Source organism: Brevibacterium sp. HMSC063G07, assembly GCF_001810665.1.
Classification (GTDB): Bacteria; Actinomycetota; Actinomycetes; order Actinomycetales; family Brevibacteriaceae; genus Brevibacterium.
This window is the reverse complement of record NZ_KV802321.1, coordinates 1-56,456: the sequence shown is the minus strand read 5'-3', so window position 1 is coordinate 56,456 and position 56,456 is coordinate 1. Positions and strand designations below refer to the sequence as shown.

Genomic DNA, 56,456 nt, shown 5'->3' with positions numbered 1-56,456 from the left:
CGACGACCGTGCCCCATTCGGCTTTGTGATCTTTCACTGCAGCAGCGATTGAACGCTGCGCAAACAGCTGTATCTGGGGGTCGATGGTCAGTTCGAGGCCGGTGCCGTTTACCGGCGGCTTGGTGTCGTTTTCGCCCAGCGGGATGATGTCGCCGCGCAGCCCCTTTTCGAACTGTCTGCTGCCGTCTTTGCCCTGAAGCTGTTTTTGGTGCTGCAGTTCAAGGCCCGCCAGCGGCACGCCGTCAGAGCCGACCCACCCGATGAGGTTGCCGGCGACCGCACCGGAGGGATAGGAGCGGACGGTGTATTTCTCGGCTGTGATGCCGGGAATTTCGAGTTCTTGTATCTCCCGCCAGACTTCGCTGGTGATGCCGGTGGCTACGGGATTCCACCTTTTGTCTCCGCTGAGCTTCGGGAAGATCAGGCCGGCTTCGGTGTCGAGGACAGGGGCCATTGCCTTCGCCGCACCCCAAGCGCCGAGTGGTTTGTCGTCATCGTCTTTGTAGGCTGCGACGTTCACCTGATCGACGACTATCTGGTAGCGGTCGGCGTTGTCTGCAAGCACTGTCCCGTCTGCACCGATGATGACGCCGCGGTCTGCTGGAAGCGGCTGGGTAACAAGACGCCCGGCGAGAGCGCGCGAAGCGATCTGTGAAGCGTCCAGCCCTTGAATCCACACGAGTCGGCCGAGAACGCCGATCAGCACGAGCACTGAGAAGAAGGCGACCAGCCGCGTGCGGATCATGAATCCGCGCTGCCGCTTGGTCTTGGCGGACCGACCAGAACGCGGATTCATAGTTTCCCTTACTTGTCGGCCTGTTCGTTTGGCTCTTGGAGCTTCGGCGGGTTGAGCGCTCCGCTGCTGCCGCCGACTACCGGCAGCCGCTCGTCGGATTTCAGGTTCGGTTTGATGTCGTCGCGGGCGTCTTTGCGAGGCCCCGGGACATTGCCGTCGGGCGCTTTGTCCTCGCCCTGTGGGGCATCGACTATTGTGCCATCTTCGCGGATGAACTTAATGGATGCTGCGGGCTTCAGACCCTGAGCTTTCGCTGAGTCTTCGATGTTCTGCGGGCTCATCCGGTACGAGAGGTCTTCAGCGAGGCGGTCGCGGTCATCCGTCAGCTTGTCGCGTTCGGTGCTGAGCTCCTGCACGCGGTAGGTGCTGTGGTTGATGAAGATGTTCGTCACCAGAATGAGTGCCAGCCCCACCACGATGGTGGCTACGCACAGCAGAGAAAAAGAGGACCGAGCTTCAGCAATTTCCGGTACGACGAGGCGCAGCTTCGGTTTGCTCTGCTCTGTTTGCTTCTGCGGGCGACTTCGGGGAGCGGCCGTTTTGACTGCGTGGCTCATTGCGGCTTCTCCTTTGTCTTCTGCACTGCCCTCAGGCGCACACTCGCTGCGCGCGGGTTGGTCTCGATTTCTTCTGCGTCGGCTTTGTCTGCTCCCCTGGTCAGGTCTTTCAGCCAGGGCTGCAGGTGTTCGGGCACGACGGGCAATTCCGGAGGTGCCGCACTGACGGTGCCGGCCCGGAAGAGCTTCTTGACGATGGTGTCTTCGAGGGACTGGTAGGACTCGACGACCGCGGTTCCGCCCACGTGCAGGCCTTCGAGGGCCTGCGGGAGGGCGGAGCGAAGAATGTCCAGCTCCGCATTGACTTCAATGCGCAGTGCTTGGAACGTCCGTTTGGCTGGGTGCGAGCGTCTGCGCTGCCCTTTGGGTTCGGGAATGACCCGCTGCAGCATTTCTGCCAGCTGGTCGGTGGTTTCCCACGGCCGTTTCTGGCGGTCTTCGACGATGACAGAGGCGATCTTGTCAGCCCAGCGCTCCTCGCCGTACTCGGAGATGATGCGAGCCAGTTCCGCCTGGGGGTAGGTATTGAGGATGTCTGCCGCTGTCAGGGCGTCTTCTGCGTTCATCCGCATATCGAGTGCGGTTGCGCGCGAATAGCTGAAGCCGCGGTCGTCGTCATCGAGCTGCAGTGAGCTCACACCGAGATCGAAGAGGACCCCAGCTAAGCGCACGCCGCGCTGCGCAAGGATCGCACCGAGTTCGTCGTCACGCGCGTGCACCGGCGTAAAGCGCTTGCCGAAGCGCTGAAGCCTGCTGCTTGCAATGGCGATAGCTTCGGGATCTCTGTCGATGCCGATGACATGCACGTCGTCGCTGGATTCGAGCACACCTTCTGAATGACCGCCCATGCCGAGCGTCATGTCCGCAACAACGGGGGTGTCCCCGGCTTCGATGACGGCTTCGATGCCCACGGTCAGCAGCTGAACGCACCTGTCCAGGAGGACGGGTACGTGCGGGTAGACGCTCATTGTCATCCTCCTTCTTCTCATTCTTCGCGGCTGTTGAACCTAAGACCCCGTCCGGCCGTGCCCTGGCACCGGGGAAGTGTGTCAGGACTTCCTGGCTTTGGAATCGGGGAAGTATTCCAAAACCCTGTGTTCGGTCGGACGGAGTCTTCGGACCAACAATCAGAAAACTCCGGGAATCACCTCGTCGGTTCGGTCGGCGAATCCCTGCTCGGTCTGTGCGAGGTACTCCTCCCACAGAGCTGAATCCCAGATCTCAGCACGGTTTCCCATGCCGATCACTGCGACATCGCGGTCAAGTGATGCGTACCGGCGCAGGATCTGCGGAATGGTGAACCGCCCCTGCTTGTCCGGCTGCTCAGCCGAAGCCCCGGAAAGAAACACGCGGAGGTAGTCCCTGGCGTCCTTGCTCGTCATGGGAGCGGCGCGAAGCTGCTCGTGGACGGTTTCGAACTCCCGGGTCGAGAACAGGGTGAGACAGCGCTCTTGACCACGGGTGATGACCAGACCTCCGGCCAGTTCCTCACGGAACTTTGCGGGCAGGAGAAGACGACCTTTGTCATCGAGCCGCTGATTATGCGTGCCGAGGAACATGTCGTCTCACCCCTTTCGAAGCCACATGACTCCGATGCGCCCCACTATACTCCACTTTCCCCCACCATGTCCTCCCCAGGGCCCAAAATTGGACCTAGGCCCAGTATTTTGCCTGGTCACAGCGGTGGTAGAAAGTGGGGCGAGTCGGCCGCCAGGGCCCGAAAACGCTTCCAACCTGGGCCCAACGGCGGTCAGCCCCACCGAAATGCCCACCAGAACAGCCCCGCTTAGGCCTCTGAGGAGGAAAGTGGGGGCGCGTGGGGAGGAAAGTGGAGTGACCAGTGGGAGAAAGTGGGGAGCAAAGTGGAGTGGGCCCAGGGTGTGGGGCAGAATGGTGCCTATGACGACACCTTCGCCCGAAGCAATTCAGCACTACGGAGAAGTCGCCTCGCGACTGACTCACGCGGTGAGTTCGGTACTCGACGGCAAAGCCGATACCGTCCGCCTGGCAATCACATCGCTTTTTGCGGGCGGTCATCTTCTGCTGGAAGACGTTCCCGGCGTAGGCAAAACCCTGCTGGCCAAAGCGCTCAGCCGCTCTGTGGGCGGCACCGTTCGACGCATCCAGTTCACCCCGGACCTGCTGCCCTCGGACGTTCTGGGCGTCAATCTGTTCAACCAGGAGACTCGCCACTTCGAGTTTCGAGCCGGGCCGATCTTCTCCAACATCGTCATCGCCGACGAAATCAACCGCGCCTCCCCCAAAACGCAGTCAGCCCTTCTGGAAGCCATGGCCGAATCTCAGGCGACAATCGACGGGACCACGTACCTCATGCCTGATCCGTTTATGGTTGTCGCAACCCAGAACCCCATTGAAATGGAGGGCACCTACGCACTTCCGGAAGCCCAGCGCGACCGCTTCCTCATGCGCACCTCCGTGGGCTATCCCTCGTTGGCCGACGAAGTTTCGATGCTCGGCTCCCACGTGGGCCCGGATCCGCTCGACCGGCTTTCGCCAGTAACCACCACAGAAGAGCTCACGGCCCTTCGCACGGCGGTGGCGGCCCTCCCGGCGACCGACGAACTTCGCACTTACATAGTGAGCCTGGTTGTTGAGACCCGCAGCGACGCCTCTATCCGCATGGGCGTTTCACCGCGAGGATCGGTGGCTCTGCTGCGTGCCGCGCAGGCCAATGCCGTTCTCGAGGGCCGTGGCTATGTCACACCGCACGACGTGCAGGTTATGGCTGTCCCAGTCCTTTCCCACCGCGTTATTCCCCAGGACTCCGACTCCCCCGATGTCGCCGAGCAGCTTGTGGCCGACGTCGTCAGGAGGGTGCCGGTTTCGGCATGAGGATCAACACCTCCGGCTGGGTCTTCATCATCCTCGGCTCAGCGCTCATCATCGCGGCCTACCGGTTCGGCTTCCCGGGCCTTCTTCCCGTGGGCATTGTGTTCATAGGCCTCGTCGCCTTCAGCCTGCTGGCGGCTCTGATCACCAGTTCTCAGCTGAGTGCACAGCTGGTGGCTGACGCGCCGACCCTGGACGGCACCGCAATCACCAGGGTCGGCGACGAGCTCGTCGTCACGGTGCGTGCGGCGAATCGCCTGCCCGCTCCCCTGCTGCCCTTTGATCTGACCTTGCACTCAAAACCCGGATTCGGCACCGATCAGAACGCACACATCGGCGCCCTGCCGCCGCGGGGATATGCAGATGTACAGGCGGTTTTCGTTCCCACTCACCGTGGAATGACCGGGGTCGAGAAGCTCTCGGCAGCTGTCAGCGGACCCTTTGGTCTGACTGCGGCACTGCGCGCGGTTCCCGGCTCACTCGATGTTGCCGCAGCACCGGCTGAAGCGCCGGTCGGGATTCCGCAGTCCCTCTCAGCCCACCTATCGCGCGTATCGAGCGACCGGGTCTCACGCGGGAGGGGAACCCGCGACTACTTCACTCGCGAATACGCACCCGGGGACGATCTGCGATACATCCACTGGAAGACCACCGCCCGCCTGGGTGAGCTTGCGGTCCGCCAAGAAGCAGAAGAGGAACACGCCACCGCGATCGTCGTCCTCGACGGAGGCGTTCAGCCGTCGTCCGCCCAGACCGAGGCCGGCACACAGTTCGAAACGCTCGCAGCCGCCGCTGCCGCGGCAGTGCGCGCATACTTCGCCGCCGGCTATGACGTTCGCCTGCTGTGCGGAGATGAGGACATTCAGATTGAAGCCCGCTCGCTGGACCTGCCGCACGCCGAGCTGGCGATCGCCCAGGCGGATGGTCGCAGTGTGCCCGGGAGCGTGCGCCTTCCGCAGAACGTCGAGACCGTCGTCGTGTGTGCCAGCCGCGGCAGCGTCAACGTGAACATTCCCGCGCGCGCCCACGTGTGGGCTGCCGATTCGGCTGCCGTCTACAGCGGTGCAGACGAACCGGTTCTGCCTGCTCAGTGGTCGCTGACGGCAAGGAGGGGACGCTGATGCAGATGGTCCGCTCCCTTCTTCTGTTTGCCGCGCTGTCGCTGGCAGCCTACGCCACGACCGCCATGTTCTCCGGGCTTGAGCTTCTTGTGCCGGTCATCTCGGTCATCGGCATCACCCTGTTCGTCGGCTGGCTGGCCCGCATGGTCCGGAAGGTCTCCGAGTCCGGGCTGGCGGTCCTCGTTCAGTTCCTCGCGGCAAGCTTCGCCGTGCTCCTCATCTGCGTACCCGAGTCGCTCACGCTCGGCTTCATTCCGGGCCCGTCGTCGATTTCGGCGCTCGTGTCGTCGGTCAGCGCAGGCTTCGAGGACGTGGCCACCAAGCAGATTCCGCTGGCCATCACCGGCGGGCTCATCACAATCTTCACTCTGGGCTTCGGCTTCCTGGCCCTAATAGTCGACGGCCTGGTGTCCGACCTTCGCGTATCGAAGGCGCCGGCACTTCTGCTGCTGACGGTGTGGGCTTTTCCCGTGTACTTCGCTTCGGTGCACACCAAGCCGGTCCACATGGCAGCGATCAGCGCCGCGTTCATCACGGTTCTTCTGACGGAGTATGCGAGTTCGGTGTTCAGAGCGCCCGGCAGCGAAGAGTCGGCTGTCGGCAATGAAAAGCACACGGCCGCCACTAGGCCTGGAGCCGGGGCCCTTCGCCAGCGCGGCACAGTTGTCACCTGGGCCAGAAACGGCCTGCGCCGGTTTCCCGGGACTGCTCTGCTGGCCGGTGCTCTGGCTCTCGTGTTGGGCATCGGTCTGCCCACCGTGCTGCCGGCGATCACCGCAACTCCCCACTACTCCAGTGAGCGCACTGAAGATCTCACGATCATCAATCCGTTCCTCACCCTCCGCAAGGATCTGCAGAACCCGTCAGATGACCCGGTGTTCACCTACACGACCACTGACCCCGGCGGTGTCGAACCCATCCGCCTGACTTCGGTCAGTGAGTTCGACGGCGAAGTGTGGAAGCCAGCTGAGTTCCCGCTGAGCAGGTCGCGCACTGCCGACGGCGGCTTGGCCAATGCACGGAAGCACGCCCCAGCAGGCGCTCAGCAGAGCGCCGAGTTCTCGATCGGCAATCTCGACCAGGCCTATCTGCCGGCTCCCTTCGCTCCCACACAAACCCACAGCGCCGGCCCACAGTGGCTGTACGACCCGAAGACGCTCACGATCGTAGGCAGCGGCGTGACATCGCGGGGACTGAGCTATTCGGTTGACTACCTTTCCGTGCAGCCGACTGCGAAGGAACTCGATGACGCCGGCGCCGATGCGGGGCGTTCGGCTGATCAGAAATACACTCAGCTGCCGAACGACGTTCCTGCGGACATCACCGACAAGGCGCGAGAGCTCACGAAGGACGCAGAATCGCAGTGGGCTAAGGCTGCCGCCATTCAGGCGTATTTCCACAGCGGCGATTTCACCTACTCCCTCGAAGCTCCGACGAAGGCCTCCAGTTCAGCACTGGCGGATTTCATGCGCCAGAAGAAGGGCTACTGTGTCCAGTTCTCAGCTGCCATGGCCTCTATGACCCGCTCGCTGGGCATCCCCACGCGGATTGGTGTGGGCTTCACCGCCGGCACAGAAACAGGTGACGGCCAGTACCAGGTGACTTTTGCCCAGGCCCACGCTTGGCCGGAGCTGTTCTTCGACGACATCGGCTGGGTTCGCTTCGAACCGACCCCCGGCGGTCCCGTTGGTGAGATCCCCGCCTGGACGACCGCCAGTGGGCAGTCCGAGGATGCCGAGCCGACGGAAGAGCCCACATCCGAAAGTCCGGAACCGACTCCGGAAGAAACTGACGACGCCGGTGGTGCAGAGGATGAGGAATCCGATTCTTCAGACCCCGGAGCCGCTGACGCCGCCGCTGACGTTCCGCCGTGGGTGTGGCTGACGCTTGCCGCTGCGGTGGTCCTTGCGTTCCTGCTTCTGCCCGTGATCGTCCGCTCTGCCCAGCGACGTCGCCGGCTCAGGGCTGGGGCTGTCGGACTGTGGGACGAGATCACCGCGACCGCCGCCGATGCCGGGCTTCCCATCCGCTCGTCGATGACGGCACCGGCTGCCGCCTCCGCTCTGGCTGAGCACGCTCCCGAAAGTGCGGCGGAACTCGAAAGCGCCGCGCAGGCATCGGACGCTCAGCGCTACGGCAACGCCGACATCAGCCTCAGGGCAGATGACAGCCGCGGTCTGGCTCTCGATGTTCGCAGCGAGCTCTTCGGCCGTCTGCCCCGGCTGCAGCGTGCAGTGAAGACCGTTCTGCCTGCGAGCGTGTTCCACAGACGAAAATAGGACAGCGTCCGCTATGACTGCGGGCAGGCAGTTTCAGCCGGGTCGGCTGCCCAGCACGGGAACTGCCGAAAGCGCCGGCGGCGGTGGAATTCTCCACCGCCGCCGGCGCTTTTGTTTCCGATAGCGCTCTTGCGCGCGATTCAGCCTTCCCGGCGTTTGTCCCAGCGGTCTTCCATGCGCTCCATAAAGGACGAGCGGCGCTTGGGAGCGGCAGAGCCCCGAGGGGCTGATGCCCTGTTGGGGGAAGACGCCGCGGCGTTTTCGTCCGGGGTCACTGCGTAGTAGCCGCCGAAGACCATGGCGGCGAAGCCGACAACACCGCCTACAGCGGCCATCGGCATAGTGAAGAAGAACAGCGAGGCGATTGCCGCCGCCAGACCGGAAACGAGTATGACGATTCCCAGAACGAGTCGACGCGGTGAGATTCGCAGCCCAGGCGCGTCTTCAGCAGGGCGTGAAATGTTCTGGGCGAAGCCGGGATCTTCGCTTCGCAGCTGCTGTTCAAGCTGGTCGAGAAGCTGCTGTTCGTGATCTGAAAGAGCCATAGTGTGAACTTCCTGCCCAAAACTTCCTGAAGTCGATATGACCAATGATAGTGCCACATGAGTCTTTGAGTTCCATGGGCGGAGAAAAAGTTCCTATTCCGGTGGCAGAAGCGATGCTGCGGAGATGGCGTTCGCGCCGAACTTCTTGCGGATTTCGTCGACGGCAATATCGGATTCCCGCGTTGACCGCCCCTCGCCTTCTAAGGTCTCCTGCCTGCCGACAACATCGACCGACTGAAGATTCGATGCCGCCACACCCAGCAGTCTGGCTCCCGTCCGCTTAGCCGCGGCCGCCTCGAGAGCCCCGAGGAGCGCCTCGTACACCTCACCGGTGACATCGGTCGGCGCCGGCAGGGTGACTGCCCGGGTGGTGGTGGTGAAATCCGGTGAGCGAAACTTCAGCGTGACCGTGCCTGCGGCGAGCCCCTCCGCGCGGACTCGGGCAGTCACCCTGTCGGTCAGACGAAGAAGTTCGGTTCGCAGGCGCTCCAGCTGGTAGATGTCTTCGTCGAACGTGCTCTCAGCGCTGATCGAATGATCCTTGGCCTTTTCGTGAACTGTCCGACTGTCGCGCCCCTGCGCGTATCCGATAAGCGCTGGGCCGGCTGACCCAAGAGTCTTCGCCGCCCATACCGGCGACTGGCGGGCCAAGTCGCCGATCGTGCGAATACCGTAGCGAGACAGGGTTTCGTGCGTGGCCCGCCCGACTCCGGGCAGCGCCGTGACGGGCATCGACTCCATGAACTGCGCCTCTTTGCCCACCGGGACCACCAGCTGTCCGTTGGGCTTGGCTCGTGCCGAGGCGATCTTCGACACGACCATCGCCCTCGACAGGCCGATGGAGGACGGCAGGCCGGTCTTCTCGGCAATGGTCTGCCGCAGCTGCAGGGCGATTTTCGCGGGGCTGCCCAGCCTGCGCACCGCACCGGAAACATCGATGTATCCCTCGTCGACGCTGACACGGCTGAAATCCGGGGTGATGTCGCCGACCACATCAAAAACACGGCGTGAGTACTCGGAGTAGACGCCCTTTGTGGGCGGTACGACCACGGCACCTGGGCACAGCGCCAGGGCCCGGCCGATCGGCATAGCCGAATGTACGCCGTAGGCGCGCGCCTCATAGCTTGCCGAGGAGACCACTCCCCTCCCGCTGCGTCCGCCGACGATAACGGGACGGCCGTTGAGCGAAGGATCGATCAGCCGTTCGACGGACACGAAGAACGCGTCCATGTCCAAATGGAGGATCGTGCAGCCTGCGTCGTCGTCGCCCAGGCCGGTCAGGTCACCGCCGGTGCGGTCCAGCTGCTTTCTGCTCATACGTCCTCCCCCACTCATCGTACGCGGGCTGACGCCCCACGGCCCGCAACGCGCAGTCAGCCGCGGCTGCGGTTTCGGGCCGGGCCCACCGCAGACTGCGGCCCGTTTAGGCTTAGGGCATGAGCCTTACAGATCCGTCTGACGTCCGTCGCCTGGTCGATGCTGCTCTGCGCGAGGGCCTCGATCGCACCGCCAGTCGCTTCACCGCGCTGTCGCCGACAGCTGAACACCTCATGCGGCCGATTCTGGACTTCACGGCATCCGGCAAGCGCATCCGCGCTCTCGCCGCCTGGTGGGGCTTCGAAATCGCTGGCGGCAGCGCCGACACCCACCCCGGCATCGCGAACGCTGCGGCCGCCGTCGAACTTCTGCACGCCGCAGCGCTGATCCACGACGACGTGATTGACGCCTCCGACACCCGGCGGGGTGCACCGTCTGTGCATCGGCAGTTTGAAGCGCTGCACAGAAGAGACGGCTTTGCCGGCGACAGCGAACACTTTGGAATCGCCACGGCAATAGTCGCCGGCGATCTGTGCCTGGCACTGTCCGAAGAGTTTTGGTCCCTGACGGGTCTGCCCGACGCAGCATCTCCCGCGGCACTGGCAGCGCGCAACGACCTGCGCCGCGATGTCATGTTCGGCCAGTTCCTCGACATCTACGTCCAGGACGCACCCGTGAGTGCTTCCGAGGTCACTGATCGCGCATGGGAAGTTCTCACCTACAAAACAGCGAAGTACTCCGTGGAGCAGCCGTTCGCCGTCGGCGCGTCGATTGCCGGTGCCGATGACGAGGTCGTAGATGCGCTGCGCGCTTTCGCCCTGCCCCTGGGGCGGGCCTTCCAACTGCGCGACGACGAACTGGGCGTATTCGGCGACCCGGCGATCACCGGCAAGCCCGCAGGGGATGACCTGCGCCAAGGAAAGAAGACAGTGTTGGTCGGCTACACCCTCGAAGCGCTGTCAGAAGAAGAACGCGACTGGTTTGTCCGCACCCTGGCAACTGAGCGCAAAACCGCTGACGACATCGCGCAGATGACGGACCTCATCCGTTCTTCTGGAGCGCTCGAGCGCATGGAGCAGCTCATAGCACGAGAAGTCGCTGATTCCGAGGCAGCGCTGGATGCACTCGGGAAACTGGGCCTGGACCCGGATGGACACAAAGTCCTGCGCAGCTACGCGCAGTCCCTGACCGTCCGCTCCAGCTGAGCTGTCTTAGAACGCAAGCGCCTGGGCGCGCCGGCGGATCTCGGATTTCTCACCGCGACGGAGGAAGTCAATGGCCCGCCCGGGCAGAGTGTCATCGTTCTCGTACAGCCAGGCAATAGCCTCGTCGTCAGAGAACCCGGCATCCGCAAGCAGCACGAGAGTTCCCCTCAGAGCAGGCACGGGCTGACCGTCTTTGATGAACAGCGCAGGAATTCGCATGGTCGGCGGAGTCCCTGACTTCAGTCCCAGGAGGGCGCGGTCCTCGATCTTTCGGTGCACCTTCGTCACCGGAACATCGAGAAGCTCAGCCGCCTGCGCCGCTGTTACCCATTCGTCAACGATCTCTTCAGCTCTTTTCACACTTCAAGCCTACGGCACTTCGATCTGCCGACATATGGCCGCCGACGACTCCGATGATCCGACACGCCGCTGGGCCTGGCCGTGCCCGTCGACTGGTGGACCTAGTCTTGGGACAGACACACTTCCCCGTAGAAAGCGTCCTATGCAGCGAGACACCAGGCGCGACCCGAATGGCGCGCCCGCGCCGGGTTTCACCTCGGGAACCATCACCGAGGCCGTCCCGGTGACCCACGGCGGCCGCACCTACCGTGTGCGCACCGGCGACACCGTCATCAGCGTTGCCAAAAAACACGGCGTTTCAGCGCCGGCACTGATCGAGCTGAACGAACTGCGCGGACGCACCACGCTCATGCCCGGACAGATTCTGTCCCTGCCGGAGAAGAACGTACCGCCGCCGCCTGCCGGCCACACCGTCAAGACCGGCGACACTCTCGCTTCCATTGCCCGCCAGCACGGCACCTCGACTGCTGCGCTGCAGCGCGCAAACGCCATGGGCAGCTCTGTCCTCATCACCGTCGGAGAAGTGCTGGCGCTGTCCGGCTCCGGTGCTACCAGCGCCCGCGTCAAACCTGCGATGCCGGAGAAGCTGCCGAACATTCCGCACACCGTCGACGGTCGTGAATACCCGGAAGACGTGCTCTTGGCAGCACGGCTCAACAAAGCCCAGCTCATGCGCCGACCCGCCCCAACCCGCTCCTGGGTGCGCAAGACCGTTCTTCGTCTGGCCGGCGAAATCGGCGTCGACGGCCCGCTTGCACTGGCCGTGGCCACACAAGAATCCGGCCTGAACCACCGTTTGGTCTCGCCGGTCAACGGAATCGGCATCATGCAGCTGACACCGAGGGCCGGACAGTGGGCGTCTTCGCTTATCGGCCGTCGCCTGGACATCCTCGACCCGGAGAACAACATCGTCGCCGGACTGGCCATCCTGCGCCGGCTGCTGGCCACCACTGACAACCGCTCGGCAGCTGTTGCCGCCTACTACCAGGGTGCTGCCAGCATCGAACGGACGGGAATGGCCCCTGACACCCGCTCGTTCGTGCGGACCGTCGACATCCTCACCGAACGCTACAGCCACAGTCCGGAGGTGCCGCATGGCACAGATCCGTGATCAGCTGATCGGCGTTGTCCTCGACGGCCGGTACCGCATCGAATCCGTGGTCGCCCGCGGCGGAATGGCGATGGTGTACCGGGGCACCGACCTGCGACTCAAACGCGAGATCGCAGTCAAAGTCATGCACGGGCACCTGGCCAGCGACCCCTCGTTTGTCGAGCGCTTCGAACGCGAGGCGATGAATGCCGCCCAGCTGTCCCACCCCAACCTCATCGCGGTCAACGACCAGTCCCGCGACGGCGACGTCGTCTACCTCGCCATGGAATACCTCGAGTCGGTCACCCTGCGCAAGGAGCTGAAGTTCCGCGGTCGATTCACACCCCGGCAGGCGATCAGCGTTGTCGACGCCATCCTCGCGGCGCTCGAAGCTGTTCACGAAGCCGGAATGATCCACCGAGACCTCAAACCCGACAATGTGCTGCTGGGCACCGACGGGCAGATCAAACTCGCCGACTTCGGGCTGGCCCGCGCGGTGACGAACGCAACAACCACGAAAACACTCATCGGAACGGTCGGCTATGTAGCGCCGGAGCTTGTCACCCGCAGCGGCGCTGATGAGCGCACTGACCTCTACACGCTGGGCATCATGTTCTACGAGATGCTCACGGGGTCTCAGCCCTACACGGACGATGTTCCGATTCAGGTGGCCTACCGTCATGTTCACGACCGCGTAAAAGCACCGTCCGAAGCTGTTCCCGGTCTGAGCCCCCAGCTTGACGCTCTTGTCCTGTGGGCCACGAGCCCCAATCCGGACGACCGCCCCGAAAGCGCGTCCTCTATGCGCCAGGCTCTTGGCGAAGCGCGATTGGCAATGACCGATGAGGAACTCGACTTCGGCGGCACATCGGATGCGGCTGATCCCACCGAACCGGTTCTGACCGCAACTGCTGACATCGACGCGCAGATCGGAATCGAAGCTCCCGAATCAGCTCCCGGCACTGGTGAGATTCCCAAGCTCACGGCAGACGAAACACCCGCCGAGATCGATTCCACGGCGGACCTTGCAGGCACCCTGACAGCCGCCGCGGTTTCTGCCGACGGCACTCCCCCGGTCGATCTGCCGCCGGTGGCAGGCGAGCCGACGGCAGCAGAAGAACTCGAAGCCGACGATGAGCCGCGCAGGTCGCGCCGTCGCCGCCCCCTGCTCATGGGGTTGATCGCCGCTGTCGCGGCGCTTGGGCTGGCGAGCTCGTTCGGCATAGCCAAGGCAGCCGGCCTCATAGGAGGGCAGGCCGAGCAGGAAGCCGTCATGGTCGCCGTTCCCAAGATTGAGGCCGGCACTGCCGAGGATGATGCTCGGCAGACTCTGGAGAAGGCCGGTTTTGCCGTCAGCGCTGAGAGCAGCCACCACGGTGAGGTTGCCAAGGGGACGGTTATTGAGACTCGACCCGCGGCTGGGAAGGAACTCCAGAAAGGCGAAGCAGTCACCCTCGTCACCTCTGATGGCCCCGAAACGGTCGCTGTTCCCACAGTCGTCGGCAAGACCGAGGACGAAGCCGCAAAGGCGCTTACTGACGCCGGGCTGAAGAAGGGCGAGGTTTCGACCGTGGAGGATCAGGGGCCGAAAGGCCGCGTTGTAGCCCAAAGTGCCAAGGCGGACAGCCAGGCCGAGAAGGGAAGCGCGGTCGACATCACGGTCTCCAGCGGGCCGAAGACGACTGCCCTTCCCGATCTGCGGGGCCAGGAATACGAAGCCTCCTATAAGCGGCTGCTGGGCCTGGGCTTCCGTGTGGCCCGCGACGATGTCTACAGCGAACACACGCCCAAGGGCAAGATCGTGGCGATGTACCCCGGTCCCGGCGAGAAGCGCATCGCCGACACTCTGGTGATCCTCAAGGTCTCCAAGGGCAAGGAGCCTCCAAAGGACGACAAGAAGAAGGACGAAGACAAGAAAGACGACAAGCCGAAGGACTGAAGCTGAGTCTGCGGCCGTCGGACATAGAAAACCGCCGGGTTGAAGTTGCGCGCTTCAACCCGGCGGTCTGTTTTCGGTCAGATTGTTCAGTCGGCACCCTCCGTGAGGTACTCGGCGACCTGGAACGCCATTTCCAGCGACTGGTCGTGGTTAAGGCGGGGGTCGACGAGGGTTTCGTAGCGACGCTGCAGGCCCTCTTCGTCGATGTTCGCTCCGCCGCCCATGATTTCGGTGACGTCATCACCGGTGAGCTCCACGTGAATGCCGCCGGGTACCGTGCCGATTTCCTGGTGGGCGCGGAAGAATCCGGTCACCTCGCCCATGACGTCCTCAAAGCGGCGGGTCTTGTATCCATTGGACGCGGTGATGGTGTTGCCGTGCATCGGGTCGCACATCCAGGTGACCTGTGGAAGGTCGTCTTTGACGGCTGAGAGCAGTTTGGGAAGCTGCTCGCCTACTGTATTCGCGCCCATGCGGGTGATGAAGGTCAGGCGACCGGGCTCGCCCTCCGGGTCGAGCTTTTCTGCCAGGCGCAGAGCGTCATCTGCCGTTGCGTTGGGGCCGAGCTTCACTCCGATCGGGTTCTTCACGCGCGAAAGGAAGTCGACGTGGGCTCCGTCAAGATCACGTGTGCGCTCACCGATCCACAGGAAGTGGCCGGAAACGTCGTAGGGGTCACCTGTGCGCGAATCAATGCGGGTCAGCGCCTGTTCGTACTCCAGCAGCAGAGCTTCGTGAGCCGAGTAGAACTCGACAGTTCGCATGGCGTCGAAGTCGACACCGCATGCGTCCATGAAACGCAGCGCGCGATCGATGTCTCCGGCCATCTTTTCGTAGCGAACGTAGTTCTCATTCGCCCCGAGGAAGCCTCGGTTCCACTGGTGCACCTGCCGAAGATCCGCGAAACCGCCCTTTGTGAAGGCGCGCATGAGGTTCAGAGTCGATGCGGATGCGTGATAGGCCTTGAGCAGACGGGCCGGGTCGGGGCGGCGAGCGTCTTCGGTGAACTCGTGGGAGTTGACGATGTCACCGCGGTAGCTTGGCAGGGTCACGCCGTCGCGGGTTTCAACATCGGAGGACCGGGGTTTGGCGTACTGACCGGCCATGCGACCCATTTTGACGACTGGAACAGCAGCACCGTAGGTAAGAACTGCGGCCATCTGGAGGATCGTCTGTACGCGGCGGCGAATGCTTTCGGCCGTGGAGTCTTGGAACGACTCAGCGCAGTCGCCACCGGCCAGCAGGAACGCTTCGCCGCGCGACGCGGCCGCAATCTGAGCCTTCAGCTGGTCGGCTTCGCCGGCGAAGATGAGCGGCGGAACTCGGCGCAGCTGTTCCAGCGATGCTTCGAGCTCTTCGGGATCGGTGTACTGCGGCTGCTGTTTGGGACTGAGATCGCGCCAGGCGTCAAGACCTTTGAGGGTTTCTTCGGAGGCGCGGGCATCGCCGGCCAGCTCAAACATAGGGTTAACGCTTTTCACAATCATCCACTCTCTGCTGTCAGCACGGGCGATCAGCGCCCCGGTCCGCCGTGGACCGGGGCATTCGGAATTCTGTCAGTATAGGCGGGTCAGGATTCGCCTTCGAAGTCTTCTGGCGACACGTGGTCAAGGAACTCTCGGAACTGGGCGACTTCGTCTTCGTCAGGTTCCGGACCTTCGATTCCGGCCTGCCCCATCAGCTCCGCTGTGGTGTAGACGGGGCATTCGGCGACAAGCGCCATGGCAACCGCATCCGATGGGCGCGCAGACACCGTGTGTCCACCGCCGGTGCGCAGCTCCGCGTAGTAGGTGTGCGAATCGATGGCCGTGATGTGCACCGACTCCAGTGTGTCGCCGTACTCTTCGATCAGGTTGACCATGAGGTTGTGCGACAGCGGCCGAGGAGGAGCCATCCCCCTGAGTGCGATGCCGATTGCATTGGCTTCGGATGAGCCGATCCAGATCGGCAGGAATCGTGGCTGAGCTGCTTCTTTGAGAAGCAGGATCGGCTGGTTTGCCGGCAGTTCAATGCGAACCCCGACCACTTCGAGCTGAACTTCGGTCACGCAGTCCTCGGACGCTGCTGGAAGATCATGCGGAACTTGCCGATCTGCACATCGGCACCGTTCTGCAGTTCGACTTCGTCAATGAGCTGACGGCCGACGTAGGTGCCGTTGAGAGAACCTGTGTCCCGCAGGGCGAAGCCCGAGGGAGTGCGGATGAACTCGGCGTGCCTGCGTGAGACCGTCACATCGTCCAGGAAGATGTCGGCGTTGGGGTTGCGTCCGACTGTCACAACGTCGGTGTCGAGAAGGATCTGCGCCCCGGCATCAGGCCCGGAGACGACCACGAGAAGCGCGTCGGTTTCCTGCAGGTGGCCGATATCGGGAACGGAGCGGATTTCCCCAGTGCGCGGGTCAAGGATGCCGCTGATCGGCGCCGGCTGAGCCGCCTGCGTCTGGTGCAGTGAGGTTTCCGGCTGGTACTCGAAGTTTCTTCCCTGGTTGCCGGGATAGGGCTGCTGAGTCATCAAGCACCTTCACTTTCAACATGTGCGCGGTAGGCTTCGGCGTCGAGGAGCGCTTCGATCTCCGAAGGGTCAGAAAGCGCGATTTCCAGCATCCAGCCTTCACCATAGGGGTCGCTGTTGATGATTTCGGGTTCATCTTCCAGCGCTTCGTTGACGCGCAGGACTTCTCCGGAAACAGGGGCTTTGAGGTCTGAAACGCTCTTGGTTGATTCGACCTCGCCGAAATCTTCCCCGGCTTCGATACTGTCGCCGACTTCGGGCAGGTCCACGAAGACGACGTCGCCGAGCTGATCCTGAGCGAAATCGGTGATTCCGATGCGCACGGCAGCGGCATCGGCAGTCGCGTCGACCCATTCGTGGTCTCGCGAATACTTGAGGTTCTGCGGTGCTGCAGCGTCAGACATGTCTTCTCCTTGCTCAGGCCTGCTCAAACCTGCCCTTTCAGCTTCCGAAGATAGCATCTGCCGCCGGCTGATACCGCATACACCGAAGCTGAAGTTATGGCGCGCACTCATCGTATCAACTTTAAGTCGCACACCTCACCTGCTGTTTCAAACACGACATCGGCCATTCTCGTTTTGCCTTCGCGTGGACAAGGCGCTAGCATGTACGAGGCTCAACGCCACGGGCTATGGCGCAGCTTGGTAGCGCGCTTGACTGGGGGTCAAGAGGTCGTGGGTTCAAATCCCGCTAGCCCGACGGAAATGCCCAGGTCAGGCACTGTTTCTGACCTGGGCTTCGTCATGTCCGGAGTCGTTCGCGACTACCCCCGGCGCCTCCCGCTCCTCCGGCCGGAATGGCCTCCGGCCAGAGCCGGGCTCCCAGCCAGCAAGAACCCTGCCAGGCACTTTCTTTTGCGAAGCATTAGTGCTCCTTCTGAAGTGTGTTTCGCACCGGAATGTCCGGTGATAGGAGCATAGGTGCCTCGCAAGACCGCTCTCACCCCTCATTCGAGGTATATGGAGCCTGGCCGGCTTCACCTATGCCGAGATATCGATTGCCCTCAGATGTCACAGGACACGGATACCGGGGTGGGCCTGCGAACATGACGGACACTTCTCGCGATTACCCTATGCCCTTGGTTGAGACCGCCCCTGAGGTGCTTCCATGCCTCTTAGGCCGAGTAGAAGCGGTGCTGAAGGGCGCGGACGATGAGTTGAGCCAGATTCTCCGCCTGAAGTTTTTCTCGCAGATGCTTCGCCTGTGTCTTCGCCGTCCAAACGGAGATGCCCTGGGTCTCGGCTATCTCCTCGTATCCGCGCCCCTCGCAGATCAGAGTGAGCACTTCATGCTCGCGTTCGGTAATTTGAGGGCTCACTGCAGGGGCGTCAGGTAGGGCGTCGCCGGCGATGACAATGTCTCGCGCGAGGAACTTCAACATGCTGGGGTCGTCTCCACGTGCAGCAGCGCGGACCGTTTCGCGCAGAGTTGATTCGGAGCAAGTCTTATTCACCGCAGCGGCCGCACCCGCTTCGAGAGCACGTGCGAGCCCTGGCCCCGGGGAGACGGTGCTGAGGATGATCACAGTCGCGTCTGGGTCGAGCTTACGAATGCGAAGGGTCGCATCCACGCCGCTGATCCCGTCGGGCATATTGACGTCCATGAGGACCACGTCTGGACGGTGCTGCCGGTAGCTTTCAACGGCTTCTTCACCGCTATGAACTGGCGGGAGCACACTCATGTCGGGCTCAGTGACAAGCGCGTAGGAGAGCGCTCGTGTGGTCCATTGGTCGTCGTCCACGATGAGCACCGAAAGGCGTCCGTGAGCGCTCGGCGCTTGCACCGGGATGTGGCGGCCTGAAAGGTTCATTTGCAGTACTTCTGAAACTTCTTCTTGTCGATGACGCGCCAGATAACGCACTTGTAGGGATTTCGCGTGGTGCTGACGTCGATTTCATCAGTTGCCGATGCCGAGTGGATGGACACGGTGGCGGGGGCGCGTTCGACTGGGGCGGTCAGGGGGGAGAGTTGAAGCGCAGCAGCGGTCGAGAGGGCGACGATGAGTTTCATGCTCTAAGAGAACGCCAATTCCACCTCCTCGGACATCCCTCATACGAGGTATCTACATTGCGACCTCGTTCCCTACGGGAATCGCGACCTTAATCGCGAACATCCCCTCGTCATGAGACGTGCTCAAACGCCCTCCTGCACGTTCCACCCGCGCGCTGAGACTTCGGGGCGTACGCGTAGGTGCTTGCAGAGCTGGATTGGACGCTTCGAACTCGATCCATATCTCCATCTGCCTCTCAACCTGCTCGACAGATATCGCGCATGAGGACGTTGCTGAGGAGTGTTTGACCATGTTCGTAGCGAGCTCCTTGAGAATGAACTGAGCCGTCTCAAGCGTCTCTGCAGGCACGTCACTCGGCAGAGCTTCGACGCGGATCCCAATATCGAACCCGCCTGCCTCTGTAGCTGAACCGATCATCTCCGCAGCCTTGAGCATCTCAACGTCGAATGCCCTCATGGTCCGTCGTCCATCAGGATCGCCGGTGAGTCGGGTCAGCAGCACACGAAGCTGCTGCTGCGTGTGTACATTGACCAGCGCCAACTCCGTGACTCTCGAATCGGAGCGATCCTCCATACGGGCCTCAACACCGAGCATCCGAATGATCGCTGCCTCCGCGGCCAGACCGTGAGAGACAGTGTCGTGCGTATCGAGCGCGAATTCCAACCGCATCCTCTCTACGTTTCTCTCGTGTGAGCGTGCCTGTGCTGTTCTCATCAAGATCTCAGACTGGATACGCCGCTCGAATGCTGCTGCTGCAAGTCCGAGGATCACGGCAAGTAGCCACCCGAAAGCCATCGTAAAGGGCGACTCACCATCCCCCTCCCAGATTCCCACTGCCGTATGGGCAACCACGATCCCGAATAGCAGCAGCGTCAGTAAGGAAAACGAACGGATCCGCAGCTGACTCAGGACAAGCGCAATCGCGGCTTCAGCAACGGTCGGAAATGGATTGACGAACTCGGGGAAGGTGATCCCAAAGACAACGAATAGCACTAACCCCATCAAGCCAGCGGTGAGCGGGACGAAACAGACGCTGACAATCAGGATCGCCCCGAGTACCTGGAACGCAACATACTGAGGATTCGACGATTCCATTGCCGCCGGCATGAGTCCTGCAACGCTGATAAGGAGCAATAGCACTCGGAAGGGCAGGTCCACGAACCTCGGACCTCTCATGAAACTGATCCATTTCGGCGTCGCCGCGCGTGAGGGTCTCACGACGAATTGTCTCGTCACCACCGAATATTGTCCTTCTTTCGCCTCCGGGAGAATCATCGGTGTCTTTACGGTAGCGGTGAACGAGGCTCGGACCAGCGTCATGGAGGTCACGGTTCGATACACCTGCGACTCAACCCACGACGCTGTTCCCGACGACGGATGCAACGGCTATTGGGCTCATCGCGTTCGAGGCTGCAGTAGGTGTGTACTGCCCGGTCTCTACCAGGGGCCGGAGGGGAGGACGTTGTGCGTGAGGTTGCGTAATTCGAGCACGGTGCCGCGGGGGTGCTCGATACGACCAATGATCGCCGCCGTGAGCCTGCTTCCGGTGCCGGGACCAGCCGGTTCCCTACACTGCCTATCCTGACGGAAAGCAGTGGCACCTAAAAGGTAACGGGGGCAACGGTGGGCCCTGACCTGCAGCATGTGGGGTCCGAAGGAGACGTGGATCAACGGTGTGCAAGGGCCGGACGGTAAACGTGACGTCTATCGTCCGGCCCTTGCACGCCGACTCAAGGAGCGGAGCTGCCTGAAAACCGCTAGTTCTGACTGGCTGTTTCGTCTCGTGGCTCTGATTCACACACCGATGTGTGTTCCTTACGTCGAGATCGCCTAACCATCCAAATTACGGTTCCGGTGATGACCAAGATGATAGCTATCACCAGGACAACCCCGAGTATGTCCCATCCGTCTGGTACTAGAGGATTCATCTAGATCACGATTCCTTTCAGGTCCACCCATTGAAGGTTACTTTGCCGCCGGCGTTGGCCTTAAGAGTGTGATAGCCCTCGCGGGTCGACCAATTCATCCCCTTGATGGCCCCACGCTCAATGCGGACCTTGCATTTGAAGGTTGCCGTCGAGGACGTGAAGACCTTGCTCTGCTTGCTTACGGTCACGTTCTTGCCAGGCACGATGTTCTTGACGACCTGGCACCCATAATCGGTGATCTTGGTGATTTTACCCTTGTTGGACGAGTATTTCCCCCAGACCTTCGTTTCAGTCAACTTGATGCCAGCGAACTTGAACCATTGCGTGCCCCAAACTGACCGGCCGACTGCAGCAGCAGTGTAGATCTGGGGTTCGTTCAGAGAGACAAAGGCCGCATTGACTACAGTTGCTGCCTCCTCCACTGCCTCGTCTTCCGCTTCGTAGCCTTGACCGTATTCGTCCGTCTCGTGGTACTCGAATCCCCATTGTGCGTCCCCGTCGGTCAACACCGTGGCATCTTCAGTGGATTCTTCGACGGATTCTTCACTTGGGTCAAAAGGAGATACCTCGCTCTCACCAGTGAGGACCTCGCCCAGCTCAACACGCAGACTCGGATCCAGATCCTCGAGAAGCTCCAGGTTCAGTTTGGCCTCTTCGTCGCCTTCGTTGGCCTTTACGCCCAACTCCTGCTCGAACTCGACAAGCGCCTCCGCGGAAGTCATCGCAGCTTCTTCAGCGAGAGCAGGAGTCGCGATCCCACCCAGGCACAAGAAACCTACAGCGGTCATGCCGACGAGCGGGCGTGTCAATGAAGCGGGTCTAGTTTTCATATTCTTTTCTCCAGTGTGCAAGTAGACGCCAATAGAGCGCCGGATGTGTCGACATCAAACTGTCCTTCACCCTGTCTGCACTTTAGATTGCGACTTTGGTCTGTTGCATACCTCAAACGAGGTAAAACCGCTTCGGAAGGTTGCGCTGGCAGGTGAGGCGTGTCACACGTTTGGCTGTGACAGGGCGTCTATCTCGCCGCCGAACGCCTGTGGCGTACCGACGCGCGCATCACGCAGATGCACTACACCCCCACGACGGGGTCGTCGACCTCGCCACCGATGGTCATCACGAGGGGGCCTTCGTCACCGACGGCTAGGCGGCCGAGGTGGCTTGGTCCCATCGAGCCACCTCGGGTCAGAAGGTAGGAGTCACCTGCCGACCCACGCGCACTTCGCCTACGCAGCAGCGTCAGTTCCGGCTTTGTTCGCCGCCTGCCACACCGCATTCACATAGGCCTCATCGGGGTTGTAGGAGAAAACCGCCTTCGTCCACTCTTCAGGTGTCGTGATGCTGCGTTCGGCACATAGGTAGGCCGCGGCTGTCACGGCTGCATCGTCATAGCTGTGCGGGTCTTTCTTGCCGTCGCCGTTGGCGTCAACTGCCATCTTGTCCCAGACGCTGGGCAGGAACTGCATGGGTCCGACCGCCCGATCGTGCTCATTGTCCCCGTCGAGCCGTCCCCCGTCGGTGTCGGTGATGACAGCCGTGCCGCGCACAGAGCCGTCGAGCTTCGGCCCGAAGATCTCCGGCTTGACCACCCCGGTGTCATCGACGGCGGACCCGCCGATGGTGCCGTGGGCTGTTTCGACGAACCCGATGCCCGCCAGCGTGGTCCATCCCAAACCGCATTCGGGATGTTCCCTGCCCGCCCACGCTTCGGCGGTGACATAAGACTGCAGAGCACGCGCCGGTATCCCGGTCTTTTCGGCTGTTGCTGTCAGCCATGGCGATTCGAGCTGTGGCGGCTGAGGGCTCTGCTTTTCATCAGCGGGGAGGTCAGGTGATTCGGGGCGCTCCGGCACTGGTGGTGGAGTCGGGTGGGTCGCGGAGTCATCGTTCTGCAGCTGAACCACCAGAAGGCCGCCGAGCACAAGGCTTGCGATTCCCAGCAGAGCGCACACAACCGCTGTCGCGTGCTTCATCGGCGCCTCCGCGTCAGGATGCCGATGGGCACGGCAAGCAGAACCCCTCCGATGCCGAAGGCACCGCCTGCCACCAGCCACAGCAGCGGCGAGCGCTGCGCCGGTCGCTGCTGTGGCTGGACTGCCTGCGGAGCAGCGGCGGCTGACACCAGGCTGTAGGCGCCTTCGCAGCGTTCGAGCGCCGTGTCGACCGCACTGCCTTTGTCGGAGCGCAGTTCGCCCACGCTCACGTTGAGCTTCGTGTCTTTTCCGTCAATCCGCAGGCCGAGCGTGTATTGGCCCGGCTGCGTGAAGCTCAGCGTCGGCATCATTGTGCTCTGCGCGGGCACTGAGAAGCTTTCGCCCTCTTGGGCCAGGAGCTCTTCTGCGCCGACCGGGTCGATTGTCAGCAGCGAGACGCTGCCGGGGCCGTCGACTTCGGACAGCTCAATCTGCTTGTCCGCATCGCCGGCCGTGAACTGCAGCTGCGGGCTGCCGGGCAGACCGGTGCGCCACTCCCCCTGCTGTTTGGCGTCTGCGGCAATTCCCATTGCCGTGGCGCTTTCTGCTTCGGCGATTCCGCTTCGAATGGTGCGGGCATCGCCGTCGCACATCATCGCGTAGGCCGGCAGGGCTTCGGGGAGGGCCGGTTTTTCGTCGGCTGTTCCGGTTTCCCAAGAGGGCGTCGCGCGAAACTGCGGGGGCGGCTGTTGCTCACCGGGGTTCTCTCCTTGACTCTGTTCTTCTGACGAGGCGGAGCTGGGCTGATCTTCTGGCTCGTCCAGGTGGTCCTCGTGTGGGGGCTGGCCCGGCTGGTCGACCGAGGGAAGCGACTCGACCGAATCCGGGCACTCTATGTCTGCTTCTGATCCAAGTGCGGACCGCTGACCCAGGAGGACTTTTTCCACGCGGGGGCTGGTGCGCTCCCCGTCGCGAACACCAATGCAATAAACACCGGCGGGACCGGTGACGGGCACCTCGAGGGCACCTCCGTGTGTCCAGTGGGCTGTCAGCGGCACGGGCCTGCCGAGGATGCGCAGCGCGTCGGCATCCGCGAAGCTCAGTTCGTCGCCGGCGAGGACGGCTCTTCCGGCAGCAGGGAATTCGACGGTTCCTCCCGTCTTCCCCTCAACGCGGATCTGCGCTTCGCCTTTCGGTTCGGCAGCGGCGGCCGTCCCCGGGGCGAGCACAGCGAGAGCACACGCAGCAGCAACAGCCCAGCGGCACATCGTCATGCGGACCTCAACCGGAAGATGAGTCCGTGGCGCGGAGCCGCCAGCCATGCCACACAGAAGACTGCGGTGAGCACAAGAACGATGGTGCCGCCGACCGGGGTGTCAAGAGTCCAGGACAGCCACAGGCCGATGAACGCTGACACCGCACCGATGGTCGGTGCGAGGACGAACATGACGGACAGGCGCTCTGTCAGCATCCGGGCGACAGCGGCGGGCGTGATGAGCAGGCCGAGCACCAGGATGTTGCCGACCGTTTGAATGGAGAAGACGACGGCCAGCGTCACGCACACGTAGAGCAGCATGTCGATCCAGAACACGCGAATGCCCTGCACGGCCGCAAACTCTCGGTCGAGGCTGACGGCGACGAGCTGCTGGTGGAAAACCGCCAACAGAACCGCAATGAAAGCTCCAACAGCCGCGACGACCACGAGGTCGCGCACCGGGACTCCCGTCAGGGAGCCGAACAGAAAGTCGGTGAGCGATCCCGCGTAGCCGGGCGCCCGGGAGATGATGACGATACCCAGACCGAAAGCCGCCACGAGGAACACACCGATGACGGAGTCTTCCCGCAGTCTGCGCAGCTGTGACACCACTGCGACGGCCAGCGAGGTGGCCAGTCCCGCAATGATTCCGCCCAGTGCAAGGTCGGCTCCGATGACGAAGGCTGTGGCGAGCCCTGGGAAGACGGCGTGCGAAACGGCGTCGCCGATGAAGCTCATCCCGCGTAGCACAACATAGGTGCCGACGATTCCGCACAGCGCGGCGGCCAGGACGGCCATGGCGAGCGCGCGGGGCAGGAATGCAAGCTGCGGGTTGAACAGGTCGGTAAAGAAGTCCAGGGGCGTCACACTGCCTCCAGAAGGGAGGAAGTCGCGTCGATGCCGAAGACGTCGGCCCACAGTTCGCGACTGCGGATGTCCTCTGTTGCGCCGTGCGCGCGCACGGTTCCGTCGAACAGCACGCAGTGGGAGCAGGTGCGCAGGGCTGCCGGGAGGTCGTGGGTGGACATGAAGATGGCTGTGCCGCTGCGGGCAAGGTCAGTGAAGACGTCGGTGAGGAACTCCTGTGTCGGCATGTCGACTCCGGTGAAAGGTTCGTCAAGCAGGAGAACGTCGGCTCCTCCCACGAGGGCGCGCGCTACGAGAACACGCTGTTTCTGCCCACCCGAGAGCGCACCGACGGGCCGGTTGGCGAAGTCGGCGAGGTGGACGTGAGCCAGCGCCCTGTCGACCGCTCGATAGTGCTCGACCGGCCGCAGCAGGCGCCTGGGCAGCCCCGTCATGACGGCGGTGGACACCGTGACGGGAAAGTCCCACGCGAAGGACTGGTGCTGCGGCACGTAGCCGGGACGGTTCTTCCTGGAGATCGGCTTGCCGTTGACCGTGATGGTTCCAGTAGACGGGATGGTGCCGAGGATGGAGCGCAGCAGGGTTGTTTTGCCGGCGCCGTTGGGTCCCAGCAGCGCGGTGAACTCCCCGGCCCGGATCTCAAGGTCGGCGCCGCGGACGATTGTCCGCCCGCCCAGTGAGGCCGTGACCCGGTCCAGTGTCAGCAGCGGCTCACTCACGGCTGCCACCCGCGGCCCTGCGGCGTCGGTTGATGACGGCGATGACGGTGAAGAAAACAGCGGCGAGAACTGCAACAGCGCCGATGCCGATGGCGATGAGAACCGCCGGGTCGGTGCCCTGAGCGCCACTGTCCGCCGGCTGTGCCCTGTCCTGTTCGCCTGATGCCGGCTGCGTGGCTTCTGCCCGGGCTGCTTCCTTGGGGTCGGCGTCATCGCCGACAGCAAGCCGGATGGTCTGTGTGTCTTCGCTCGTGGTGCCGTCGCTGCGCTTGGAGCTCAGGCTGACGGTCACCAGGTAGACGCCGGGCTTCGTGAAGACCCAGTTGGCGTGCGTGTGGGTGTTGAGGTCGACATTGACGTCGGCCGCTTTGTCTCCCGTCCACAGAACATCGGGTTCGCCGAAATCACCGTTCTGCAGGAACAGGCTCACCTTCCCCGGTCCCTGTGCGCCGGTGAAGCGCAGGGTGACCTTGTCAACCGCGCCGTCGAGGAATGCGGGGTCCTGTGTGTTCCAGCCCAGCCACGGCACGCCGGGCTGTTCGACCTGGGGAATGATCCACACGTCGTCCCCGGTCGAGGCGCCGGTGAAGTCGTACTGGTCTCCTTCTGGGATCTGTGTCTTGGCGGTGTCACCGACTTGGAGGACGAGGTCGTCCAGGTGCCGCCACACGGGTGTGCTTTCGGTGTCATCGCGCGCGGCGAACACCAGTCCGTCCTGGGTGATCTTCGGTCCCAGGTCGATGTGGCCTTCTGAGCGCACGACCTGCTCGCTGCCGAAGGCCTCGTCACTGGTGACTTTCTGCTGCAGTCCGTCTTGACCGCCGTCGGCTGGTGCCGCTGCTGCTGGTGTTCCGCTGGCGACGATGGCTGCGGTCATGGCGGCGGCGAGGATGCCTGAGAGTCTCTTTGCGATTTTCATGGTGCGAGGCAGCCTTTCAGAGTGCGGGCGTTAGTGCGCATGAGTTCGATGTAGCTGGACACGTGATTGTCAAAAGTGTCGGAATAGAGCGTGCAGACTTCGGCGCCTTCCGCGGCGGCCGCATCTGTCAGCGCGGGTGAGCGGCCCATCGGCTCCAGGAACACGGCCGGTATGTCGAGGTTCCGGATGGTGTCGCCGAGTCTGCGCCGGTCTGCGGCAGACGGCTCTGCTCCCGGGTAAGGGCTTGCGAAGCCGGCGATTGAAAGCCCGTAGGCATCCGCGAAGTACCGGTACGCGTCGTGCGCTGTGACGATGTGCCGCCTGTGTTTGGGTATTGCGTCGATCTCACGGCGCACTTCGGCGTCCAACTGGTCGAGCTGGTCGATGTACTTCGCAGCGTTCGCCCTGTAGGTTTCGGCGTTTGCGGGATCGGCGCGGCTGAAGACATCGCGGATGACCTTGACGTAGGCGATCGCGTTGTCTGCTGACAGCCACATGTGCGGGTCGATTTCCCCGTGGACGTGTTTGCCGAGCACAGCCTGTGGCAGCAGGTAGGTGGGTGTGCCTGCAGGTCCGAGGAACGACGCTCCGCGCGGGATGTCCCTCCATGCGCTGTTGGTCACGGATACGGCGGTTTCGGCCGGGTCCAGGTACTCCAGTCCCCCGCCCTTTTTGTCCACGGCCAGGGCGAATCTGCCGGCATCGGCATCGACCGTGATGTCGGCGTGGCCCGCATCGACAACCCTGCGGCCTTTCATTTCCGGGATCGTCGCGGGGTCCTTGCCGACGACGACTGCAAAATCGCCGCTGGCCAGCCGCTGTTCGCGGCTGTCTTCGGCGCGCGTGGCCAAACCGGCGGAGAACCGCAGCCGGTAGACCCCCGGTTTGCTGAAGGCCCAGGACACGTGGGTGTGGGCTGCCGGCGGCAGACTCACCAGATCTTCCGGGCCGAAGCCGTCAGTCGTGTCGAACAGCACGTCCGTCTGGCCCAGTGAGCGCGTGAGGAACGTGTGCGCTGAAGCTCCTTCCGGCACGGAAGCCCCCGTCATCCTCAAACGCACCTCAGAACTGCGGTCGGCACCTCGAGAATCCGCGGTGCCGTGCACTCGCAGCCCCAACCACACGGTGTCCAGGTGGACGTCTTCAACCAGCGGGATGACATTGGCCCCGTGTTTCACTGCGTTTTCGGCCACGGCCGCGTTGATAGACGTTTTCGGCAGGTTTGCATCGACCGTCGTGATGAGCCGGTGCTCTTCGAGCATCTGGTAGTTCGTCAGGGCGACGTCGGCGTAGACGATGCTGCGCACGTCCCGCAGGGTCGGCTCGTAGCTGTGCGGGTCGGCTCCTTTGGGCACAAGCGGCTGGACCTGGGCGGCATCACCTGCGACGTGGGAGGCCAGGTCGGCGATGATGCCGGTTGTGGCGACCACGCGCAGCTGTTCTGTGCTGCTGGGCAGACCCGTTGCACAGCCGGTCAGGGCGAGGGCCGCGGCACTTGCTGCCGCGACCCTCAGCAGTCGGCGGACCTTCACTTGGAGGTGCGACGACGCTGGATCCAGACGGCTGCCGCACCGACGGTCAGCAGGCCAAGACCGACAGCGCCGGTCACACCGAGGCCGTTCACGCCGGTTCGGGGCAGCGCGCACGGATCACCCGCTGGCTGCTGTGCTGGCGAGGCGGAATCGTCAGCAGTCTGCTCCCCCGTCTGCGGCGTGGCGCCGCCTGTCGGCTGCTCCCCAGCCTGCTGCTGGCCCTCAGCCGGCTGCTGGTCGGCTTTGATGCTGCCGCCGGCCTGTGCGCCGCCTCCGACGTTGAAGTGCAGGGTGCCGTCGGCGGTCGTGGTGCCGCCGGACTTCAGCGCCACGGTGAACCGGATGTTGGCGGTGTAGGTGCCGGGCTTTGTGAACGCCCAGAAGCCGTGCTGGTGTGTTCCCACCGGCACCTGGTAGGAGTCGCCGGCCTTGCTGAACACACGGGTGGCGCTGCCGCCGCCGAGTCCGCTGCCGCCGAGGAAGACGTGCATCTGGCCGGGACCGCTGACATTGGTCAGAGTCATCGTGACTTTCGATGCGCGGTTCATGATCTCTGGGTCCTGGGTGTTCCAGCCCAGCCACGGGACGCGGTCTTCCTGCTGCTGCGAAATCATGTAGACCTGTGATCCGGCGGAACCGAGGAACTCGTAGCCGGCCGGAACGGGCTTCTTTGCGGCCTGGCCGATGATGAATTCAACGTCGTCGGGGTTGCGCCACACCGGCGGTGCGGTGCGGTCGTCTTTGATCTGTGCGGAGGCCTGTCCACCGTTCAGTCGCGCTCCGAAGTCGAAGTGACCGGCTTCTGCGCGCACGCGCTGGCCCTTTGGAGCTGTGCTGCCCTGGGCACCAGTGCCGCTTGCGCCTCCCGCGGCGGATCCGCCGGACGCACCGGCACTTCCGGCGGCGTCGCCACCAGCGCCACCACCGGCTGAGCTGTCCGGCACGCACGGCTGAGGTGCCGATCCGGCCGGCTGCGCTGCAGACTGTGCGCCGGGGGCAGCTGGGGCGGCCGCTGCGCCGCCGGCGGACGGAGAACCGTTTGACTCCGTGTCTTTCTGCGGGGCCTTCTGGTTCTGCCCTTCGCCTTCGATGTCAATTGTCACCGGCTCTGAGACAGTCTGCGCACCGGTTTTTGCCACAGCCAGTGCGCGGACCTGCATGTCGCGGTAGTCGTCTGTCAGCTTCGGCAGGACGAGCTTGCGCCCAGCAGCACCCTGGTAGCTGCGCCAGCTGTCACCGCGCTGCTTGGTTTGCCACTGGACCTGAACATCGGTCTTTGCCTTGACCTTCGCCGTCAGCTTCGGCTGGTCCCCCAGCTTGTAGGAGTCTTTGTCCTTCGTGACTTTCACGGTGTCCGGTGCGAGTTCGGCGTTGCCGGAGTCGGTCGGAGGATTCGGCTGGTTGGGCGCATGGCCCTCTCCGGGGCCCGAGGTGCCGCCCCCGGGACCGCTGGGCGGCTGTGTGCCGCCGGGGTTGTCTGGGTTCGGCTGCTCGCCCGAATCGTCGGCGGGCTTCTTCAGTTCGTCGATGCCGGCTTGGCCAACAGCGAAGACGTATTCCTTTTCGTCAGCGGTTTTCTTTCCCCCAACGGTGGCCTCGGCGGAGAACACGAGGCGGTAGACACCGGGCTTGGTGAAGGTCCAGTTGGCGTGAACGTGTGCGCCCAGCGACTGGGCGTAGCTGGAGTGCTTCGGATCTGATGAGGACAGGATGCGCTTGGTGCCGAACAGACCCGCCTGGAAGAGCTCGACCTGCGCACCTTCTGGCAGGACGGATTTCTTCTGGTTGAGCCGCATCGTGACATGGTCGCCATCGACCATGCCCTCACGGATGTCCTCTGTGTTCCAGCCGGCCCAGAGGCCGTTGTGGTTCTGGACTTCGGGAATCATCCAGGCGTCTTTACCGGCAGCGCCGGTGAATTCAAAGCCTTTGGCGGGCACCTGGGTTTTGAGCGCGTCGGTCACGTGGAACGCCACGTCTTCAGGCACGAGGCGCTGACCGTTCCCGGAAGCGAGGTCGGCCTTCGTGAACAGGCGCATGTTCTTCTGCCCGTCAATGCACATGGCAACCGCGTCCGTGTGCTCTTTTTCAAGTGTCAGCCGTTCATGGTCGGCTTTGTTCTGCGCGGCCGGAGGGCACACCGCACTTGCGGCAGCACCTTCGGCGGCATTGACTGGGATGGTCGGCATAAAAGCAGAAGCGCTGATTGCAGCGGCCGCGAGCGCGGCGGTCATGGGGTGCGGACGAACCACGGTGTTTCCTCACTGTCAATGAGACTGTCAACGGGCTTAAGCTCCGCACAGGCTAGACCGGCAGGCGCCGCCGTGTCATAGAAAACCATCGACATATATGCGCATTGCTATGCGCTGCTCTTTTCAAGACTGAAACCGCGTGATTGACTGAGTGCACATCCCTGACAGTTAATTCATAGTGCCCTTCGAGGAGTCCCCCATGCCGAAGCTGAGCCAGCGCGCTGCCAATGTCCCCGATTCTGGTATTCGCGCGGTCTTCGAACTCGCCGCAAAGATGGACAACGTCATCGACTTGTCTGTCGGCGAACCCAGCCTGCCGGTGTCTGAGCACGTGAAGAAGGCCGGTGCTGATGCCTGGCTGCGCGACGACCTGAGCTACACCGCCAACCAGGGCATTGACGAACTGCGCGAAACTCTTGCCCAGAAGCTGCGCACCTACAACGGCTACACAGTAGACCCCGATCAGATCAACGTCGCGGCCGGCGGTTCGCAGGCTCTCAACGTGACGATGAGCATGGCGCTCGACCCGGGTGACGAAATCCTCGTTCCAGACCCCGGCTACGCCACGTTCTTCATGACTCCGATGCTCATGAGTGCCACACCGGTGGCCTACCAACTGGAGCCCGAAGACGGGTTCCTGCCGCGCATTGACGTGCTCGAGGGCCTCGTGACCGAGAAGACGAAGGCGATTCTCATCAACAGCCCGTCCAACCCTCTGGGCACTGTCATCCCGCCTGCACTCATTGAGCAGATCATGGACTTCGCCAAGCGCTACGATCTGTGGGTCATCAGCGATGAGGTCTACGAGCACATTCTGTTCGAAGACGCGCAGGTGCCCTTCACCTCGCCGGCAGTGTTCGACACCGACGGCCGCGTGATGTCGGTGTACTCGCTGTCGAAGAGCTACGCGCTCACGGGTGCCCGCCTGGGCTACCTGGTGCTGCCCAAGGGCCTCGACGTGCGCTTTGCCGCGGTCCAGGAAGCCAATGCCAGCTGTGTCAACACGCCGTCGCAGTACGCTGCGATTGCCGCGGTGGCAGGCCCGCAGGACGATCTCGAAGCCGCGCGCGACCACTACACCGAGAACCGGCGTGCCGCTCTCGAAGTGCTTGATGAGCTCGGCCTCGAATATGTCAACCCCGCCGGCGGCTTCTACCTGTTCGTCAACGTCAGCCACGACTCCGCCGGCGATGTCGGCGCGTGGGCGCAGAACTTCCTGCGGGAGCACCGTGTGGCGGTCGCTCCGGGCACCGCGTTCGGCAGCTTCGGCGAAGGCTGGGTGCGCGTCTGCTTTGCCGGCGACCGCGACGCTCTCGTGGAGGGCCTGCGCCGCTTCCCGGCGAAGACAGCCTGAATCCCAGGCGGGTCTGCTCCCCCGACCCCAGACGGAAGAAGCACGAGGTGCCGCTCACCTAAGCGGCACCTCGTGCTTTTTATGGGAGCTTCCGAAACACTCAGCCGCGGAAGTACGTCAGCTGGTGAGTTGAGACCAGCAGATTCCCCGCGGAGCTGAAGAGGCGGGCGCTCTGGTCTGCTGTTCCCCCGCCAAAGCGCTGTGCGCGGCCCTGGCACAGCAGATATTCGCCCGCGGATGCGTAATCTTCCGGTGTGCCCAGGAAGTACGTGGTCAGCGAGATCGTAGCGGCTGGGTGTGGTTTTCCGGTGCGCAGAAAAATGCGCGGGAAGAAGGAATCCGCAGCACTGGCCAGAGCGACAGCATCCCAGTGACGGCTGGGGGCGTGGCGCAGCCAGTAGACGGACTCTGAATCCCCGTGCTCGCGGCCGAGCTCATAGGCACCGTGGGCAAAGCGGAACTCGTAGTTATTCAGCCAGCGCAGATCAGCCAGGGGCGGAGTCACTTCACACTCTTCCGGGCCCGGCACCTGCGGCAAACGCGCTTCCTGATGCGCAAAGGTGTCGCGTTCAGATGTGAAGACAACGCTGCCGGTGACCGGTGTGCTCTCCCCCTGCGTGATCCGCACGTTCCAGTGCTGGTTCGACTTGTTCGTCCGCACCAGTTCCAGGTGAATGTCGAACTCGCCGTATTCCACCGGCAGCGTGTAGTTGAGGGTTTGGGCTGCGGCGCCGCCCTGAGCGGCGGGGTGCTGCTGGACTGCGGCCAGCAGCTGCGCGGCGGTGATCCCGCCGAAGGGGCCGACCATGTTGTTGTACGCGGGGTGGGTTGCCGCCCGCAGCACACCACCGGAGTCGTCAGAGCGGATGACGGTGAAACGGATCGCTTCGTCCAGCGGGTGCGTCATTTCCGCTCGCTCAAATCAGCCATCAGAACGTACGTGCCCTCACCGAAGCCCACATCGGTGAAGCCCAGCCGGCCGAAGAGCTCCTGTGCTTCGTTCGCTTCGGCTACCGCAGCGCTGACGGCCTTCGCTCCGGACATGCGGGCAAGGGACAGCGCTCCTCCCAGCAGCTGCGTGCCCAGGCCTTTGCCCTGGTGCTCCTCGGCAACGGCAACGTAGACCTGCGGAATGCCCTCACCGACAAAGCCCAGCGCTGCCGGACCGTCGTCTTTCAGCCACGCCGCGCCGACAGCCTGGCCGGAAACACTGGCAATGAGTCCCTGATCACAGTCAGCGGGCGCGCCGGGAACCAGGTCCGCAAACGGACGCAGCTGCTGCTGGCTGCCGGGTTCGAGAGGTGTGATGTCCATACCACTCACTGTAGCTTCTCCGCGCGGATGATCCACTTGTCTGAGCCCATTCGCGCACCCAGGCCAATTGCGCGCAGGGCCATGAAGCCGATGGCAAAGCACGCCCACAGCGCCACAATGCTCGGCCACACGGACTCGACTGCGGCGGTGAGAATCGCGAACCCGTAACAGGCGCCGACCTGGGCCAGTGCGAGATAGCGGGCGTCCTCAGCACCCATGAGAATGCCGTCAATCGTGAAGACATAGCCTGCCAGCGGCAAGCTGACGGCCAGGACGAGAACGAGCTTTAAGGTGATGCCGATGACTTCCGGGTCTGATGTGAAGAAACGGCCAATCCACGGCGACATCGCCGCCAGGAGCAGGCCGACGATACAGCCGAAGCCCACTCCCCACATCGCCAGGCGGCGGTTGACGGCGCGCACCATCGCTCGGTCGCCGCGGCCTATCTGCAGACCGACGAGTGCCTGTCCAGCAATCGCCAGCGAATCGAGCACGAGGGCGAGGCAAGTGAAAAGCGTCAGGGTAATCTGCAGGGCGGCGAGTTCGGCTGTGCCTCCGTAGGCTGCCAGGCTGACCAGGGTGATGAGCGCCAACCGCAGTGCGGCATTGCGCAGCAGCAGCCATCCGGAGGTGCGAGCGGCCAGCAGCACTCCCACCCAGTCAGGCTTCAGACTGGCCTTGTAGCGAACTGCAGCACGAACCGCGATGATGACGTACACGATGCACATGAGCCCGTGGGCTGTCACAGTGCCCAGGGCTGAACCCTCAATCCCCATGCCGAGCCCGTAGATGAAAAGAGCATTGAGCGCGATATTGATTCCGAAGCCGCAGGCAGCCACTATCAGCGGCGTGCGCGTATCCTGCAGGCCGCGCAGAAGGCCCGTGGCCGCAATGACTACGAGCATGCAGGGAAGCCCCCACCACGAAATCGTCAGATAGGAGACAGCGCCGGGCACCGCCACGGCAGGCAGACCGAAGGCCACAACGATTGTCTCGAGAAAGGGCAGGCCCACTGCCAGAAGGATCACCGAAGTGACAAGCGCCAACCACATACCGTCGAACCCGGCCGAGACGGCACCTCGCGTGTCACCGCGACCCAGCCTGCGCGCCACCCGCGGGGTCGTGGCGTAGGCAAGGAAGATCATCAGACCCAGCACGGTCTGGAGAACAGTGCTTGCAACTGCAAGACCGCCCAGGGCAACCTCACCCAGGTGACCCACCATGGCGGTATCGGCGAGCAGAAAGACAGGTTCCGCGGCAAGCGCACCGAGCGCGGGAAGGGCCAGCCGGAGAATCTCGCGATTGAGAGTGGCAGACGGTTGTGACATCGCCGAAAGTCTACCCCCGTGCAAAGCTGTGCTGGTCTTCCGAGAGGCTTATGACCTCCCGGAAGACCAGCGTGTGCGAGCTTGCGTCACTGTGCGCTGTCGGAGGCCTCAGCGGCCTCGGCTGCGCTGCGGCGAACTTCGCGGCGCAGAATCTTGCCGCTGGCGTTCTTCGGCACTTCGTCGATGAAAGTCACCGTGTGGGGAGCTTTGTAGGCTGCCAGGCGCTCTCGGCAGAACTCGATGAGCTCTTCCTCAGTCGCCTGCTCACCGGCTTTGAGGCTGACGAAAGCAGCTACGGTTTCACCGCGGTAGTCATCAGGCGCTCCGACCACCGCGGCTTCCATCACCGCCGGGTGCCGGTACAGCACGTCTTCGACTTCGCGCGGCCAGACCTTGTAGCCGGAGCTGTTGATCATGTCTTTCACTCGGTCGATGATGAACAGCCAACCGTCCTCATCCATATAGCCGACGTCCCCGGTGCGCAGTTCACCACCGGGAATGTTTGCAGCTGTCGCTTCGGGGTTGTTGAGGTAGGACCGGGCGATGATAGGCCCGCTCACACAGATTTCTCCCACCTCACCGGGGCCGACTTCCTGACCGTCAAGGTCGATGATCCGATAGAACGTAGAAGCCAGCGGCAGTCCCGCCGACACGGTTCCGGTTTTCTCGTCGACGGGTGCTCGCATGCCCTGCGGCACAACAGCCGACTGTCCCGAAGTTTCCGTCAGACCGTAGCCCTGGCCGATGTAATGCCCCGTGCGCTCCTCAAACCTGTCGACGAGCGCTTCGGGCACGGGCGCGCCTCCGGAGTTGATCGCCGTGAAGCTGTCGAACTCGGTTCCCGTGAACTGAGGGTGAGCCAAAAGAGCGAGGAACGCTGTTGCCGGGCCGGCCATGGCGTGCGGTTTTTCTTCGCGCAGCATATGCAGCACCGAAGTCGGTTCGAACCGGTAGTTCATCACCAGTTTGCTGGCACACGCCACCGCGGCGAGCATCTGGGTGACAAAGCCCGTGATGTGAAACACCGGTGCCAGGGTGAAGTATGAGTGTTCCGGCCCGTAGTCGTTCTGGACCCGGGCCATCTGCGCATTGTGGGCGATGCCCACGTGCAGAATCTCAGCGCCTTTGGAGCGTCCGGAGGTCCCTGATGTGTAGCCGATCATGGCGGGATCGCTCGGACCGACCGGAGGCTGTGCTGGGACACTGTCTGTGTTTCCGCTTTGGAGGGCAGAGTTTATGGCACTGAGGAAGTCTGTCTGCCCAGTTTCCGTGTTCTCCAGAAGCGGTGCGATGACAGCGGGAACTTCGCCGGGAATGAAGTCGTCTTCGCTGACGGTGAAGATCTGCGGGATGTGCTGGGCCCAGCTGCTGACCCTGTCATTCCATGCGTGGGCGGAGGCGACGATTGCGCTGGGCTGCGAATCACTGAAGATGTGTTCGAGTTCTCCCCTGTACATGGGGTTCAGCGGGACGACCTGTCCGCCGAGCTTCCACGCGGCGAACACAGCAATCGGGAAGGCGGGCACGTTCTGCAGGTACAGTGCCAGCCTGTCTCCGGCGCCGAATCCGCCATCAGCGAGCACCTGGGCGAAAGCACGCGCGTATGCGTCGAACTCGCGGTAGGTGATGGTCGTGCCCCAATAGCGGATAGCGGGACCATCAGGGTTGGTGCGCACCGCTTCGTCAAGCAGATGAAGCATCGTGGTGTCGGGGATCGTTCGGCCATAGCCTTCGTGCTGTGCCCCTGTTTTCAGCCAGGGACGGTCGTCGAACCAGCTCATGGTTGTCCTTTCACGTCGTTGTGAATCACGGTGTGTGCAAAGAGCCTTCGCCCCAAAACAATATGACATGCGGGGCGACTTTGTAAGGGCTCTGCCTGAACTTCCAGACCCAACCTGAGACCGTGGTGCCTCTGCCCTCGTTCTGGCAGTGGTCTGAAAGCAGATGCACCGCCAGCTTGTGCCCCAAATGCGTGTGGGAGCCCGGCCGGGCTCCCACACGCTGCAGTCAGTTCAATTCGGTTCAGGCAACTTCGAAAAGTCCAGCGGCTCCCATACCGCCGCCCACACACATGGTGACGACAACGTAGTTGACCCCGCGGCGCTTGCCTTCCAACAGTGCATGGCCTGTGAGGCGAGCACCGGACATTCCGTAGGGGTGGCCAACGGAGATCGCCCCGCCATTGACGTTGAACTTCTCAGGGTCGATGCCCAAGCGATCGCGGCAGTACAGCGCCTGCACCGCGAAGGCTTCGTTGAGCTCCCACAGGCCGATGTCGTCCACTGTCAAGCCGTGTTGCTTCAGCAGCTTGGGCACTGCGTAGATAGGTCCGATGCCCATTTCGTCGGGGTCGAGTCCGGCCACTGCGATGCCGCGGTAGACTCCGAGCGGCTCAAGGCCCCTGCGCGATGCTTCTTCACTGGACATGAGGACGGAGGCCGATGCTCCGTCGGACAGCTGTGAAGCGTTGCCTGCGGTGATCGTGGGGTTCTCGGAGTAGTCGCCCGGCGGCAGGACCGGGTTCAGACCAGCCAGGCCCTCCAGGGTGGTGGACGGCCTGTTGCCCTCATCGTGTTCCAGCACGGTCTCAACCTCGGAGATTTCCTTGGTCTCTCTGTCCTGGACGAGCTTGACGGAGGGCAGTGGGACGATTTCTTCGTCAAAGCGTCCTGCGTCCTGAGCCGCGGCTGTGCGCATCTGCGATTGGAGCGAGTATTCGTCCTGCTCTTCGCGTGACACCCCGTAGCGGGCTGCAACCACCTCGGCGGTTTTCAGCATCGGCATGTAGAGGTCCGGCTGGTTCTCGGCAAACCAGGGGTCGCGGGATCGGTACTGGTCGGCGAAGTGTTCGTTCTGCACCAGCGAAATCGACTCGACTCCCCCGCCCACGGCGATGTTGAAGCCGTCGACGATGATCTGCTTGGCCGCTGTGGCAATCGCCATGAGGCCCGATGCACACTGCCGGTCGATCGTCATGCCCGATACCGCGGTGGGAAAGCCCGCCCGAATGGCGGCCTGTCGGCCAAGGTTGGTGCTCTGAGCGCCGTGCTGGACGGCTGCGCCGAGAATCACATCGTCGACTTCGGGGCCTTCCAGCCCGGCCCGCTGGACCGCGTGCTTAATTGCGTGGCCTGCAAGCTCCTGCGGCATCGTGTTGTTGAACGCTCCCCGGTAGGCTTTGCCAATGGGTGTGCGTGCCGTCGAGACGATAACTGCGTCTGTCATGTGTCCTCCTGTGTGGGGTGTCGTTCGGCCTATAGCTCAGCCGCGGGGTCCGCCTGCTACGTAGAGCACCTGACCGGATACGAAGCCGCTGGCTTCCGAAGCGAAGAACGCCGCGGCGTTCGCAATGTCGTCGGGCACCCCGCCGCGCCCCACCGGGATGGCGCTGACGGCCCGTTCGACAAAGGAATCGAAGTCCATGCCCACGCGCTCGGCGGTGGCTTTCGTCATATCGGTCTGAATGAACCCAGGAGCAATAGCATTGGCGGTTACCCCGAACTTGCCCAGTTCGATTGCGTAGGTTTTCGTCAGCCCTTGCACCCCAGCCTTCGCCGCAGCGTAGTTCGACTGGCCGCGGTTGCCCAGGGCCGACGTTGAGCTCAGCGATATGATGCGGCCGAACTTTTCCGCCACCATGTATTCCTGGCACGCCTTCGTCATGAGGAAGTTGCCTTCAAGGTGCACGGCGAGCACTTTCTGGAAGTCGCTCAGCGGCATTTTGAACAGCAGATTGTCCAAAATGATGCCGGCGTTGTTCACGAGCACCGTCGGCGGGCCCAGTTCATCAGCGGTTTTCTTCACGGCCGCCTGCACCTGTGCTTCATCCGACACATCGGCACCGATGCCGATGGCCTCTCCCCCTGCTGCAGTGATCGCTTCGACCGTTTCGCGTGTGTCTTCTCCTTTCAGATCGAAGACCGCGACTTTGAGACCGTCGGCAGCGAGTCGTTTTGCGGTTGCCGCGCCGATTCCGCGGGCTGCTCCTGTGACGATTGCCGTGCGTGCCATGGAATAACCTCCTGGGGTTCTGCGTCTTTGCTGAAAACCTGGTTCGCTTCCTTTTCTATCGCCCTGTCAGAAGTTTCCGCAAGAGGTGACCGGGGTGCGCCTCAGCGCTTTTTGCGCTTTTCGCGGATCCGCATGGAGATTTCAATCGGGGTGCCCTCGAAGTCGAAGACCTCCCGCAGTCGCCGCTCAATGAACCGGCGGTAGCCCGGATCGAGGAAGCCGGTGGTGAACAGCACGAACTTCGGCGGCCTGCTGCCGGCCTGAGTGCCGAACAGGATGCGCGGCTGTTTTCCGCCCCGCAGCGGGTGCGGGTTGGCCGCAGCCAGCTCCGCAAGAAACGCGTTGAGCTTGCCAGTGGGAATGCGGTTCTCCCAGCTTTCCAGTGCTGTTTCCATGGCCGGGACAAGGCGTTCGACGTGACGGCCGGATTCGGCGGAGATGTTGACGCGCGGGGCCCAGCTGATATGGCCGAATTCGCGTTCGATTTCGCGCTCCAGGTCCCACCTGCGCTCGTCATCCAGCAGATCCCACTTGTTGAACGCTAGGACAAGACCGCGCCCGGCATCGATGACATTGCGGATGATCTTCATGTCCTGGTCTGAGATCACTTCGCTGGCTTCCAGAAGGACAACTGCGACTTCGGAGCGCTCAAGCGCTGTCTGTGTACGCAGCGAAGCGTAGAATTCAGATCCGCTCGCGTTCTTTGAGCGTTTGCGGATGCCCGCGGTGTCGATGAAGCGCCACTGCCGTCCGCCGAGCTCGACCAGTTCGTCGACGGGGTCACGTGTGGTGCCGGCTTCGTTGTCGACGACAACGCGCTTGTGGCCGACGATCTTGTTCAGCAGCGAAGATTTTCCTACGTTGGGCCGACCGACGAGCGCCACGCGCCGCGGGCCTCCTCGCTCCATGGCCTGATCGATCTGCGACTGCTCAGGCAGAACACTGAGCACTTCGTCGAGCAGGTCGGCAACGCCGTTGCCGTGCATGGCGGAAATGGGATGCGGCTCCCCCATTCCCAGCGACCACAGCTCGGCCGCACCGAGCAGGTCTTTGTCACTGTCAACCTTGTTCGCGGCCAGCAGCACGGGCTTCTTGGTGCGGCGCAGCATGCGCACAATGTGTTCGTCGGTTGCAGTCACCCCGGTTCGAACGTCGACGACGAGCACAACTGCATCGGCAAGTTCGACAGCTGCTTCAGCCTGTTCGGCAATGCGTAAAGCAATTCCCTTGGAGTCGATGTCCCAACCGCCGGTGTCGACGATTGTCAGTCTGCGTCCGGCCCACTGAGCGGGATAGCTCACGCGGTCGCGTGTCACACCGGGAACGTCCTCGACAACAGCTTCGCGGCGCCCGAGAATGCGGTTGACGAACGATGACTTGCCCACATTCGGACGGCCGACGATCGCCAGCACCGGGGCTGGGCCGTCGTTTTGGTCATCCTCGTCAGAACCCGCCCCGTAGGTGTTGAGAAGATCAGCGTCTTCGTCTTCGAGATCGTATTCCTGCAGTCCGGCCAGCAGCGATTCAGCGCGCTTCTGCGCGTCGTCATCGCTGATTTCGCTGATTCTGCGGGCAAAATCGTCGTCGTGGGTTCCGGTGTACTCCTCAGCCACGCGCGGCCTCCACCAGGTCGAGAACCGCCTGCACGGATGCCTCGAAATCGATGTCTGAGGTGTCGAGCGTGTGCACGCCGTCCGCTGCGGAGAGGAAACTGGTCGTCTTCGAGTCCTTCTTGTCACGGCCGATGACGTTCTCAGCGGTCGCCTTCATGCTGGCTTCGTCAACACTGCCGTGCAGCTGCTGGGTGCGTCGGGCAATCCGGACTTCGTCGCGGGCCGTCATGAGGATGCGCACTTCCGCGTCCGGAGCGACGACCGTTGTGATGTCGCGGCCCTCAACGACGATGCCGGGTCCAGCTGCTCGGATGATCTCGCGCTGCTTTTCGATCAGTTCGGCCCTGGCGTCTGGCACAGCCGAGACGATCGTGGCGTTGGAAGTCACTTCGTCGGTGCGGATTTCCTCCGTCACGTCGATTCCGTCCACTTCGATGTAGCAGTTCTTCGGGTCCGTCGAGATCTCGAGGTCGCAGCCGCGGATCTGCTCGACGACATCACCGGGCTCTTGCACACCCCGGTTGAGGCACAGCCACACCACGGCGCGGTACATGGCGCCGGTGTCGAGGTAGCCGAAGCCCAGACGCGCGGCAGATTCGCGCGAAACGCTCGATTTGCCGACTCCGCTGGGCCCGTCGATCGCAACTGTGGTCATGGTGTTCCTTCGTGTTCGAGTGCAGCTTCGGGCAGGCGCCAACCGCGCTTCCGCAGGCCGCTGATCAGGTCGATTTCGCTTGCAGGCAGGACTGAAACGTCAACGGAGCCCAGTTTAACGCCCGTGGCGTGGTCCATCCGCATGTCTTCGATGTTGACGCCGAGTTCGCCGATGTCCGCAAACAGGCGCGCCAGGGCACCCGGGGTGTCGTCGACGACGACCGTGACGACGGAGTATCGGGTAGGTGCGGAACCGTGTTTGCCGGGAATCCTGTCTCGTCCCTCATTGCCTGCCGCGAGTGCTCCGGCGAGCGCGGCATAGGCGCCGGGCCCCAGATCGAGGGCACTGATGACGGCGTCGAGGTCGTCGCGCAGGCCTTCGAGGACCGTGCGGATTTCGGCCGCGTTGCCGGACAGGATCTGGGTCCACAGCCCGGGGTCGGATTCGGCAATCCGCGTGGTGTCGCGCAGGCCCTGCCCGGCCAGTGCGATTCCGTCAGCGGGCATGTCGCGCAGCTGGGCCGCCAGGAGAGAGGCGACAACCTGGGGGGCGTGGGAGACTCTGGCGACCGAGGAGTCGTGAAAATCCGGGTCGAGGTGGATGACAGCCGCTCCGACCGCCTCGGCTAGGTCGGTGATGTGGCCCAGGCGCTCTTTCGGGGTGTCTTCGTCAGAGCACACCACCCAGGGGCTTGCGCTGAAGAGGTCACCGCGCGCGGCGATTGCCCCGGACTTTTCGCGTCCGGCCATGGGGTGGGAGCCGATGTACCGGTCGAGTTCGCGTTCGCGGGCCTGTTCGCGCACCTTCGTGAGGATGGCTCCCTTGACGGAGGCCACGTCGGTCACGGTTGCCTCCGGCCACGTGCGCAGTGCTTTTACAATGATGTCGGCGCACACGTCCGGCGGGGCGGCAACAACGACGACGTCAGGATCGGCGGGGTTTTCGCGGGTTCCCGCACCCATGTCGGCGGCCAGGTTGACCGCGGTGGGCGACAGGTCTTCCAGCGTCACCCTGTGCCCCGCGTTGGTCAGGGCGAGCCCGAGGGATGTGCCCAGAAGCCCGGTCCCGATGATGTGGACTTTCACATCTTCACCGCTTCGAAGAGCGCGCCGATCTCGTCTGGACGCAGCGAGCGGACTTTGCCCTGCCGCTGCTCTGCCAGTTCAATGGGTCCGAATTTCGTGCGGACCAGTCGAATGACGGGATTGCCGACGGCTTCCATCATGCGTCGAACAATGCGGTTGCGGCCTTCGTGCAGAACGATTTCGACAAGCGAAACGCCCTGCGTGGTTTCGATCAGCTTGAAGCTGTCAGCGTGGGCCAGCCCGTCGTCAAGTTCGATCCCGTCGCGCAGGCGGGCGCTGACGTCCTTGGCGATTGTGCCGCGCACCTGCGCCAGGTAGGTCTTCGGGATTTCGTAGGATGGGTGCGATAGGCGGTTGGAGAGTTCGCCGTCGTTGGTCAGCAGCAGCAGGCCCTCGGTTTCGTAGTCCAACCTGCCCACGTGGAACAGCCTTTCGGGGCGGTCCCCCACGTAGTCGTCGAGGTTCTTCCGGCCCTCGGGGTCGCCCATGGACGACACGACTTTCCGGGGCTTGTTGAAGGCGAGGTACACCTTGTCGGTGTGGGTCGTGATCGGCATTGCGTCGACTTCGACGCGCTGTTTTTCCGGGTCGATGCGGGTGCCGAGTTCGCGCACCTGCGTGCCGTCAACCGACACGCGGCCGTCGACGATCAGCTGTTCACACGAGCGGCGCGAACCGAGGCCGGCATCGGCGAGCACTTTCTGCAGGCGCACGCCGTCGCTTGCGTGCACGTCGCGCGACGGCTGGTGGCGTTCAGCGCGTTTCCGGCGCGTGGGCCGCTTTGAGGGGTGGCCGGGAAGTCGGGAGTCTCTCGTGCTCATGCCCTCCATTGTCGCAGAGGCCGCACAGGAGGTTCCCGGCGAGGCCCCGCCGCTTCGCGTCAGTCGTCGGCGGGAACGTCTTCGGGCAGATACGGGGCGATGTCCGGCAGCTGGTCGAGGCTGTCGATGCCCATTGACTCAAGGAACACCTGCGATGTCACATACTGCCGTGCTCCCCCGGCGTGGTCACCGTCGACTTCCACGATGAGCCCGCGCATCATCAGGGTGCGCACAACCCCGTCGACGTTGACTCCGCGGATGGCGGAAATGCGTGCGCGGGTGACCGGCTGGGCGTAGGCGACAACGGCGAGGGTTTCCAGAGCCGCCTGCGACATCTTCGATGACTGGCCGCGCACGAGGAAGTCCTTGACGTTGCCGAACTGTTCTTCGCGCGAGCTGATGCGCCAGCCGCCGTTGGCGGCCCGCAGCTGAAAGCCGCGGCGGACCGAACCGTCCAAACCGTCGTAGTCGGCGGCCAGATCCGCAAGTGCGTTCTCGACTGAGTCCCGATCGATTCCGAGCCCCTGGGCGAGGTCGTCCGCCGTGAGCGGTTCGGCAGACACCATGAGCACCGCTTCGAGAGCTTCGTACCAGTCTTCGCGCATGTCAGTCCTCCCTGTCCTGCTCCGAGTCCTGCTCTGATTCGCCCAGGTTCGCGCTGCGCAGCTCATCACCTGAGACCACCGGAATAACGGTCAGCGGTCCCAACGGGGTGTCCTGCTGAAGATCGCACAGGTGGGCTTTGAAGAGTTCGAGCAGCGCGAGGAAGCGGGCAACCACGATGAGCGTCGTTTCGGCGTCTGTCGCCAGTTCGGCGAATTCGATCGGCCCGCGGCTGGCCAGCTCACCCAGGATCACGGAGCGCTGTTCGGCAACGCTGACATGCTCGAGGTGGAGGTGGTCGACCGCCACGGTCGGCGGTGTGTGGTCACGGCTGATGGCGGTGGCGTAGAGGGCTGCGATGACTTCCGGGGTTGCCGTGAACTCGAGAGGCGGAAGAATGTCGCGGAACTTCTCTTCAAGTTCGGGTGTGCGCGGAATCCGCATGCCCGCTGCGGTCATCTGCTCGCGAAACAGCAGGGACACCTGTTTGTAGGCACGGTACTGCAGCAACCGGGCGAACAGGAGGTCGCGGGCTTCGAGCAGTTCGAGGTCGAGCTCATCTTCCACCTGGCCCTGCGGCAGCAGACGGGCTGTTTTGAGATCGAGCAGGGTGGACGCCACCACAAGGAAACTCGACAGCTGTTCAAGACCGGCAGTGGTTGATGCGTGGTCCGCGTCGCGCAGCTGGGCGGTGAAGGCGAGAAATTCGTCGGTCACCTCGGCCAGGGCGATGTCGGTGATGTCCAGGCGTCGTTTGGCAATGAGGTCCAGCAGAACGTCGAAAGGGCCTGTGAAGATGTCGAGTTCAACTGTGAACCCGCCCTCTGCGGCGTCCGCAGCATCCGCAGAGTCTGTGACTTCTGCGGAATCGGGGGTGTCGATCGTGTCGATCAGGGTGCGCCCCCGCGGGCGATGAGTTCGCGAGCAAGTGCTCGGTACGCCTCGGCACCGCGGTGGGAGGAGGCGAACGATGTGATGGGCTCTGCCGCGACGGAAGCGTCGGGGAATTTCACGGTCCTGTTGATCACGGTTTCAAAGACCTTGTCGCCGAAGGCTTCGACCACGCGCTCGACAACTTCGCGCGAATGCAGGGTGCGGGGGGCGAACATGGTGGCCAGAATGCCGTCGATTTCGAGTGCAGGGTTGATTCGGGCCTGCACCTTTTCGATGGATTCGACCAACAGCGCAACACCGCGCAGCGCAAAGAACTCGGTTTCCAGGGGGATGATGACCCCGTGTGCTGCAGACAGTGCATTGACGGTGAGCAGACCCAGTGACGGCTGGCAGTCGATCAGAACGACGTCATATTCCGGGGCGAGCTTCTGCAGCGAGCGGTCAAGTGCGCGTTCACGTCCGACTTCGCCGACCAGCTGCACTTCCGCGGCAGAAAGGTCGATGTTGGCAGGCAGCACATCGATGCGCTCGATGTCGGTGCTGTGGACGACATCGTGCGGATCCACACCATCATTCATGAGCAGACTGTAGACGCTCTGCTCAACACTGTGCGGATTGATGCCGAGCCCAACGGAGAGCGCTCCCTGCGGATCGAAGTCCACCAGCAGCACGCGCCTTCCGTATTCGGCCAGCGCCGCCCCCAGGTTGATTGATGTGGTGGTTTTTCCGACGCCGCCCTTTTGGTTGACGATCGCGATGATCCGCGCGGGGCCGTGCTGCTCAATGGGCGGTGGGACTGGAAAATCAGTCAGCGGACGACCAGTGGGCCCCATTCCAGGGTTGTCGATGCCGATTTCCTGCTGGGTGTCCGTGTCCACACCACTCACCTTTCTCTGTGCGGCTGTTCTTCTAGCCTACCGCGCTCTGGGATGGGCCGATGCAAATACTTCACGCAGGGACTGTACCGTGACCTTGGTGTAGATCTGCGTGGTGGAGACCGAAGCGTGGCCCAGCAGCTCTTGCACGGCGCGGATATCAGCTCCGCCTTCCAGAAGGTGTGTTGCGCACGAATGCCTCAGGCTGTGGGCGGTCACACCGGAAAGCCCGGCGGCCTCAGCCGCAGCGCGCACAGCCGCCCACGCGGACTGGCGGGTCAGCCTTCCGCCCCTTTGGTTGATGAACACGGCTGCGGTGTTTCCCCTGCTGAAAGCGGTCCGCCCGCGCGTGAGCCATGCGCCGAGAGCGTCAGCGGCGTGGCTGCCCAACGGCACGATCCTCTCTTTGCTGCCCTTGCCGTACAGGCGCACCGCGCCTCCGTCGAGGTCGATGTCGTCAATGTCAACGCCGACGGCTTCGCTGATTCGCGCTCCGGTTGCGTACAGCATCTCCAGGAGAGCACGTGCGCGCAGACTCACCGGGTCCTCCCCCGCGGTCTGGGCGATCATCGTCTCGACTTCAAAGACAGTCAGCGCCTTCGGAAGACGGGTGATGTCCTTTGGCAGCTGCACATCGACAGTCGGGTCGATCCTGCCGGCGGCCTCGGCGGCATAGAAGGCGTGAAATCTGCGCAGCGCGGATAGGGCCCGGGCCCGTGAAGATGGGGCCGCTCCCCTTTCGGCGAGCACTTCCGAATACCTGCGCACCACCTCGGCATCGACCCGAGAGAAGTCATTGAGCCCCTCGTCCTGGAGGAACCGCAGATAGTCGGCCAGGTCGCGAGCGTAGCCGTCAATCGTGTTCTGGGCCAGCCCGCGCTCCAGGCGCAGCATGGTGAGGTATTCCGCTGTGGGCTGTCGCAGCCCACGCGGTGTCTCCTCCGGGAGCAGCTGGGCTCCTCGCCTGGCCATATCAGCCGTGCAGGTGTCGGTACGCAGGCCAAGCGCAGTCAGCCGGCCGCAGACCCGCCCAGTCGTCACTGCGCGAAGCGTGGGCGTGCAGGATGGCCAGCTGGGCGGTGGCGTTGCCGATCCGGCCCTCCCGAACAGCCGCGAAGGCCTCGTCCAGCGGTGTCCAGCGCAGTACAAGCCCGGCTTCTTCGCCTTCTCGAACAAAGTCCGAGGCGCTCTCGGCCAGGTCTCGGGCCAGATAGATCCGCAGAACTTCGCTCAGCCCGCCGGGTGAACTGAGCTGGTCGGCAAGAACGGCCCATGAGCGCGCCTGCAGATCTGCTTCTTCGCCCAATTCGCGCTGTGCTGCCAGCAGCGGATCTTCGCCTTGGACGTCGAGCAGACCCGCCGGAATCTCCCAATCGCGCTGGCGAATGGGATGGCGGTACTGCTGGATGAGGAGGATCCGGTCTTCGTCATCGACTGCAGCAATGCCGACGGCACCCGTGTGGTCAACGAAATCACGGGTTAGACCGGCGGCTTCGGGAAGGTCGACGGTTTCGCGGCACACATTCCACACAGCACCGCGAAAGACGACTTCGCGGGCGTAAGCCGGATAGTCGACCGGCTGATCTGCCAGCTGCGGCTGATCAGGCATTGATGTTCTCGGCGTAGGCGTAGAGTTCCAGCAGAGTTTGGGTCAGGTGATCGCGGTTGCCGCTGCGTACGCGTTCGCGAAGCACAAAGCCTCCGCTGATCCGAGCTGCGGGGCTGCCCGCGTAGGCCGCAATCGCCCTGCCGATTTCTTCTGCCGTGTTCGCAACCGCTGCCTGCGGACCGTAGGCCCTGGCCAGACGCTCATTGCCGACTACGATGGTGGCTCTGCCGACGTTCATGACATCATCTGAATCCAGGCCTGTCATACGGGCCGAAGTGATGACGATGTCGGCGGCATTGACGATGTTGACGGCATCCGACGGTGCAGCGACCGTCACATAGTCCAAAGCGTGCGAGAGCTTTTCCAGGTGTGAGCGCACTCTGCCACGACCAGTGAATACAACCCTCCAGCGGCGATCTGACTGGGTTTTTCCGAGGGCTACGACCGCTTCGACCACTTCCGTGAGCTCTGCCGTGTCCTTCGCTTCAATCGGCACGGCGATGACCATGCGGCCGTCATCGGCGGACAGTCTGCGGCGCATCTTCTCAGCTGAAACACTGGGCCGCGGGAAGCCGTCATCATCGGTGCGCACAAGCTGCGCGCGTTGGACGACCGCGACGTCGTCTTCGTAGTCGGCGACAACCCGTTCGGTGGTGCCGAGCACCGCGGTTGCGGTGCGGGCGACGATCGAGTGCTGTGCACCGAACACGGAATCGTCTTCGTCCCGGCCGATCGTCGCGATGATCGGCGGGTGCATCCGAGTGGGCAAACCGGTCAGGCCGAGGCCGGCAAGCACCGCGGCGTGGCGACCGTGCGCGTGGACGATATCGATGTGCCGGTAGTTTTTGTGCAGGCGAAACGCCGATCTTCCAGTCGACAGGTCGAAAGGCCCGGGGCCCGACGGGATCTCAATGTGCCGCAGCTGCGAATGCTGGGCGCTCAGACCCTGAAAGACTTCGGGCCGCGAAGCAACAGCCACCCGGTATCCCCTTTCGAGTTGACCGGCGATGATGGTCGCTGCAGTGTCGGCGATAGGCGAAGACGCCTCGGTCAGAACATGCAGAATGCGCTTCTGCGGGGCCAGCGTGTCGCTCACGTGTAACTCCTTCTTGCCTTCCAAGACTACTTCTTCATACCGGGGTACAGTTCTTCGGCGCGCTGCCCGAAGCCGTATGCGGCCGGTTTGCCGCCGTCGATGAGGTCTGCCGTCGCCAATACCGTAATCACAGCCCCCGCGTTGGTTTCAATGCCGTCGACAGTTGTTCCGGAGCGATCGCCGCGAAGCTTGTATACAAGGCCGCCGGTGCCCAGCGGTCCAGCCACGACAAGCGGCAGAGTGCCCTGGATTTCCCGCAGGGCCTCGACGTAAGCGCTGCTGTCGTCAGCTGGTTGAGCGGATTCGCCCTGGCCCTGCTGCTGCACCGCGGTTGTTTCACCTGCCACGAATATGAAGGCGTCGGCCTTGCCGGGCTTGCCGCCGACCATCCGGCCGTGGTCGCGCAGGACCTTCAGAACAGCTTCAGCGTCCTCTTCTGACAGCGATCCGGCTTTGCTGCCAGCACTCCACACCTCGGTCAGTGCACTGGCGACTGCTCGCGGAGGTTCCTGGGGATCTTTGTCCACGTGCGCACGGAGTTCTTCAACCAGCTCGCCCTGTGGGTCCTCTGGGGAGAATGTCGTCTTGGTGAGGGTGCCGCCTTCAACAACATTCGCTCCGGCTGCGGTCAGCTGCTGCTGAAGTCCGCGAACATCAGCGCTGGCGGCCTCTTCGGCGCGGATGACCGAAACCGTACGATCACGCAGTTTGTCGTCGATGAGGCTCGGCGCGTTCGCTTCCACAAAGTCGTTGAGACTGCGGGTTTCTGCCCGGCTCTTGTCCAGGTCGCCGCGAAGATTGTCGCGGTCTTCGCGCAGCGCCTGCACTTGGCCCTGGAGGGACTGGCCGATGGGCGCCTTGAGGGGGCCTGCGCCCAACACGATTCCAACGGCGAGCGCCAGGAAAACCGAAAACAGGGAAACCAGGTGGTAGCGGAAGTCAATCACGGATTTTCAGCCTTGGATAAAGGGAGCTATGCGAGTGTGGAGAGCGGCTTCAGTCTGTGCGCCCCAGCCTCCGAAGAAGCCGAGAACGCCGTCGAACTGAGCGGCGATGAGTTCCAGCAGCAGCCGACCGGACTCGGTGGCTGCCAGCGCTGCGGCCAGTGCCAGCAGACCGGCCAGCGCGAGCACCAGCAGCTGCCAGGATCTGGCGCGCTGCCGGTACAGCAGCGACACGCCCTTGGCGTCGACTACGCGTGATCCGAGGATCATGCGGACCACGTAGGCAGACGGCTGGCTTTCAGCGCCCGCGTGGGCATATTCGATGACAGTGGGTGAGCCCACTGCCACGATGAGCGGCGCACCGAGAGCATCCGCCAGCAGCAGGCCCGCGTCTTCGTTGGTGCCGGCTGTTTTCAGAACGTCGTAGTGCAGGCCCTCTTTTTCCAGCCGCTGGATGCCTTCGGCCGGACGGCCCGGGCTGTGGTGGGCAATGAGCACAGCACCTGACAGAAGCGGTGAATCGCCGACAGCATCGAGATTGCCGATGATGATGTCGGGACGGTGACCGGCTTCGAGAAGGGCGTCGGCCCCTGCGTCAACCCCAATGAGCAGCGGGCGGTACTCCCGGATGTAGGACTTGAGCATTGCCAGGTCCTCTTTGTAGTTGTATCCGGCAGATACGACCAGCGCTTGGCGTTTGAACATCGACCTGGGAATGTCCGGCAGGTCCAGCGCGCTGAACAGGAGGTCGGAGTGCGCGTGGACGAAGGTCGCCATGTCATCGACAAGGTCGGCAATGATTCCGCCGTGTCCTTTTTCAACAGTTTCTGCAGTGTCCACAGGGCTATTCTTTCACGCTGTCGAACGAGGATTTTTCCTGCGCGGCAATTGCCAGCAGCTCGTCAGCGTGTTCGCGTGCCGAATCAGATTCGGCCAGACCCGACAGCATGCGCGCAAGTTCGTGTTCACGTTCTTCCCGGCTGAGAACCGAAACACCGGAGACAACGCCTTCGCCCGCATCGTCTTTGGACACCGTGACGTGATTGTCAGCCCACGCGGCGACCTGGGCCAGGTGGGTGACGACGATGACCTGCGAGTGTCGGGCCAGCTGCGCCAAGCGGCGGCCGATCTCGATGGCAGCACGGCCTCCGACACCGGCGTCGACCTCGTCGAACACGAAGGTCGGGAAGGTGATGCTGCGGGCCATGACCACCTCAATGGCGAGCATGACGCGAGACAGTTCACCGCCGGAGGCGAGCTTGCCGATTTCACCGGGCACAGTAGACGAATGGGCCGCAAACAGAAGTGACACGGAGTCACAGCCGTGGACCGCCGGTTCGGCTTCTTCGATTGCGAAGGTGATTGAGGCTTTCGGCATGGACAGCGCCGCGAGTTCAGCGCCGACGGCCTGCGAGAACTCTTCTGCCGCCTTTGTCCTCTGCTCGGTCAGCCGGGTGCCCTTGTCAAGCATGTCTGTTCGTGCCGCTTCGACCTGGGCGTCCATTGTGGCAAGGCTCTCACCGGCTTCGCGCAGGCGCAGAAGTTCAGCGCCGGCTTGTGTCTCAAAAGCCAGCACCGCCGAGGTGTCCTCACCGTAGGCGGACAGGGAGCCGAGATCTGCACGCCGCTGTTCGATGTCTTCGAGCGACCTGTCCCCGAGCTCGTCAAAGCCGGCCAAGTACTCGCTCAGTCGTGCCGCCCTGTCTGACAGCTGCAGGCCCAGATCGGTCAGCGCCGAGGCGTGTTCTGTGAGCGTGTCGTCCGAGGCGGCTGCCTGGCTGAGCTGCGCGGCTGCCGCATTGACCTGGTCGACGGCGTTCGCGGTGTCGTCCCAGTCGGCTCCGGTGAGGCAGGCCTGTGCTGAAGCGACCGCGGTTTTCAATTCGTGTGCCGAGGCCAGGCGGTTGGCAAGAGCTGTCAGTTCGACGTCTTCGCCTTCCAACGGGCGGACTTCCTCGATCTTCTCCAGCGCGGCTTCCAGGAACTCGATTCGCTGCTCCCTTTCGGTCGCAGTGTCTGTCAGTTCGGCATGTTCTTCTTTCAGCGATGTCCACGTGGCGTACGCTGCGGCGTAGTCCTGACGCGCCCGGGCAAGTTTCTGCCCGCCGAAGCTGTCAAGCAGTTCGCGCTGCCGGGTGCGGCTGCGCAGAGTCATCTGTTCTGACTGTCCGTGCATAGACACGAGCTCACGACCGACATCCGACAGCAGACCGGCTGGCACGGTGCGTCCTCCCGCGGTGGCCCGGGCACGGCCTGAAGCGGGGATGGTGCGGGTGACGATGAGTTCACCCTCGGCTTCGCCGCCGGCGTCTTCGACGCGTTCGGCAACATCGGGCTGACCTGTGATGTCGAAGATTCCCTCGACAACAGCACGGTCTTCTCCGGCTCGGACTACGTGGCTGCCGCTGCGTGCGCCCAGCAGAAGGTCAAGCGCGGTGACAAACATCGTCTTCCCGGCCCCGGTTTCTCCGGTGACGACTGTCAACCCTGGCGAGAGTTCCACCTCGGCTGTTTTTATGACTCCGAGATTCTCTATGCGCAGAACCTCAATCATCGCGCACCCCCGGTCCGCGCCAGCCAGCCACCGGCAGCTGGAATTTGGCGACCAGGCGGTCGGTGAAAACACCTTTGTTCAGGCGGGCCAGAGGTACTGGAACAGCTGAGCGGCGAGCCTCAACGCGGGCTCCTTCGGGCAGGTCGAAGCGGAAGCGCCCGTCACAGAACAGAACTGCTCGCGTACCGGGTGTCACAGGCTGGAACTCGACACCCAGTGTCGAGGACGGGGACACCACCAGCGGAGTGGAGAACAGCGCGTGCGCCGAGATCGGCACCATGAGGAGCGCCTCGACGTCCGGCCAGATGATCGGCCCTCCGGCGGAGAATGCGTAGGCCGTTGAACCGGTCGGAGTGCCCATGATGACGCCATCACAGCCGAAGGTCGACACGGGGCGGCTGTCTACGCCGACAACCACTTCGATCATCGAAGCACCGCGGTCTTTTTCCACCGTTGCCTCGTTCAGCGCCCAGTCTTCGTGAATCAGTTCATCACCGAGGGTGACGGTGATGTCGAGGCTCATGCGCTGCTCGACGACGTAGTCGCGGGCGATGGCAGCTTCGACAGTGTCATGGAGGTCTTTGCGCTCGGCTTCTGCGAGGAAGCCCACGTGCCCCAGGTTGATGCCCATGATCGGCACACCGGTGCCGTGGAAGTGCGAGGCCGCGCGCAGAATCGTGCCGTCCCCGCCGAGAACCATGACGAGTTCGGGGCCGGTCTCGGAGTCGAGTTCAGCGAAATCGCTGAGGACTTCAATACCCGACAGATCAAGATCCCCGTACGATGACAGGCTGGCGTATTCGCGGTGTGCGATGACCGGTGTGATTCCGCGATCTATCAGGCTCGCGCAGACCGTCTGCGCGGCAGCGCGGGCACTCCGGCGGTGCGGATGCACTACAACGACGATTCTTCGATTCACCGAGCCTCCTCGCCACCCAAACTATCAGCCCGCCTGTCCTTTCGCTCTGTGTGTGCGGGCACGGTCAGCGGGTGGTGGGCTCCCGCACGGACGTGGGCAGCCAGGCGTTCGCGGCTGAGCTTCTGCCCCGCCGAGGCGGATGGCAGGGGCCGCTGTGTCTGCCCCGTGTGCGCCCACAGGAAGTATTCGATGTTGCCGGTCGGACCCGGTAGCGAAGACTGGACGATTCCGCACAGCTGTCCTCCGAGCTTCTCAACGTGTTCGGCAACGGAGCACACCGCCTCAGCGCGAGCCTGCGGGTCGGTGACCACGCCGTGCTTGTCCAAGGCGCTGCGCCCGGCTTCGAACTGCGGTTTGACCATCAGCACAAGATCGCCTTCGGTGTTCTCCAGCAGCGGCTGCGCAATGAGCGTCAGCGAAATGAACGACACGTCCGCAACCGTCATCTGCATTTTCCTGCCGCCCAGCCATTCGCCGGTGAGGTTGCGCAGATTGTGCTCTTCAAGACTCGTCACCGCCGGGCTGCTGCGAAGACCCGGGTCAAGCTGAGCCGTGCCGACGTCGACCGCCCACACGTGCTCGGCACCTCGTGACAGCAGAACCTGGGTGAAGCCGCCGGTGGAGGCTCCGGCGTCCAGGCAGTTCAGCCCGCTCGGACTGAGTGCAAAGGCATCGAGGGCACCGATGAGCTTATGAGCGGAACGAGCCACCCAGGGGTCGGCTCTGTCCACGGTGATGTCGGCGGTGTCGCTCACAGTGGCCGAGGGCTTTGTGGCAGTCTGGCCGTCAACGGCAACCCGGCCGGCCCGGATTTCGCGCTGTGCTCTGTTGCGGGAGCGGACGAGGCCGCGCCGCACGAGCGCAGCATCAAGGCGCAGCGTCATGATGAGCGCGCATCGAGAATCGTTTCGATGCGATCCGTCAGGGCTTCTGCGGCTTTGACCGCTTCCGGTGTGTCGGCGCTGAGAACGGCTTCGAGCGCGGCGTGCAGTGAATCCGCTTCACTGCTCGGGGCCGGCGGCGGCTGTGGGCTGGCTCCCCTGTCGGGCCGCTGTGTTTCTGGGCTGCTCATACAAAGCGCTCCGGCAGGGTTCCGGCGTCCAACGGGCGGTCCAGGTGCGCTGACAGGGCTAGCGCAGCCGCAACCGCATGATTGTCAGGCCCGGAGTGGGTGATTCGACTGTTTTCGCAGCGCACGCGAGCTGCACCGCACTGTGCGGCGTCCGCGTCACATCGGACAGTCGGAGTGTCTTCGACGGCGGCGCGGACCGTGGCAATGGAAGAGGCGATCACATCCGGCTGCTGCGCCGGCGGCAGGGCAAGTGCAGAGTGGACGGAGTCGACTCCGGTGAGCACGAGAGCTGTCTGCATAGCGGCGGCTTTGCCCGCGGCAATGTCGGTGGCGATCTGGTCGCCGACCATAACGGCCCCGCTCATGTTCTGAGCCCGTGCCGCCAGTGTGAGCATGGTGGCTTCGGGCTTGCCGTACACCTCTGGGACGATTCCCGTGCATTCCTGAACAATCCGAACGAAGGAGCCGTTGCCGGGAAAGAATCCGGTTTCCTTGGGCATGCGCAGGTCCGGGTTAGTCGCGCAGAATCGCGCTCCGGCTCGAACCGCGGCAATTGCGCAGCACAGGTCGATGTTCCCCACATTCGCGGCAAGCCCCTGGAGGACGGCATCAACCTGCTGTCGCCGACTGTCGAGTTCATCGATGAGCTCAGCGGTGGGCCGAACCGGTTTGAGACCAGCCTGCTCCACACACTGGGCGAGGAACTCACTGCCGACGATCAGCACGCGAGAACCCGCAGCCAGTTCCTCTGAGAGGCACTGAGCACCCGCAACAGCGGATGTCATGACCTGGCGGTCGTCGATGTCGACGCCGAAGCTCCGAATGTGCTTGGCCATAGCGCTGTTTGAACGCGAAGCGTTGTTCGTGACGAAGCCGACGGGCCCGCGTGAAGCGAGATCGCGAAGTGCCGCACCGGCGCCGGGAACTTCTGCCCGGCCGGTGTAGACAACACCGTCGAGATCGAAAAGCCAACCTGTCACGGCTGAAACATGGGAGGCGTGTCTCCCGACTCCGGTTTGATGTGGCCGCTCTGCTGGCCCTGTCCTTCTTCAGATGTTTCGGATTCGGTGTCCCGCTGTGGCTTGGCCGAGTCGATATCAGCCATGATTTCGGCCATTTCCTCGTTGATTTCATCTTCGAGGGTGTTGCCTTCGGCTACTGGCACGGGGCCACTTTCAGCACCCGGGACGTCGCCCTTGTTGTCAGCATCTGCCGATTCTGTCGTCGCCGATTCAGCATCGACGGAATCGGGCTCGTCAGCTCCCTGCACCTCCGAGTCTGTTGGCGCATCTTCTGCGGATTCGCTTTCCGCAGACTCAGCTTGCGCCGGTGCGCTTTCTTCGGTCTGGGCGTCCTCAGCGGGTTCGTCCTCGAGTTCTTCCTCGATGACGATGATGTCGACTTCCTCCGAAGCGTCCGTCAGGCCCGTGCGTTCGGCAGTGACCTGCGCGAGCTTGTCGTATTTGTCGGCGGTCTCAGACTCACCGCTGACGCGCAGCAGGTCGGCGTAGGCCTGCAGCAGGCGGATTGCGCTTGCCGGTTTGTGTCCCGTGAATCCGACGCTTTCGATGGTTTTCCGCGCTTCTTCCAGTTTGCCCAGATCAGAGTGGGCACCTGCGGCAACGATTGCCAGTTCCAGCCAAATGTCTTTGCTGACAGCGCTGCGGTCAGCAGCCGCGAACATGTCGATGGCTTTCTGCGGTCTGCCGCGGCCTCGTTCGGCATCGGCAATGACTGCCAGGTTGTCGTGGGAGCCGGTGATCCGGCTGTGCGTGCGCAGTTCGCGGGCGGCTTCGTCATACAGCCCCTTGTGATAGGCGACGAGGCCGAGTGCTTCACGGGCCGCACCGATTCGGCCGGCGCTTCTTGAAGCCGCTTTTGCGTGTTCGTATGCCTGGTCCAGGTCAGTGTCGAGAAGGAAACCGGCAGCGACTATGTGCTTGGCGGTTCGCTCGGCGTTTTCAGCACTCAGACCCCGAAGTTCGCTCTTGACGTGTCCGGGGAGTTCTTTTCCTGTGATGCCTTCGGGGATGGGCGGAGCGCTGAAGTGGGGCCGATCGTCGCGTTTTTTCGGGCGGTGATCAGCGCGGCCGTTGTCTTTGAAGCGCGGTTTGCCGTCCCACTTCTTACGGCGGTCACCATCACGGCGCTGGCCATCCCAAGAACGCCCGTTACGGCGACGCTCACCGTTCCACTTCTTGGAACGCTCACCATCGCGGCGTTCGCCTTCCCAGGAACGCCCGTCACGGCGGCTGCTCTTGCCTTGCGTTCCAGAGTCGCGGCGCTGAAAGCGGCTGCTGCGGTCCGGACGGCGGCTGCCGCGCTGCCCGTCGTGTGATGATGATGAATTCGCCACTGCTCTCCCCTATTGAAATCTGCAGGCTACAGTCTATCGCGAAGATAATTCAGGCCCGGCCGGCCGCTGATGGGCGGCGGGTGTTCAAATGCTCCGCGAATTCCCGCACGATTTCGGCCGCGCTCTGTTCTCTGCATTCAGCCCATCCGGTTCCAGCCCAGAGGTTTTGCCATGCGGGATCATCGCCCGCAGCCTTTTTCACTGTGCCGACCATGGCGTTCACTTGCGGGTAGCCGACAACAGCATCGGCGTCGAAGCGGTCAATGAACTCATTGCGCAGGCCTCTGGCTGGACGGCCGGAAAAGGCCCGCGTTCGGACTGTTTCTGTATACAGGCCCTCTAGAAGCGCCCTGCGATGGCAGGACTTTGTTCCGGCTTCGTGGCTTGTGAGAAAACGGGTGCCGATCTGGACTGCCTGTGCGCCGTGCTCAAGCAGTCCGGCGGCGTCCCCGGGTGTTCCCACTCCTCCAGCGGCGACAAGCGGAAGCGCTGAGCTGCTTCGGACCTCATCAAGCAAATCGGGCAAAGGCGTGCCGTTGGGCTCCGCGGACTGGTCGAACTGTCCACTGTGTCCTCCGGCGCCAGGGCCCTGAAGAATCAGAAAATCTGCCCCACACCGCTCTGCCTCCACTGCTTCATGCCTGGTGGTTGTCGTTATGCCCACAACAATGCCTGCGGACTTCAGCGCAGAAAGAATGCGAGGTTCTGGAAGTCCGAAAGTGAACGAGCAGTAAGCGGGTCGGTGACGCAACGCGATGTCAATCTTTGGGCCGAAGGCATCGTCCGTGAACCTTGGCAGCGTCGGAGTGTCAATGCCGAACTGCGTAAATGCGGGCACGAGCGCCTTTCTGTACCCTTCAATGTCTGTGTCTTCAGCCCGGTGGCTTTCTGGAGCGAACACGTTGACGCCGAATGGGCGGTCGCCCATCTCAATGATCTGCTGCTCGAACTGCTGCGGCGACGAATATCCGCCTGCCAAAAAGCCCAGCCCTCCTGCGTCGCTGACGGCCTTCACCAAGGATGGGGTTGTGGGCCCGCCTGCCATAGGAGCTTGAACAATGGGAGTTGTCAGAACTTCGAACATAGAGCCAGCCTACCGAGCAGCGCCGCGAAAGTGCCATGTAAACGGCTATCGCGAGCAGTCGGGCTGCCTGCCGCGGGCAACAACTAATCCCCTGTACCGGGTGTGCACGGCCAACAGGGGATCAGATCTTCCAGGCTCAACAGAAAACACAAAGGTAGGGAATCAATATTGAAGGCACCCTTGATGAATAGGGGTGTGGGATTTGAGGTGGTGAATGGGTGAAGGCCCCCAGGGGGTTGGGGAGCAGGTGTGTGCTCTACCCAGCCTGGGGGCCTTCACTTGTGGTGTGGTTGCGGCGGTGTC

The 56,456-nt window shown here is 63.1% G+C and carries 54 protein-coding genes and 1 tRNA gene (1 of these 55 running past the window's edge); 8 read left to right on the top strand and 47 right to left on the bottom strand.

Features of this window, described 5'->3' with window-relative positions:
- The 4 genes from HMPREF2757_RS00295 to mraZ form a co-directional block, all read right to left on the bottom strand.
- On the bottom strand, positions 1–796 hold the beginning of the coding sequence (locus HMPREF2757_RS00295) for a peptidoglycan D,D-transpeptidase FtsI family protein (RefSeq protein ID WP_070572306.1). It extends 980 nt beyond the left edge of the window; only the first 796 of its 1,776 coding nucleotides appear in the window; its start codon is at positions 794–796; its stop codon lies beyond the left edge, outside the window.
- 8 nt (positions 797–804) lie between these two features.
- Positions 805–1,353: a cell division protein FtsL gene (locus tag HMPREF2757_RS00290; RefSeq protein WP_070572304.1), complete on the bottom strand. Its 549-nt coding sequence runs from the start codon at positions 1,351–1,353 to the stop codon at positions 805–807.
- Positions 1,350–2,321, bottom strand: coding sequence for a 16S rRNA (cytosine(1402)-N(4))-methyltransferase RsmH (gene rsmH / locus HMPREF2757_RS00285; RefSeq protein WP_070572302.1), 972 nt, complete (start codon positions 2,319–2,321; stop codon positions 1,350–1,352). The genes HMPREF2757_RS00290 and rsmH overlap by 4 nt, the downstream gene beginning before the upstream one ends.
- 159 nt (positions 2,322–2,480) lie before the next feature.
- Positions 2,481–2,912 (bottom strand): division/cell wall cluster transcriptional repressor MraZ, encoded by a 432-nt coding sequence (mraZ, locus tag HMPREF2757_RS00280; protein ID WP_070572300.1) that lies wholly within the window; start codon positions 2,910–2,912, stop codon positions 2,481–2,483.
- Positions 2,913–3,252: 340 nt separating this feature from the next.
- Here mraZ and HMPREF2757_RS00275 point away from each other — a divergent pair, with 340 nt between their 5' ends.
- Genes HMPREF2757_RS00275 through HMPREF2757_RS00265 form a run of 3 tightly spaced genes read left to right on the top strand, consistent with a single transcriptional unit; the run spans position 3,253 to position 7,603 of the window.
- A complete protein-coding gene (locus HMPREF2757_RS00275; protein ID WP_070572298.1) occupies positions 3,253–4,206 on the top strand; it encodes an AAA family ATPase in 954 nt (317 codons plus the stop codon).
- Positions 4,203–5,324: a DUF58 domain-containing protein gene (locus HMPREF2757_RS00270; RefSeq protein WP_070572297.1), complete on the top strand. Its 1,122-nt coding sequence runs from the start codon at positions 4,203–4,205 to the stop codon at positions 5,322–5,324. Before HMPREF2757_RS00275 ends, HMPREF2757_RS00270 begins: the two co-directional genes overlap by 4 nt.
- Positions 5,324–7,603 carry a transglutaminase TgpA family protein gene (locus HMPREF2757_RS00265; RefSeq protein WP_141750113.1) on the top strand — a complete coding sequence of 760 codons (2,280 nt, stop codon included), beginning with the start codon at positions 5,324–5,326 and terminating at the stop codon, positions 7,601–7,603. The genes HMPREF2757_RS00270 and HMPREF2757_RS00265 overlap by 1 nt, the downstream gene beginning before the upstream one ends.
- A gap of 140 nt (positions 7,604–7,743) precedes the next feature.
- Here the strand turns inward: HMPREF2757_RS00265 and HMPREF2757_RS00260 are convergent, their stop codons facing one another.
- Complete coding sequence (locus HMPREF2757_RS00260) at positions 7,744–8,148, bottom strand: DUF3040 domain-containing protein (RefSeq protein WP_070572292.1); 405 nt, start codon at positions 8,146–8,148, stop codon at positions 7,744–7,746.
- A gap of 93 nt (positions 8,149–8,241) precedes the next feature.
- Positions 8,242–9,465, bottom strand: coding sequence for a DNA polymerase IV (gene dinB, locus HMPREF2757_RS00255; RefSeq protein ID WP_070572290.1), 1,224 nt, complete (start codon positions 9,463–9,465; stop codon positions 8,242–8,244).
- A 119-nt stretch (positions 9,466–9,584) separates the two neighbouring features.
- On the opposite strand from dinB, the gene HMPREF2757_RS00250 reads away from it, so the two are divergent.
- Positions 9,585–10,670 (top strand): polyprenyl synthetase family protein, encoded by a 1,086-nt coding sequence (locus HMPREF2757_RS00250; protein WP_070572288.1) that lies wholly within the window; start codon positions 9,585–9,587, stop codon positions 10,668–10,670.
- A gap of 6 nt (positions 10,671–10,676) precedes the next feature.
- Here HMPREF2757_RS00250 and HMPREF2757_RS00245 read toward each other — a convergent pair whose 3' ends face one another.
- On the bottom strand, positions 10,677–11,030 hold the full coding sequence (locus HMPREF2757_RS00245) for an Rv2175c family DNA-binding protein (RefSeq protein ID WP_070572286.1): 354 nt from the start codon (positions 11,028–11,030) through the stop codon (positions 10,677–10,679).
- 142 nt (positions 11,031–11,172) lie between these two features.
- On the opposite strand from HMPREF2757_RS00245, the gene HMPREF2757_RS00240 reads away from it, so the two are divergent.
- On the top strand, positions 11,173–12,141 hold the full coding sequence (locus HMPREF2757_RS00240; protein WP_070572284.1) for a lytic transglycosylase: 969 nt from the start codon (positions 11,173–11,175) through the stop codon (positions 12,139–12,141).
- Complete coding sequence (gene pknB / locus HMPREF2757_RS00235) at positions 12,125–14,059, top strand: Stk1 family PASTA domain-containing Ser/Thr kinase (RefSeq protein ID WP_070572282.1); 1,935 nt, start codon at positions 12,125–12,127, stop codon at positions 14,057–14,059. Before HMPREF2757_RS00240 ends, pknB begins: the two co-directional genes overlap by 17 nt.
- A gap of 86 nt (positions 14,060–14,145) precedes the next feature.
- On the opposite strand, the gene HMPREF2757_RS00230 is transcribed toward pknB, so the two are convergent.
- The 4 genes from HMPREF2757_RS00230 to gcvH all read right to left on the bottom strand — a co-directional run bounded on the left by HMPREF2757_RS00230 (position 14,146) and on the right by gcvH (position 16,974).
- Positions 14,146–15,522: a class II 3-deoxy-7-phosphoheptulonate synthase gene (locus HMPREF2757_RS00230; RefSeq protein ID WP_070572280.1), complete on the bottom strand. Its 1,377-nt coding sequence runs from the start codon at positions 15,520–15,522 to the stop codon at positions 14,146–14,148.
- 107 nt (positions 15,523–15,629) lie between these two features.
- The gene (locus HMPREF2757_RS00225; protein ID WP_070572278.1) at positions 15,630–16,106 is read right to left on the bottom strand and encodes a bifunctional nuclease family protein; all 477 of its coding nucleotides are present in this window, start codon (positions 16,104–16,106) and stop codon (positions 15,630–15,632) included.
- Complete coding sequence (locus HMPREF2757_RS00220) at positions 16,103–16,570, bottom strand: FHA domain-containing protein (RefSeq protein WP_083304010.1); 468 nt, start codon at positions 16,568–16,570, stop codon at positions 16,103–16,105. The genes HMPREF2757_RS00225 and HMPREF2757_RS00220 overlap by 4 nt, the downstream gene beginning before the upstream one ends.
- A complete protein-coding gene (gcvH, locus tag HMPREF2757_RS00215) occupies positions 16,570–16,974 on the bottom strand; it encodes a glycine cleavage system protein GcvH (RefSeq protein ID WP_070572276.1) in 405 nt (134 codons plus the stop codon). The genes HMPREF2757_RS00220 and gcvH overlap by 1 nt, the downstream gene beginning before the upstream one ends.
- 221 nt (positions 16,975–17,195) lie before the next feature.
- Here gcvH and HMPREF2757_RS00210 point away from each other — a divergent pair.
- Positions 17,196–17,269: transfer RNA gene (locus HMPREF2757_RS00210), tRNA-Pro, on the top strand.
- Positions 17,270–17,684: 415 nt separating this feature from the next.
- Here the strand turns inward: HMPREF2757_RS00210 and HMPREF2757_RS00205 are convergent.
- From HMPREF2757_RS00205 to HMPREF2757_RS00155, 11 genes are all read right to left on the bottom strand, one after another.
- On the bottom strand, positions 17,685–18,380 hold the full coding sequence (locus HMPREF2757_RS00205; RefSeq protein WP_070572275.1) for a response regulator transcription factor: 696 nt from the start codon (positions 18,378–18,380) through the stop codon (positions 17,685–17,687).
- A complete protein-coding gene (locus HMPREF2757_RS00200; RefSeq protein WP_070572273.1) occupies positions 18,377–18,580 on the bottom strand; it encodes a hypothetical protein in 204 nt (67 codons plus the stop codon). Before HMPREF2757_RS00200 ends, HMPREF2757_RS00205 begins: the two co-directional genes overlap by 4 nt.
- A gap of 52 nt (positions 18,581–18,632) precedes the next feature.
- Entirely contained in the window at positions 18,633–19,910 is a 1,278-nt protein-coding gene (locus HMPREF2757_RS00195; RefSeq protein WP_141750112.1) for a sensor histidine kinase, read from the bottom strand.
- A 616-nt stretch (positions 19,911–20,526) separates the two neighbouring features.
- The gene (locus HMPREF2757_RS00190; protein WP_141750111.1) at positions 20,527–21,318 is read right to left on the bottom strand and encodes a hypothetical protein; all 792 of its coding nucleotides are present in this window, start codon (positions 21,316–21,318) and stop codon (positions 20,527–20,529) included.
- Between the two features lie 417 nt (positions 21,319–21,735).
- On the bottom strand, positions 21,736–22,482 hold the full coding sequence (locus HMPREF2757_RS00185; protein ID WP_070572267.1) for a lytic transglycosylase domain-containing protein: 747 nt from the start codon (positions 22,480–22,482) through the stop codon (positions 21,736–21,738).
- Positions 22,479–23,696 (bottom strand): hypothetical protein, encoded by a 1,218-nt coding sequence (locus HMPREF2757_RS00180; protein WP_070572264.1) that lies wholly within the window; start codon positions 23,694–23,696, stop codon positions 22,479–22,481. The genes HMPREF2757_RS00185 and HMPREF2757_RS00180 overlap by 4 nt, the downstream gene beginning before the upstream one ends.
- Positions 23,693–24,544: an anchored repeat-type ABC transporter permease subunit gene (locus HMPREF2757_RS00175; protein WP_070572262.1), complete on the bottom strand. Its 852-nt coding sequence runs from the start codon at positions 24,542–24,544 to the stop codon at positions 23,693–23,695. Before HMPREF2757_RS00175 ends, HMPREF2757_RS00180 begins: the two co-directional genes overlap by 4 nt.
- Positions 24,541–25,263: a metal ABC transporter ATP-binding protein gene (locus tag HMPREF2757_RS00170; protein ID WP_070572962.1), complete on the bottom strand. Its 723-nt coding sequence runs from the start codon at positions 25,261–25,263 to the stop codon at positions 24,541–24,543. The genes HMPREF2757_RS00175 and HMPREF2757_RS00170 overlap by 4 nt, the downstream gene beginning before the upstream one ends.
- Entirely contained in the window at positions 25,256–26,182 is a 927-nt protein-coding gene (locus tag HMPREF2757_RS00165; RefSeq protein WP_083304009.1) for a choice-of-anchor M domain-containing protein, read from the bottom strand. Before HMPREF2757_RS00165 ends, HMPREF2757_RS00170 begins: the two co-directional genes overlap by 8 nt.
- On the bottom strand, positions 26,179–27,714 hold the full coding sequence (locus HMPREF2757_RS00160) for an anchored repeat ABC transporter, substrate-binding protein (protein WP_070572261.1): 1,536 nt from the start codon (positions 27,712–27,714) through the stop codon (positions 26,179–26,181). The genes HMPREF2757_RS00165 and HMPREF2757_RS00160 overlap by 4 nt, the downstream gene beginning before the upstream one ends.
- Complete coding sequence (locus HMPREF2757_RS00155) at positions 27,711–29,966, bottom strand: TIGR03773 family transporter-associated surface protein (protein WP_141750110.1); 2,256 nt, start codon at positions 29,964–29,966, stop codon at positions 27,711–27,713. The genes HMPREF2757_RS00160 and HMPREF2757_RS00155 overlap by 4 nt, the downstream gene beginning before the upstream one ends.
- Positions 29,967–30,165: 199 nt before the next feature.
- Here HMPREF2757_RS00155 and HMPREF2757_RS00150 point away from each other — a divergent pair, with 199 nt between their 5' ends.
- Positions 30,166–31,320 (top strand): pyridoxal phosphate-dependent aminotransferase, encoded by a 1,155-nt coding sequence (locus HMPREF2757_RS00150; RefSeq protein ID WP_070572257.1) that lies wholly within the window; start codon positions 30,166–30,168, stop codon positions 31,318–31,320.
- Positions 31,321–31,420: 100 nt separating this feature from the next.
- Here the strand turns inward: HMPREF2757_RS00150 and HMPREF2757_RS00145 are convergent, their stop codons facing one another.
- The 25 genes from HMPREF2757_RS00145 to HMPREF2757_RS00025 form a co-directional block, all read right to left on the bottom strand.
- A complete protein-coding gene (locus HMPREF2757_RS00145) occupies positions 31,421–32,227 on the bottom strand; it encodes an acyl-CoA thioesterase (protein WP_070572255.1) in 807 nt (268 codons plus the stop codon).
- Complete coding sequence (locus HMPREF2757_RS00140) at positions 32,224–32,634, bottom strand: GNAT family N-acetyltransferase (protein ID WP_070572253.1); 411 nt, start codon at positions 32,632–32,634, stop codon at positions 32,224–32,226. Before HMPREF2757_RS00140 ends, HMPREF2757_RS00145 begins: the two co-directional genes overlap by 4 nt.
- Positions 32,635–32,639: 5 nt before the next feature.
- The gene (locus tag HMPREF2757_RS00135) at positions 32,640–33,962 is read right to left on the bottom strand and encodes an MATE family efflux transporter (RefSeq protein WP_070572251.1); all 1,323 of its coding nucleotides are present in this window, start codon (positions 33,960–33,962) and stop codon (positions 32,640–32,642) included.
- Positions 33,963–34,048: 86 nt separating this feature from the next.
- A complete protein-coding gene (locus HMPREF2757_RS00130; protein ID WP_070572250.1) occupies positions 34,049–35,743 on the bottom strand; it encodes an AMP-binding protein in 1,695 nt (564 codons plus the stop codon).
- Between the two features lie 241 nt (positions 35,744–35,984).
- The gene (locus HMPREF2757_RS00125; RefSeq protein ID WP_070572248.1) at positions 35,985–37,187 is read right to left on the bottom strand and encodes an acetyl-CoA C-acyltransferase; all 1,203 of its coding nucleotides are present in this window, start codon (positions 37,185–37,187) and stop codon (positions 35,985–35,987) included.
- A 36-nt stretch (positions 37,188–37,223) separates the two neighbouring features.
- On the bottom strand, positions 37,224–37,973 hold the full coding sequence (locus HMPREF2757_RS00120; protein WP_070572245.1) for an SDR family oxidoreductase: 750 nt from the start codon (positions 37,971–37,973) through the stop codon (positions 37,224–37,226).
- 101 nt (positions 37,974–38,074) lie between these two features.
- Entirely contained in the window at positions 38,075–39,586 is a 1,512-nt protein-coding gene (der, locus tag HMPREF2757_RS00115) for a ribosome biogenesis GTPase Der (protein WP_070572242.1), read from the bottom strand.
- On the bottom strand, positions 39,579–40,241 hold the full coding sequence (gene cmk / locus HMPREF2757_RS00110; protein ID WP_070572241.1) for a (d)CMP kinase: 663 nt from the start codon (positions 40,239–40,241) through the stop codon (positions 39,579–39,581). The genes der and cmk overlap by 8 nt, the downstream gene beginning before the upstream one ends.
- Positions 40,238–41,326, bottom strand: coding sequence for a prephenate dehydrogenase (locus HMPREF2757_RS00105; RefSeq protein ID WP_070572238.1), 1,089 nt, complete (start codon positions 41,324–41,326; stop codon positions 40,238–40,240). The genes cmk and HMPREF2757_RS00105 overlap by 4 nt, the downstream gene beginning before the upstream one ends.
- Positions 41,323–42,147: a pseudouridine synthase gene (locus HMPREF2757_RS00100; protein ID WP_070572236.1), complete on the bottom strand. Its 825-nt coding sequence runs from the start codon at positions 42,145–42,147 to the stop codon at positions 41,323–41,325. The genes HMPREF2757_RS00105 and HMPREF2757_RS00100 overlap by 4 nt, the downstream gene beginning before the upstream one ends.
- A gap of 59 nt (positions 42,148–42,206) precedes the next feature.
- The gene (scpB, locus tag HMPREF2757_RS00095; protein ID WP_070572233.1) at positions 42,207–42,752 is read right to left on the bottom strand and encodes an SMC-Scp complex subunit ScpB; all 546 of its coding nucleotides are present in this window, start codon (positions 42,750–42,752) and stop codon (positions 42,207–42,209) included.
- A 1-nt stretch (position 42,753) separates the two neighbouring features.
- Positions 42,754–43,512: a segregation and condensation protein A gene (locus HMPREF2757_RS00090; protein WP_083304008.1), complete on the bottom strand. Its 759-nt coding sequence runs from the start codon at positions 43,510–43,512 to the stop codon at positions 42,754–42,756.
- Between the two features lie 128 nt (positions 43,513–43,640).
- Positions 43,641–44,477, bottom strand: a complete 837-nt coding sequence (locus HMPREF2757_RS00085) for a ParA family protein (RefSeq protein WP_256278247.1) — start codon at positions 44,475–44,477, stop codon at positions 43,641–43,643.
- Between the two features lie 81 nt (positions 44,478–44,558).
- On the bottom strand, positions 44,559–45,491 hold the full coding sequence (locus tag HMPREF2757_RS00080) for a tyrosine recombinase (RefSeq protein ID WP_070572224.1): 933 nt from the start codon (positions 45,489–45,491) through the stop codon (positions 44,559–44,561).
- Between the two features lies 1 nt (position 45,492).
- On the bottom strand, positions 45,493–46,128 hold the full coding sequence (locus HMPREF2757_RS00075; protein WP_070572222.1) for an NUDIX domain-containing protein: 636 nt from the start codon (positions 46,126–46,128) through the stop codon (positions 45,493–45,495).
- The gene (locus tag HMPREF2757_RS00070) at positions 46,121–47,224 is read right to left on the bottom strand and encodes a glycosyltransferase family protein (protein ID WP_141750108.1); all 1,104 of its coding nucleotides are present in this window, start codon (positions 47,222–47,224) and stop codon (positions 46,121–46,123) included. The genes HMPREF2757_RS00075 and HMPREF2757_RS00070 overlap by 8 nt, the downstream gene beginning before the upstream one ends.
- Positions 47,225–47,250: 26 nt before the next feature.
- Positions 47,251–48,171 carry a copper transporter gene (locus HMPREF2757_RS00065; RefSeq protein WP_070572217.1) on the bottom strand — a complete coding sequence of 307 codons (921 nt, stop codon included), beginning with the start codon at positions 48,169–48,171 and terminating at the stop codon, positions 47,251–47,253.
- Between the two features lie 6 nt (positions 48,172–48,177).
- Positions 48,178–49,008: a putative cytokinetic ring protein SteA gene (gene steA / locus HMPREF2757_RS00060; protein WP_070572214.1), complete on the bottom strand. Its 831-nt coding sequence runs from the start codon at positions 49,006–49,008 to the stop codon at positions 48,178–48,180.
- 4 nt (positions 49,009–49,012) lie between these two features.
- Positions 49,013–50,722, bottom strand: coding sequence for a DNA repair protein RecN (gene recN, locus HMPREF2757_RS00055; RefSeq protein WP_070572211.1), 1,710 nt, complete (start codon positions 50,720–50,722; stop codon positions 49,013–49,015).
- Positions 50,715–51,641 carry an NAD kinase gene (locus tag HMPREF2757_RS00050; protein ID WP_070572208.1) on the bottom strand — a complete coding sequence of 309 codons (927 nt, stop codon included), beginning with the start codon at positions 51,639–51,641 and terminating at the stop codon, positions 50,715–50,717. Before HMPREF2757_RS00050 ends, recN begins: the two co-directional genes overlap by 8 nt.
- The gene (locus HMPREF2757_RS00045; protein ID WP_070572205.1) at positions 51,638–52,525 is read right to left on the bottom strand and encodes a TlyA family RNA methyltransferase; all 888 of its coding nucleotides are present in this window, start codon (positions 52,523–52,525) and stop codon (positions 51,638–51,640) included. The genes HMPREF2757_RS00050 and HMPREF2757_RS00045 overlap by 4 nt, the downstream gene beginning before the upstream one ends.
- On the bottom strand, positions 52,522–52,713 hold the full coding sequence (locus HMPREF2757_RS00040) for a hypothetical protein (RefSeq protein ID WP_070572202.1): 192 nt from the start codon (positions 52,711–52,713) through the stop codon (positions 52,522–52,524). The genes HMPREF2757_RS00045 and HMPREF2757_RS00040 overlap by 4 nt, the downstream gene beginning before the upstream one ends.
- Positions 52,710–53,693, bottom strand: a complete 984-nt coding sequence (locus tag HMPREF2757_RS00035; protein ID WP_070572199.1) for an HAD-IIA family hydrolase — start codon at positions 53,691–53,693, stop codon at positions 52,710–52,712. The genes HMPREF2757_RS00040 and HMPREF2757_RS00035 overlap by 4 nt, the downstream gene beginning before the upstream one ends.
- On the bottom strand, positions 53,690–55,069 hold the full coding sequence (locus tag HMPREF2757_RS00030) for a tetratricopeptide repeat protein (RefSeq protein WP_070572196.1): 1,380 nt from the start codon (positions 55,067–55,069) through the stop codon (positions 53,690–53,692). Before HMPREF2757_RS00030 ends, HMPREF2757_RS00035 begins: the two co-directional genes overlap by 4 nt.
- A gap of 49 nt (positions 55,070–55,118) precedes the next feature.
- Entirely contained in the window at positions 55,119–56,153 is a 1,035-nt protein-coding gene (locus HMPREF2757_RS00025; protein ID WP_070572193.1) for a nitronate monooxygenase, read from the bottom strand.
- Between the last annotated feature and the right edge of the window lie 303 nt (positions 56,154–56,456).

Bases quoted from the DNA above. Each gene is read 5' to 3' on its own strand.
- HMPREF2757_RS00275 (WP_070572298.1), top strand. From the start codon at position 3,253: ATGACGACACCTTCGCCCGAAGCAATTCAGCACTACGGAGAAGTCGCC.
- HMPREF2757_RS00135 (WP_070572251.1), bottom strand. From the start codon at position 33,962: ATGTCACAACCGTCTGCCACTCTCAATCGCGAGATTCTCCGGCTGGCC.
- HMPREF2757_RS00085 (WP_256278247.1), bottom strand. From the start codon at position 44,477: ATGGGGCCCACTGGTCGTCCGCTGACTGATTTTCCAGTCCCACCGCCC.
- HMPREF2757_RS00040 (WP_070572202.1), bottom strand. From the start codon at position 52,713: ATGAGCAGCCCAGAAACACAGCGGCCCGACAGGGGAGCCAGCCCACAG.
- HMPREF2757_RS00270 (WP_070572297.1), top strand. From the start codon at position 4,203: ATGAGGATCAACACCTCCGGCTGGGTCTTCATCATCCTCGGCTCAGCG.
- cmk (WP_070572241.1), bottom strand. From the start codon at position 40,241: ATGACCACAGTTGCGATCGACGGGCCCAGCGGAGTCGGCAAATCGAGC.
- HMPREF2757_RS00220 (WP_083304010.1), bottom strand. From the start codon at position 16,570: ATGACTCAGCAGCCCTATCCCGGCAACCAGGGAAGAAACTTCGAGTAC.
- HMPREF2757_RS00080 (WP_070572224.1), bottom strand. From the start codon at position 45,491: ATGGCCAGGCGAGGAGCCCAGCTGCTCCCGGAGGAGACACCGCGTGGG.
- HMPREF2757_RS00250 (WP_070572288.1), top strand. From the start codon at position 9,585: ATGAGCCTTACAGATCCGTCTGACGTCCGTCGCCTGGTCGATGCTGCT.
- HMPREF2757_RS00260 (WP_070572292.1), bottom strand. From the start codon at position 8,148: ATGGCTCTTTCAGATCACGAACAGCAGCTTCTCGACCAGCTTGAACAG.
- HMPREF2757_RS00120 (WP_070572245.1), bottom strand. From the start codon at position 37,973: ATGGCACGCACGGCAATCGTCACAGGAGCAGCCCGCGGAATCGGCGCG.
- HMPREF2757_RS00145 (WP_070572255.1), bottom strand. From the start codon at position 32,227: ATGACGCACCCGCTGGACGAAGCGATCCGTTTCACCGTCATCCGCTCT.
- HMPREF2757_RS00230 (WP_070572280.1), bottom strand. From the start codon at position 15,522: ATGTTTGAGCTGGCCGGCGATGCCCGCGCCTCCGAAGAAACCCTCAAA.
- HMPREF2757_RS00125 (WP_070572248.1), bottom strand. From the start codon at position 37,187: ATGACAGACGCAGTTATCGTCTCGACGGCACGCACACCCATTGGCAAA.
- HMPREF2757_RS00240 (WP_070572284.1), top strand. From the start codon at position 11,173: ATGCAGCGAGACACCAGGCGCGACCCGAATGGCGCGCCCGCGCCGGGT.
- pknB (WP_070572282.1), top strand. From the start codon at position 12,125: ATGGCACAGATCCGTGATCAGCTGATCGGCGTTGTCCTCGACGGCCGG.
- HMPREF2757_RS00205 (WP_070572275.1), bottom strand. From the start codon at position 18,380: ATGAACCTTTCAGGCCGCCACATCCCGGTGCAAGCGCCGAGCGCTCAC.
- recN (WP_070572211.1), bottom strand. From the start codon at position 50,722: ATGATTGAGGTTCTGCGCATAGAGAATCTCGGAGTCATAAAAACAGCC.
- HMPREF2757_RS00150 (WP_070572257.1), top strand. From the start codon at position 30,166: ATGCCGAAGCTGAGCCAGCGCGCTGCCAATGTCCCCGATTCTGGTATT.
- scpB (WP_070572233.1), bottom strand. From the start codon at position 42,752: ATGCGCGAAGACTGGTACGAAGCTCTCGAAGCGGTGCTCATGGTGTCT.
- rsmH (WP_070572302.1), bottom strand. From the start codon at position 2,321: ATGAGCGTCTACCCGCACGTACCCGTCCTCCTGGACAGGTGCGTTCAG.
- dinB (WP_070572290.1), bottom strand. From the start codon at position 9,465: ATGAGCAGAAAGCAGCTGGACCGCACCGGCGGTGACCTGACCGGCCTG.
- HMPREF2757_RS00075 (WP_070572222.1), bottom strand. From the start codon at position 46,128: ATGCCTGATCAGCCGCAGCTGGCAGATCAGCCGGTCGACTATCCGGCT.
- HMPREF2757_RS00045 (WP_070572205.1), bottom strand. From the start codon at position 52,525: ATGACGCTGCGCCTTGATGCTGCGCTCGTGCGGCGCGGCCTCGTCCGC.
- mraZ (WP_070572300.1), bottom strand. From the start codon at position 2,912: ATGTTCCTCGGCACGCATAATCAGCGGCTCGATGACAAAGGTCGTCTT.
- gcvH (WP_070572276.1), bottom strand. From the start codon at position 16,974: ATGTCTGACGCTGCAGCACCGCAGAACCTCAAGTATTCGCGAGACCAC.
- HMPREF2757_RS00180 (WP_070572264.1), bottom strand. From the start codon at position 23,696: ATGACGATGTGCCGCTGGGCTGTTGCTGCTGCGTGTGCTCTCGCTGTG.
- HMPREF2757_RS00265 (WP_141750113.1), top strand. From the start codon at position 5,324: ATGCAGATGGTCCGCTCCCTTCTTCTGTTTGCCGCGCTGTCGCTGGCA.
- HMPREF2757_RS00290 (WP_070572304.1), bottom strand. From the start codon at position 1,353: ATGAGCCACGCAGTCAAAACGGCCGCTCCCCGAAGTCGCCCGCAGAAG.
- HMPREF2757_RS00130 (WP_070572250.1), bottom strand. From the start codon at position 35,743: ATGAGCTGGTTCGACGACCGTCCCTGGCTGAAAACAGGGGCACAGCAC.
- HMPREF2757_RS00025 (WP_070572193.1), bottom strand. From the start codon at position 56,153: ATGTTCGAAGTTCTGACAACTCCCATTGTTCAAGCTCCTATGGCAGGC.
- HMPREF2757_RS00100 (WP_070572236.1), bottom strand. From the start codon at position 42,147: ATGAGCACGAGAGACTCCCGACTTCCCGGCCACCCCTCAAAGCGGCCC.
- HMPREF2757_RS00140 (WP_070572253.1), bottom strand. From the start codon at position 32,634: ATGGACATCACACCTCTCGAACCCGGCAGCCAGCAGCAGCTGCGTCCG.
- HMPREF2757_RS00200 (WP_070572273.1), bottom strand. From the start codon at position 18,580: ATGAAACTCATCGTCGCCCTCTCGACCGCTGCTGCGCTTCAACTCTCC.
- HMPREF2757_RS00165 (WP_083304009.1), bottom strand. From the start codon at position 26,182: ATGAAAATCGCAAAGAGACTCTCAGGCATCCTCGCCGCCGCCATGACC.
- HMPREF2757_RS00185 (WP_070572267.1), bottom strand. From the start codon at position 22,482: ATGAAGCACGCGACAGCGGTTGTGTGCGCTCTGCTGGGAATCGCAAGC.